The sequence below is a fragment of the Citrifermentans bemidjiense Bem genome (genome assembly GCF_000020725.1).
GTDB lineage: Bacteria > Desulfobacterota > Desulfuromonadia > Geobacterales > Geobacteraceae > Geomonas > Geomonas bemidjiensis.
The window spans coordinates 859034-915273 of the sequence record NC_011146.1 but is presented as its reverse complement, the minus strand read 5'-3'; the positions used below and the strand labels follow the sequence as shown (position 1 = coordinate 915273).

Genomic DNA, 56240 nt, shown 5'->3' with positions numbered 1-56240 from the left:
GATCATTCAAAAGGAGATCACCTACCGCTTGCTTGTGGGGGAACAGGGCGCGCGTTTGCGCCAGATAGCAATGGCAGGAAGCCAGAGTCAGCAGATAGCGCGGGCGATCGGATGGCTGAAGAGCAACTTCAAGCAACAGCTTCGCATCGAAGAGCTCGCTTCCCAGGCACGCATGAGCACCTCATCCTTTCATAACCATTTCCGGTCCATGACCGCCTTAAGCCCCTTGCAGTACCAAAAGCATCTGCGCCTGCATGAGGCCAGGCGCCTAATGCTGGCAGAGTCGCTGGATGCGGCAACCGCCGCGTTTCAAGTAGGCTACGAGAGCCCTTCCCAGTTCAGCCGCGAGTATAACCGCCTCTTCGGCGCGCCACCGCTACGGGATATCTCGAAGTTCCGCCTTTCGGACGGCGGTCGCACACGGATCTAGCGGATGACGCGGATAACGACAGATGTGAAAATCACCGCGTCGGACCTCATTAGGTCCCGGCCGCCGGTCAAGGCCGGACTGAAGGTGGCCTTGAGGTCCTTGTATTTAGCCATTCCAGCGGCCTCTGCTATCGATATCACAAGCGCTCTTCGGCCGGATGCATAGCGGCTCGGCACCTTGACCATCATGCCCAATATTTGCTCTTTGCCGATTTCGCCGTAGATCCCGGCGAGGATTCGAGAGGAGTCCCCTGTGCGAAGAGGTCCATGAGTAAATGATCATCCGGGCCGCCGATGGCGATCAGATGCTCCGACCGCGCCCCTGCAGGAAGCTGGTCGGCGTCGCAGACGGGAATGCCGCAATACTTCTCCCGATACCCGGCATAATAGATCGGCCTGGAGACTGGACACAAGGCTCAACATGGCCCTTCGTCCCTCAGCGTCATGAATGGGGATGCTGACTCCGCTTCTTAGTCCGAATTTGCCGGCAGATCGCCGCCACCCTTCCGTTTGCACATGCCATCTCCTTTCACATTCACGAAGGGGCCATCCGGGTCCTTGACGCCGACGAGGTATCTCCCAAGCAGTTACAGTTGAGCAGCCGGGAAATAGAGTGCCTGCGGTGCTCGGCCGAAGGAAAGACGTCGTGGGAGATCTCGCAGATTCTTGGAGTATCAGAGCGGACCGTAACCTTTCATATGCAAAATGCCTCGGGAAAACTGCAGGTCTCCAACCGTTCCCACGCCGTTGCACGAGCTGTTTCGCTGGGAGTTGTTTTTTGAAAAAATTTTCCCCCGATCATCTTCTTTAAATTGTGCCCCTAACCACGCTTTTCCCTACCCCTTCTTTGCGTTTCCGATACCCTACATGCGGGAAATTAACCCCGGCACGCGGCCTGACAGCACAGTTTCGTCGCCGCATCGCAAAAACTTCAACTTTCAGAACGAGCCTTGAGTTTTGCCCGGTTCTTCCCCGGTTTTGCTGAACACGTTTTCCATTTTGTAAGACCTTACATTTTGTTTGTAAGATCATGCATTTTGAGGCGTCGAAAATACGCTGTGAAACCGGCAGGTTGCGCCAGCCAAAAATAAACCCTTCAGGCAAAAAAATAGACCTGTTTTTTTGTTTGCGCGGCCAATCATCGAAAAAGGGAGGTTGTTTGACCGTTTTGACATTCATTTGAAAAGAGTCGGCACTAAATTAATTTCTTTCGAATGATTAGACACTTGAAAACATAACAGTGGATACTAGACTGGTCGTCGTTGCCCGGGAGGAAATTAACCTTACGGAGGTAAAGTCAGTATGCCCAAGCCAAAGACCGCCTTTCCCCGGAACGTCTTCGAACTCCTCACCTTGGCGCGCAGGGTCAAGGAGTCGGTGTTCAACAGCCCCCACTATCAGCAGAGGTCCGCAGAGTTCGAGCAGGACCTGCAACGGTTGTCCGAAGGCGTAGACAGATTGCAAAAAGCCCGCGACGAGTCGCAAACCAGGGACACGCTGAAGATCGCCTTCCGGGACAAGACCCGAGACGAGGTCTGCGTCATATTGGGGAGGATCGCCAAGCACGTGGAACTGGCCGCCAGGAGCGACCTTGCGGTTTTGCAGAGTTCCGGTTTCGAACTCATCGCCCAGGTGAAGGCCAAGCGGCCTCTTTCCTCCCAACCGCTTCCCGCGCCGGCGCTTACCGTGAAGCATGGGCGAGTATCGGGGACGCTGGTAGCCAACGCGAAGCCGGTGCCTGGCGCCGCCAGTTATGAATTCCGCATCACCGATTCCGATCCGACCATTTCGGAAAACTTCAGGCCCTTTGGCACCTTCGCCCACGGCACCCACATCACCATTCCAGACCGTACCCCTGGCCGGACCTACTCCGTGATAGCCCGCTGCATAGGGACCGCCGGTCCCGGCGCCTGGTCCTCCCCTTTCACGCTGATGTCGCTGTAGATAAAATGAAAGCCCGGATCCCCTCCGGGCTTTCTTCTTTATGCTCCCGACAAGTTTGGTTGCAAAGGGAGATCATCATGAACAGCAACAGCTCAAAGCCCGCCAGTGGCATTTTCCATAACGCCCCGTGGATGGACATCGCCAGGAAGGAAGTCGGGCAGAAGGAGATTGCCGGCCCTGAGGACAACCCAAGAATCCTTTCCTACCATGCCACGACGACTCTTAAAGCCACCGATGACGAGACACCCTGGTGTTCGTCCTTCGTCAACTGGTGCCTCATGCAAGTGGGCATAAAAGGGACAAACTCGGCTGCGGCCAAAAGTTGGCTCCATTGGGGGAGGCCTTCAGGACCTGTCCCAGGGGCGGTCGTTGTTGTCTGCAGCAGCAAGCGTACCGACCGAAGTTTTTCAACCTCTGGCGCGCATGTCGGCTTCCTCATTGAAGAGACCGCCACAGACTTTCGGCTGCTTGGAGGCAATCAAGGGAACAAGGTGCAGGAGTCGCGGTTTCCTAAAGCAACATGGAATCTTTTGGGCAGCCGCTGGCCGCCCTACCATCAACGGTAACAAGACGAGGTAGTGACATGAAGATCAATGCCTTTGTATGGATGATCTTAGCGCTGCTGGCGTCCACACCGCCCCTGGGTGCCGAGCCTGTGCAACTGGACGAGGATAGCGAGCCGCGACTTGACATGCCCTGCCCCCCACACACACCGTTGCGATTCGTCCAGACGAAAGGAAGAGTGAACCAATCTTTGGAAGTACGTTACGTCGATGCTCGGACCATCGCCTTCAAACTCGACAAGTCCGGAAGATGCAGCCGGCATGAGCAGGGGACGGCGACCATCAAGGAAAACTGGTGGCTGGGCGCCGAAACCGACGAGAATGAGACGGGTGACATGATTCCCGTCCGGGAGTACGTCTTCGAGAAAAGCAAGCAGTGCACGATCTATGTAAGGATCGATGAAACCGAGTGGAAGCAGGCAACAGTGAAGGAATCCTCCCAGTGCAGCAAAAGCTGTCCGGCATCAGAAGAGGCAATGGGAAATGAAAAGTAAAAGGTCTCTCCTGGAGTCCCCTGCCCCCTCTGCCCCCTCTGCACCAGACAGCGGCACCGGCGAGCCTGAGGCACCGGTGACAGGCACAGGTACGGATATGGATTGTAAAGCTCCCCTTGAGATAGTAGTATCCGGCGGGAATTCTTTGTGGGAGAGGGTATGGAAATTTCGCCGCGGCTCTATCTGCTGGATGGATCCAGTTACATCTATCGCGCCTATTACGGCTTCCGGGATATCGCCACCCCCGGCGGAATGCCTGCCAATGCCATTTTCGGTTTCACGAAGATGCTCCTCGACCTGCTGCAGGAGCATCGTCCCGAATATTTCGCCGTCGTCTTCGACCCTCCCCGTGAAAATACCTTTCGCCGCGAAATGTACCCGGACTATAAGGCGCAGCGCGACGCAATGCCCGAGGACCTGGTTTCCCAACTCCCGTACCTACGGAAGATACTGCAGACTCTCAACATCCCCATCCTGGAAGCCTCTCGCTTTGAGGCCGACGACGTCATTGCCACCCTCGCCGCTAGGTTCGCCGCGGAAGGAGCGGATGTCACCGTAGTCACCGGCGACAAGGATTTACTGCAGATCGTCACCGACCGGATTGCCCTTTTGGACACGATGAAGGGGAAGCGTTCGGGGCCGCAGCAGGTTGTCGAGCGCTTCGGCGTCCCTCCTGAATTGGTGGCCGATGTCCTTGGGCTTGCCGGCGACAGCGGAGACAATATCCCGGGAGTCCCGGGGATAGGCGAGAAGATAGCGGCAAAGCTGGTACAGCAGTTCGGATCCCTTGAAAAAGTCCTGGAGTGGCGAAGCCTGGTGAACGGGAAGAGCCGCAGGGAGAATCTGAAAACCCATGCGGAACAGGCGATTCTCTCCAAAGCGCTTGCCACCGTTCGCTACGACGCTCCCGTTGATGTATCCCTGGCAGAGTTGCAGAGCCGGCCGGCGAGCGTCCAGGAACTGGTTTCCCTGCTGCGCGAGTTGGGTTTTGCCGCCCTGGAGGTTGCCTTCACCCCGCCGCCGCCCGGCATTGTGGAGATCTACAGCGACGGTTCGGGAAGGGACTCCGGGCCGGGGGGATATGGCGTGATCCTGCGCTATGGGGAGCACGAAAAGGAGCTGAGTGGTTTCGAGCCCAGCTCAACCTCACAGCGTATGGAGCTGATTGCAGCGATCAGGGGACTGGAGGCGCTCAACGCTCCGAGCAGGGTGCGCGTTTTCAGCGATTCGCAGTACCTGGTACGGGGGATGAGCGAATGGCTAGCAGGCTGGATACGTGCCGGACGCCTTGAGACACCCGACGCTCTGAAGAACCAGGATCTCTGGCGTCAACTCGCCGACCTGTCAGCCAGGCACAAGGTAGAGTGGGAATGGGTGGCAGGACATGCGGGGCATCCGTTCAACGAGCGTTGCGACAAACTGGCTAAGCGAGCGGCAGAAGAGGGCGCTCGCGCCGTGATCCCCGTCACCCCCGAGATTCCGACCATCCCGCCTTCGCCCCCACCCGTTCAGCCGATGCCGCTCCTTTGCACAGAGGAAAGAACATTTGATGAAGAGGCAGACGGCCAGTTCCGCCTGTGCTGATGCTGAAATATAAGGAGAACAAACGAATACCAATGGTTCGTCGTTTCCTTCTCCAACTGCGCCCTCTTCTTGAACCACGACGGCGCCCTGAGCTTTGGTCCCTGATCGCGGTATTCGTGGTGGTAAGCGGGTTGTGGGCTTTCGCGGAGCTTGCGGATGAGATCCGGGGAGAGCCGGGTTCCTTTGACCGGGCCATTTTATTGGCCATGCGTACCCCAGATGCTCCCCACGACCCCATCGGCCCAAGGTGGGTGGAGGAGACAGCCCGCGACTTCACGGCCTTTGGCGGAGACGGAGTGTTGACCTTCATCTTGCTGGCCACCGCAGGTTTCCTGTTTTTGAAGGGAAATTACCGGACCATCCTGCTTCTATTTGCCGCGACTATCGGCGGCGGAACCTTGAGCACTTTCCTGAAGCTCCACTACGACCGTCCGCGGCCGGATCTTGTATCCCCCCTCGCCTATACCACCTCTCAAAGCTTTCCCAGCGGCCATGCCCTTCTTGCCGCAGCGACCTACCTGACCCTTGGCGCCCTGCTCGCACGGGTGCAACCCAACCACGCGGTTAGAGCCTACCTGATGTTCCTGGCTATACTGCTAACTTTCATTGTAGGGGCGAGCCGGGTCTACCTGGGAGTCCACTGGCCCACCGACGTCCTTGCCGGTTGGACAATAGGGTCAGTGTGGGCGCTGATCTGTCTGCTTATCGCCTACTGGCTGCAGCGCCTGGGCCGCATGGATTTGGAGGAACACAGGTAAAAGCAGGTGCCTCCAGCCCCCATGTATAGAGTTCCTTTCTGTTTCCCTCTCCCCCTATCAAGACAACGTTCAGCGCAATGATGGCCGGTATTAAGGCAGTGGCATTTAAGGCCACTTGCAAGTGGGCCGACTGCCGGTGAATGTCAACTGTTACCAACAGGCATTTAAATAACACTGGCATAGCCGGCAAAAAACTCTCTTTTTCTTCTCATCAAGGAGAAGCGGTGTTTTGTTTAAAGTTCGGGTCCATTCACACCGATATAGAGCTATAAAGAATTTCGCACCCTTTTGGCATTTCTGCCGCATATCCAGTAACTGCTGTAATACAGCAACTAACCAAGGAGATCTCAAATGAAAAGAATGCAGAAGATTATTGTAATGGCGATAGTCACACTTTTACTCGGTTCAACAGTTACCTTTGCTGGTGAGCGTGAGAAAGCCATGGAAATGGTGAAAGCAGCAGTCGCCTATTACAACGCAAATGGTTTGGAAAAGGCCCTTGATGCTTTCAATGATCCCAAGAGCCAGTTTGGGCAAGGTGAGCAATATATTATTGCCTTTACCTTTGACGGCACTTTGGTCGCCAATGCCCCCAAGCAAAATCTTGTCGGCCAGAACCTGCTCGAGGTCCCTGATTCCAATGGCAAAAAGTTTCGCAAGGAAATCGTAGAACTGGCCAAAGCCAACAAATCAGGTTGGGTCGACTACGTGACCCAGAGTCCCAAGACCAAGGCGATGGAACAGAAGAGTACCTACGTGGAGCGGGCTGGAGAGCTGGCAATAGGTTGTGGCATCTTTAAAAAATAACCACAATGAACCACGCGGTCGATTACAGGACCATCCATCCCAAGAACGAAGCCCCTTGAGCAAAAACCACCTATTTCAAGAAGATAGACGAACAGGTTCTGAGCTGCGGCATTTATAAGAAGTAGGAGATAATCAATGAAAACCCGGTCTTGGCTCTATCTCAGTGCGGCAGTGATGTTTGGAGGCCTGGCTATCCTCGCTTCTCTGAGCATCCATTCCATTTACAACATCCGGGGGATCGTCTCTCAACTGACCCACCGCTCCACTCCTCTGCAGATCAAGACTACGGAACTGCAGCGCTCCATCGAATCGCTCACCGGAGTGCTGTTGCGCCTAGGGGTCGCAAACGATAAGCGGGAGGTGACGGAGCTTTCCTCAGCGGTGGATGATCGACTCAAGACAGTTCAGACGGCTCTGGAGGGGATAAAGGCGCTCGACAAGGAGCACGCCGGGGCCATCGATGTTACGGTGATAAACACTGTTTACAACGATGTGAAGCGAGCGACCGACGAACGGATCCGGAGCCTGGACAACTTTCAACAGGAGTCCCGCAAGGTTAATGATGCCATCCAGAGCGTAGAGCAATCATTGGGGGGGGTGCGGCGGGATATGCAGACCCTTAACGCAAGCGGATCAAAGCAGGTTTCCACTTCGGTGAATTCGTCAGTCCAGATCTTTACCTCGGCCCAGCAAGTGAAAGACGTCGTCATAACGCTGAAAGAGGTGCAGGTCATTCTGAAGGATCTGGATGCCGCCAAGGGTACGTCTGAAATACTTGCCAATAAGTCCAAGCTCAGGAGCGCTAACACTGTAATCCAGGCAGTTACCAGCACTGATCCGGAGGTCGTCGAAGTTAAGAAATCGATGGAGGCCATTTATCAGCAGGTTACAAAGCCAGACACCGGTTTGGTCGCCTTGAAGCAGGCAATGCTTTCGGGCAGGGATTCGGGGGAAAAATTCCAAGAAGAAAAGAGAGCACTCAATAACCGTCTGCTTGAACTGATTCCCGGTTTGACCACAGCCGTAGGACGAATGGAACTCCGCGCCGAAAAGAACCGCAAAGATGTGGATTCGGCCATGTCGACCAATCAGCGGATCGACGGTGTAGGCGCAACGATAAACGCCGCTACGATTGCAACGAAGTCGATCGATGGAAAACTTCGCTCCTTGATGCTAAGCGAAGCGGCAAAAGACGCCAACACCTCTGCCGGTGAGCTTCGTTCCCTCTTTGCCCAAATCGGTCAGAACATTATCCGGGGACGCAAGGAGCTTGCTTTACTGAAACAGACGGCAGCACTAAGAAATGTCGATGCAGCAAGCACATCAATCCATGCCGCGGAAGCTTCGGTGGAGCGGATTATCGCGGCACAAATGAAGATCATCGAAAGCAATGACAAGGCGAAAAAAGCGCTGGAAATGGTCAAGGTCGCGGCCGACAAGGAACTGAAAACCGGTGAAGAGCTGGTAAAAAACACCGCGGATATTCAGGCGAAGATGGTGGAGAAGACCAACTCCGTCTCAGCCAGGATGTCGGCCACCATCATTACCATGGCTATCATCATAGCGGTCCTTGCCGCAATCCCACTGCTGTACACGATCAGGCGCATCAACAGTTCCCTCTCCAGGGTCACCGATATGGTGAGGGATATCGCCGAAGGTGAGGGGGACATCACCAAGCGCCTTGACGAAGGAGGCAAGGATGAATTTGCCGTGCTTTCACACTGGTTCAACGTCTTTCTCAATAAACTGAACGCCATTCTGCAGCAGGTCTCCAGCACCACGGCCGATGTCTCGGCTGCGTCTTCCACGCTGCTTGACTCATCCCGGCAAATCTCAAAGGCCGCGGAAAGTGTCGCCGCTCAGGGGGCGTCGGCAGGGACTGCCTCCGAAGAGATGGCCGCGACCGCCGCCGACATCTCCAATAACTGCCACACCGTTGCAGATAATTCCAGAAGCGCCGACGACGCCGCCCAGTCCGGTGCTGCCGTCTTACGCGAAACCCTCACCGTCATGGGGAGCATTGCGGAAAAGGTCAATAGGTCTGCTGAGACAGTCAGCACTCTTGGCCAAAGGGGAGACCAGATCGGCGCCATCGTCGCTACGATCCAGGACATCGCCGACCAAACGAACCTCCTGGCATTGAACGCCGCTATCGAGGCGGCTCGCGCCGGTGAACAGGGACGCGGCTTTGCCGTGGTCGCAGATGAGGTGAGATCGCTGGCCGAACGGACCACCGAGGCCACCCGGGAGATTGGAGAAATGATTCACGGCATCCAAAGTGACACTCAGATGGCTGTCCGTTCCATGGCAGAAGGGGTCAAACAAGTTGAGGCCGGAACGGAAAAGGCTTCGGAGTCGGGTCAGGCATTGCAGCTCATCCTGGAGCAGATTGCCTCGCTTAACCTGCAGATCAGCCAGATTGCCACCGCTGCCGAACAACAGACAGCAACCACCATCGAAATCAATACAGCCATCCAACACATGACCGACGAAGTGAGTGTGACCGCCAACGGCGCCCAGCATACAACAGATGCTGCTTCGAAGCTCTCCGAGCAAGCGACCACCTTAAGCCACCTTGTCGGGCAGTTTAAACTAAGTATGTAGTTGAGAAGAACAGGTGTCATAGTCATGGCATGAGGTTCGGGGGACATAGGTCAAGGGGGGTCAGGCTAGACATCCGGGTCAAGGGGGGTCAGGCTAGACATCCGGACATTTGACGGTAGGTTATTGGCATGCCCCGCAAGCCACGCCTTCATTTTCCCAATGCGACGTACCACGTCATCATACGCGGCAATGACGGCACGGACATCTTTTTCTCTGACCAGGACCGCACCAAGTTCTACTCTCTCCTCCGTGAAGCCATTGAAGGCTTTAACTTCCGCCTACATGCTTTCTGCTTGATGACGAACCACGCTCACTTTGTACTGCAAGTAGGAAAGATACCTCTTTCGCGAATACTTCAGAACATCTCACAACGCTACACTCAGTGGATCAATAGCACCCACAGCCGGACAGGGCATGTTTTCCAGGGAAGGTATAAGGCGATCCTTATAGACGCCGACGAGTATCTCTTGCAGCTTGTGAGGTATGTGCATCGTAACCCTATCAGGGCACATATAGTGGACGATCTCGGGAAATACTGGTGGAGTAGCCATTGTGTCTATCTAGGGAGGGAAAACTTGTCATGGGTGACCACTGACTTCGTGCTATCTCAGTTCGCATCACAGGAAATAACTGCACGCGCTCGCTATCTGGATTTTGTTGCGGATCATATAGATGACGGGAGAAGAAAAGAGTTCTACTCAGGAATGTGCGACGGAAGGATATTAGGAGATGATGACTTTACAGACAATGCGATACTTACGGCACGTCAGGAACCACCGGATCATTTTACTCTGGCCGATGTTTTAGCCGCAGTCTGTTGCGAGTTCGGCATTTCTGAGGCAGAACTCAGATCGGCAGGCAAGGCTCATCCCGCGAGTGAGGCAAGGGCAGTGGCAGCTTTGATAGTTGAAGAGTCGAGGCATATGTCGCTCACTGCATTGGCGAAGGAATTACAGCGAGATGCATCGGCATTAGGGAAACTGGCGCAAAGGCTCAGACATCGCACGGTAACAGATGCCCAGTTGGCTGAGTCAATTGATGGAGTTCGAGCCAAGCTACATAAATGTCCGGATGTCTAGCCTGACCTGACCCCTCCTCCCCCATAAATGTCCGGATGTCTAGCCTGATGTTCCTCAGCTTCATCCAACACCTTCGCGACATGGTAACAAACGGTCTGGAAGTCATTGTCACGGGAGACGGCTTCGGTCGACAGCAACATCTCCGCAATCTTGTTCACGAACGCTAATTTGCCCAGTTGTTCCATTCGTTCCTGGCTGATGTCCATGGGTCCTCCCAATCTGCAAAATTAAAAGCCGTTAAAATATACCCAGCAAAATATGGAGGTCAAATAACAGAGTCATTGTCGCAGTCCCTGAAAGGCAATCGGACATTGACGAGGGGGGGGGCGGGTCAGGTTAGACATCCGGACTTTGCACAAGTGTTACTGGAGCTTAGGTGGGTGAAGGATTGGAAGAGAATTGTGCTACTGAGGGCAATTTGGCGGCAAGTGCTGTGGGTGCGGAAGGTATTATTATTCCCGGTCAAGGCTTTCCAGAAGCCGCAGATACTCTTTCTGGCTTTCCCAGACGCAACAGGTGATGAAGTTGATGAAAGGCTGATTGTTCCCCTCGTTGGAATCGAGCAACGCGGAGATGTAGTCGCCACGGACGACCGGGTGAGACTGTTCCCTTCAAGAGCGTTGCTGGAGTAGGTCAGGCCTATACGATAGTACTCTTTCAGTTGCTTCTCTTCGTAGGAGCCAAGCCGGCGATGAGCACGGATCTGTTCCTGCAATTTGTCACTCTCTACCAGAGCATTTCCAGATTGCACTACTCGCCCCCCTAGCAAAAGCAGCTTGCTTGCTACCACCTCATTCAGTGTCTTCCGGAGCATCCTCGCCGATTATAACGGGCTTGCCGTCATGCCAGACTATCGCGTACTGGCCCAAACGTTTTTTCCTTTCAAGTGCTTTTTTCACCGCACTCTGAAGCGCTTCCAGCGCAAACTGCCCCTCTTTGGACGGAGCCTTTTTCAGGGTTACATTCATACAGCAGTCCCGACCTACGAGGGATAAAGAAAATCCCCAGTCGCTTCTTAGCAACTGAGGATTATTTTTCTTTTTGGAGCGGGAAACGGGATTCGAACCCGCGACCTTCAGCTTGGGAAGCTGACACTCTACCACTGAGTTATTCCCGCTTAAATCGAGTGGTCTTTGTACCGCACTTTACCCGTCGCTGTCAATGGTTTTGTTTAGTTACCTGTCCCTATCTTCTCTATATTCCGCTCCTCCAATTGGTTATGCGGCGCTCGGCATCACGATCTTGGAAAGCATCTTCTCTGCTACGGCACGACCTGATACTTGATAGGTCCCTGCCTGTATCTGCGACTTCAATTCCTCCACCTTCTCGGTTCTAAAATCCAGACGCCGCTGCGCTTTGGGAACTAGCGGCATGTAACTGGAAAGCTCGACCTTGTCGGCTGCCGGTTGCTGCTTAGCATTTGCTTCCCCATTTGCTTCGGCCACTTCGGGCTTGTCCGCCCGCACGACTGAGAGTTGGGTTGCTGCCGGATTCGGATTGAGTTCTTCGATTTTCATCTGATTCTTGCCCCCGATAAGTTAGGTACGGAATAAGGTTTAGTTCTGTTTCGACAGCTAAGAAAATAACTTTAGCTTTTTTTCATTGCTCACTGCTTTTCCTGTTAAAAAACGGCAAATTCAGCAATGACTGAAAATCTGATACCTGATAGTTGGCTCCTGCAAGCTCACTCACCTCGCCATAACCGTAACTGCAGCCGACGGTGAAAACGCCTGCCCCTAATCCTGCTGCGATGTCGTTGATACTGTCCCCCACCATGACGCATTCAGCGGCTTCGATCTTATATTGTTTCAGGACGGCCAGCACAGGCTCGGGGGAGGGCTTCCTGTAGGGGAAGGAGTCGGCCCCGAATACCTCGGCGAAGGCGTCCCCGATAGCCAGCTTGGCGAGGACTTCCCTGCAGAGGGCGACGTTCTTGTTGGAGAGGACCACCATGGGGATGTCGAAGTTCCTAAGCTCCTTAAGGGTCTCGCTGACGCCCGGATAGGGACGGGTCTTGTCGGCTATGTGGGCCAGGTTGTAATCGAGAAATACGCCCAGCGCCTGGTCCACCTGCGCCGCCGTTGCCCCGGGGAGCGCCCGCTCTACCAGGTTCCGCGCCCCCTGCCCTACCAACTTGCGGACCTCGGGAATCCCTATTTCGGGGAGGCCGTAGTTGCTGCGGATCAGGTTGGTGGCGTCGGTCAGGTCGGGGAGCGAATCGATCAGCGTCCCGTCCAGGTCGAAAATGAGCAGCCGTGTAGGAGCCATGTTCTTTCTCCAAGTAAAGAGGGACGGCGAAAGGGGGACAGGCACCTGGCGGAGCCAGTCCCCACCTGCGGAACCAGTCTTCAAGATACGAAAGAGCCGCGGCAACCGGCTTCTACCCGGCTACCGCGGCGTTTTAACTGCAAAAAACGAACCTCCATAGGGAGGAGCGATTTATTCCCACTCGATGGTTGCGGGGGGCTTCTGGCTGATGTCGTAAACCACGCGGTTCACGCCCTTCACCTCGTTGATGATTCTTGAAGAAATACTGCCGAGTAGCTCGTAGGGGAGCTTGACCCAGTCCGCGGTCATGCCGTCCAGAGAGTTGACGGCGCGAAGGGCCACGGTCCACTCGTAGGTCCTGGCGTCGCCCATGACTCCGACGGTTTTGACCGGCAGCAGTACGGCAAACGACTGCCAGATCTCGCGATATAACCCGGCTTTCCTGATCTCTTCGATGACGATGGCGTCGGCATCGCGCAGGATGTCGAGCTTCTCCGCGGAGAGTTCGCCGATGCAGCGGATAGCGAGGCCGGGACCCGGAAACGGCTGGCGGTACACCACCTCGTCGGGCATGCCTAGTTCCTTGCCCAGAAGCCGCACCTCGTCCTTGAACAGCTCGCGCACCGGCTCCAGGAGCTTCAGGTTCATCTTCTCGGGGAGACCGCCCACGTTGTGGTGGCTCTTGATGACGGCAGAGGGGCCCTTGGTGGAGACGGACTCGATCACGTCGGGGTAGAGGGTCCCCTGCGCCAAGTAATCGACCTGACCCAGCTTCTTGGCCTCCTCCTCGAAGAGGTAGATGAACTCGTTGCCGATGATCTTGCGCTTTTGCTCGGGGTCGGAGACCCCTTCCAGCATGCCGAGGAAGCGGTCGGCGGCGTCGACATGGGCGAGGTTGATCTTGAAGTGCTTGGTGAAGAGGTTCACCACCTTGTCGGCTTCGCCCTTCCTCAAAAGGCCGTTGTTGACGAAGACGCAGTGCAGCTGATCGCCGATCGCCTTGTGGATCAGGACGGCGACGACGGCGGAGTCGACCCCGCCGGAGAGGGCGCAGAGGACCTTGCCGGTGCCGACCTTCTCGCGGATGCTGGCCAGTTCGGTCTCGATGAAGTTGGCCATGGTCCAGGTGGGCTTCGAGCCGCAGACGTTGAAGAGGAAGTTGCCGATCATCTCGTCGCCGCGCGGGGTGTGCACCACCTCGGGGTGAAACTGGACGCCGAAGAAGTTGCGCTTCTCGTCCTTCATGGCGGCCACGGGGCAGCCTGTCGTGTGGGCCATGAGCTGGAAGCCGGCCGGCATCGCCTCGATGCGGTCGCCGTGGGACATCCAGACCTCGGCGCCGCCGTCGAAGCCGGCGAAGATCTCGCTTTTGCCGTCGAGGGCAAGTGTTGCCCGGCCGAACTCACGCTTGTCGCAGCGCTCCACGCGCCCGCCCAGTTGCTGGGTCATCAGCTGCATGCCGTAGCAGATGCCGAGGACCGGGATGCCGAGGTCGTAGATGCCGAGGTCGGAGTGCGGGGCGTCCTTGTCGTAGACGCTGGAGGGGCCGCCGGAAAGGATGATCCCCTTCGGGGCGAACGCCTTGATCTTCTCGAGCGCCATGTTGTAGGGGTGGATCTCGCAGTAAACGCTCTGCTCCCTCACGCGCCTGGCGATCAGCTGGGTTACCTGGGAGCCGAAGTCGAGGATCAGCACCTTCTCGGAGTGTATGTCGATGGTCATTGATGAGTTCCTTATCTAAAGTCAAAAGCTGTCACGCAAAGACGCCAAGGCGCAAAGTACTGCCGAACCAGCTTTTCTCTGCGTCTTTGCGGCTTTGCGTGAGCCGGTTCCTTGCGCCTTATTTTTCCACCCGGTAGTTCGGGGCTTCTTTGGTGATCATGACGTCGTGCACGTGGGACTCTTTGAGGCCTGCGCCGGTGATCCTGACGAAACGCCCGTTTTGCTGCAGCTCGACGATGGTCCGGCTCCCGGTGTAGCCCATGCCGGCGCGCAGGCCGCCCATCAGCTGGTGCACGTTGGCGGAAAGCGGTCCCCTGAGCGGAACCATCCCCTCGATCCCTTCGGGTACGAGTTTGACGTCGCTGTCGACGTCGCTTTGGAAGTAGCGGTCCTTGCTCCCTTCCTTCATGGCGCCGATGGAGCCCATGCCGCGGTAGCTCTTGTAGGCGCGCCCCTGGTACAGGATGGTGTCGCCCGGGGATTCTTCGGTCCCTGCGAAGAGGGAACCGATCATGACGACGTCGGCGCCGGCGGCAACGGCCTTGGTGAGATCGCCGGAGTACTTGATGCCGCCGTCGGCGATGAGCGGTATGCCGTGCTTCTTGGCTACCCTGGAGCACTCGGCGATGGCGGTGATCTGGGGAACGCCGATGCCGGCGACCACGCGGGTGGTGCAGATGGAGCCCGGTCCGATGCCGACCTTGATGGCGTCGACGCCGGCCTTGATCAGCGCCTCGGCGGCGTCGGCGGTGGCGATGTTGCCGGCCACGAGCTCAAGCCCCGGGAAGTCGGATTTGATGCGGGCGATGGTGTCGATTACCCCCTGGGAATGGCCGTGGGCGGTGTCGATGACCACGACGTCCACGCCCGCCTTCAGGAGAGCGTCGATGCGCGCGTCCACGTCCGGGGTCGGGCCGACTGCCGCACCGACCCGCAGGCGCCCGAGGGAGTCCTTGCAGGCGTTGGGGTACTTCTTGATCTTCTCGATGTCCTTGATGGTGATGAGCCCCTTGAGGTTCTTCTCCCCGTCGACCACCAGAAGCTTCTCTACCCTGGTGTGCTTCAGGTGCTCTTTCGCCTGCTCCAGCGTGGTCCCGACCGGCACGGTGACCAGGTTCCTCTTGGTCATGCGGTCGGAGATGAGCAGGTCCAGGTTGGTCTCGAAACGAAGGTCCCTGTTGGTCAGTATGCCTACCAGTTTGCCGTTGGCCTTGGTGATCGGCACCCCGGAGATCCTGTACTTCGCCATCATCTCCAGAGCCTCCCGGATGCGCTGGTTGGGGCGCATGGTGATCGGGTCCACGATCATCCCGGATTCGCTCTTCTTGACCTTATCCACTTCCATCGCCTGCTCGGCGACGGTGAGGTTCTTGTGGATGAAGCCGATACCCCCTTCGCGCGCCATGCAGATAGCCGCCCTCGATTCTGTGACAGTGTCCATGGCGGCACTCACCAGCGGGATGTTCAACTGGATGTTGTTGGTGAGTCTGGAGCTTAAATCGGTATCGCGGGGGAGGATGAGCGAGTGGGCAGGGAGGAGCAGAACGTCGTCAAAGGTAAGACCTTCCGGGAGGCTGCTTTCTAACATTAGGGAGACTCCTTTTGTTGTTTGGGGCGCGGGATATTAACCGGAAAACCTATTACAAGGGGCAGTCCAAGTCAACTGAAATTTGCCTAATCAAGGGCCCGTAAATCATATGATTTCCCAAATTTATCGTTTACATAAAGCGACTTAACCGAGGTCTTCCGCCACCGATTAACCAAGGCAAATCCCCCCTGTCCCCAGCGTTGTCCGGTTAGGATGTTGCAGTTGCCGAATGAGTCCCCCCTCCCCCAGCGGGTGGGGGTTAGGGGGTGGGGGCAGATGCCAGGTTTCCGCTGCGGGCGACTTCACCCACCCCCCTGCCCCCTCCCGTCAAGGGAGGGGGAGAGCTGGAAACAGGCTGATTTTGATAAAGGGGGACTTCCTACGTTCAATCACATCGGGATGAACGCTTCCTTGTGCCCCATCTTGGCAAGCGAGGCGACGATCAGCTCGACCGCCCCGTCCAGGTCGGCAAGGGACAGGGTCTCCACCGGGGTGTGCATGTAACGCAGCGGAATCTTCACCAGGGCGGTGGCGACGCCCCCACGGGAGATCTGCATGACGTTGGCGTCGGTGCCGGTCGCCCGGGCGATGCCGGTGTACTGGACCACGATGCCGTTGCCGGTGGCGGTGTCGGAAAGAAGGTCGAAGAGGACCGGGTTGATGTTGGCGCCGCGCGGAAGGATCGGCCCCTTCCCGAGGCCTACTTCGCCGTTGTGCTTTTTGTCCACGTCGGGCTGGTCGGTGGCGAAATCCACCTCGACGCAGATGCCGACGTCGGGGTTCACCGAGTAGCTGCTGGTAGTGCCGCCGCGCAGGCCGACCTCCTCCTGGACCGAGGAGACGCCGTAGAGGTCGATGGGGAGCTGATCGGGAAGCTCGGAGACGCGGCGGAGCACTTCGGCTACCACGAAGCTGCCGGCCTTGTCGTCGAGTCCGCGCGAACTGACGCGGTCCCCGAAGAGCCGCTCCAGGTTGCTGTCGAAGGTGATGGGATCGCCTACCCGCACCCACTCCAGGGCCTCTTTCTTGTTGGCGGCGCCGATGTCTATGTACTGGGCGTCCAGCTTGATCACCGTGTCGCGCTCCTTGGGCTCGATCAGGTGGATGGGGCGCTTGCCGATCACGCCGTTCAGCTTCCCTTTGGCGGTATGTACGTGGACCCGCATGCCGGGGGTGATGTGGGGGTCGACCCCGCCGATGGCGGAGAAATAGATGAAACCGTTGTCGTCCAGATAGCGGACCTGGAGCCCGATCTCGTCGGAGTGCCCGACGACCATGATGCGTGGGCGGTTATTTCCCGCTCCCTGGATCATGCCGAAGACGTTCCCCATGACGTCGGTCGCCACCTGGCAGAAGGGTTCTATGTAGGAGCGGAAGACCCGCTGGGCAGGCTGCTCGTACCCCGAGGGGCTGGGCGCCGCCAGCAATTGCTGCAGGAATTCGAAAGATGCGTCGCGCATTAAACCTCCGGAAAACCAGATTCAGATAAAGATTGAGATTAAGATTGAGAAACTGCGAACTGCCAAGGCTTCATTCACCCGGGCACCTTTTCTACACGGGCTGCCTCTTCTACATGGGGTACTTCCCCATGGAAGCGGGATCCATGTGGTCCAGGAAGTCGACGAAACGACGGGCGTTGTTCTCGCCGGCCAGGCCGTCCTCCTTGAGGTCGAGGGTGGAGACCTGGGCCAGCACGTCGGGGTCCACCAGCACGGGCTGCTGGTACCTGAGAGAGAGGAGCATCGCCTCGGTCACGTGCACTTCCAGCCGGATCTCCTCACCTTCCCGGGGCAACAGCCGCACGGAGGAGGTGAAGGCGCCGTCTTTAAGGCTTTCGATGACGATGCGGGACAGCGTCATCTCCATCTGTTCGACGAGCGCGGTAAAGACGTCCTTGCGGCGGGTCCTGGCAGCCGCTTCGCGCCCCACGAACTGGGCAGCGAAGGCGACCGAATCCTGTGCGTTGATCCAGACCGGCACCGCGTGCTTTTCCTCGGTATCCTTCAATATGATCACCGGCATCTGCGCGATGGCATCTAGCGCGAAGCCGAACACCTTCATCTCCAGATACATATTGGCTTCTCCCATTTTCGTTTCAGTCATGGACGATCTCGCCCTTGAGCAGGGTCTGCAACCCTTCCACTATCTTCACGTCCAACACCCGTCCGGCCAGGGAGGGGTCCCCCGCCATGACGGTGCCGCGGTTGCCGCCGGTCCTGCCGAAGAGGGAGTCGCCTGTGCTGCTCAAACCCTCCACCAGCACCTTTTGCACCGTCCCCTCCAGGCTCCGGTTCCTAGCCAAAGTGGTCTTCTTCTGGGCCGCCTGCAACCTTTCCAGGCGCCCCTGCTTCTCGGCACGGGTCGCATCGTCCGCATACTCGGCGGCTTTGGTTCCCGGGCGCGCCGAGTAGATGAAGGAGAAGAGATCGGCGTACTGCACCTGCTCCATCAATGCCATGGTGTCCTGAAAGGCCGCCTCGTCCTCGCCTGGAAAGCCGACGATCATGTCGCCGGTGAACTGGATCGCGGGGCAGGCCTCTTTGAGCGCCGCCACCTTGGCCAGGTATTGCTGCGCCGTGTAGCCGCGGTTCATCCGCTCAAGCACCCGGTCGCTTCCCGACTGGGCGGGAAGGTGAATGTGGGGGGCAAGCTTGGGAAGATCGGCGAAGCACTCAATGAGCCTTGGCGACATGTCCTTGGGATGCGAGGTGGTGAACCGGATACGCTCGATGCCATCGACCTGCGCCACCAGGCGCAAAAGGTCCGGGAAATCCGGCTCCCCCGGCTGCTTGGAGCAATAAGAGTTCACGTTCTGTCCCAGAAGGGTCACCTCGGTGACGCCGGAATCGGCTAGGGCCCGTACCTCTTCGACCACCTTGGCGGCGCTCCTGCTGATCTCGCGGCCGCGCACGTGCGGGACGATGCAGTAGGCGCAGAAATTATCGCATCCCTGCATCACGGTGACGAACCGGGTCACTCCCCCTTCCGCCTCGGAGTGCGGGAAGAGATCGAACCGCTTTTCGTCGTCGAGAAAGTCGGTCTGGCTGCTCCGCTTCCCTTCCTCGGCGGCCGCGACCATTCCCTGCAGCAGGTGCAGGTTATGGGTGCCGAAGACAAGGTTTACGAAAGGCGCTTTCTTGAGGAGCTTTTCCCCCTCCTGCTGGGCCACGCAGCCGCCAACGCCGATGATGAGCCCCGGCTTTGTCTTCTTGATCGACTTGAACTTCCCCAAGTGCCCGTAGACCCGCTGTTCGGCGGTAGCCCTGATGCTGCAGGTGTTCAATAAAACCAGGTCGGCATCGACCGGGTCCTGCGTCTGCTGGTATCCCATCCCCTTCATCAGGGTAACTATCTTCTCTGAATCACTTACATTCATCTGGCAACCGAAGGTTTCCAGGTACAGCTTTTTTGCTTGGTTCACGTGTTTATCCTGATGATTAAATTGTTGAATAGTACGGGAATTGGACACACCCAGTCAACCCCTATTAGCTGGGCAGATACGCCCATTGCCGGGGGGGATGCCCAATCGGCAGTCGAGGCAAATTATTACCACTATTATATATTCAATAAAAAATATATTGACATATTGCACTCTGTAGATTTATAAGTTTCATTAGGCTACCAGCCTACGGCCCGGCTTCTTTTCCACAGACCCGCGCCACTCTCCCAACTTAACCAGAGCTAACTGCTCTGGATTTCAAAAAAAATTATATTGTTCACATAATTTACATTTCCTCTCAACTTACCGGACAATCGTCCGATCAGGACAGCGACGCCCAGAATTTAATGAGTTACCTCGGCACGGCAACGTGCAGCTGCAATATTCTCTGAAGAAGGTTGGTTCAACACCAGCGAAAAGAACAAGGAGAAGTAAATGAAAAAACTGGAAAAGCTGTTGGTCGGCGCTGCCGTTTGCGCACTGGCCGTACCTGCGCTGGCGCAGGCGGACGAGCAGGACATGCAGAGGAAAATTGAGGAGCTCACCAAGAAAGTGCAGAAACTTGAGGAGCAGAAGGGGGGCGCAGACCAGAAGAAGATCGAGGATCTGACCCGCAAGGTAGACAAGATCGAGGAAAAATCCCTCGGCAAGTGGCTCACCATTGGCGGCGACTACCGCTTCAGGCTGGACAGCCTGAACGGCAGCACCAAGGCATACACCGATGCCTTCGGCTCCCTCAATAACGCGCAGAATGCCCTTCAGGGCACCATCTTCGGCGGCGGTTCCGTAGCCGGACAGCCGGTGTCGCAACTGATGCCTCTAGTGCAAACCATGCAGCACACCACCTCTTATGCCGCTGCGGCAGGGATGGTGCGGGGCCTGATGAGCCCACTTCCCCCAGGCACTCCCGCAAACATCGTGCTCCAGCAGCAGCTGGCGGGCATGCTGATGACGCCGGCCGCCGCCGGCGGCTATGCAATCCAGGTCCCAGCGTACAAGCCGAACAACGACACCCTCTACACCAACAGGTTCGGCCTGAATATACATGCTAAGGCGACCAAGGACGTGACCGTAAACGTCCGACTGCTGGCATACAAAACCTTCGGGTCCAACGACGACCAGGCAGTCACCAACGGCGGCGCCACTCCGTTCTTCGCTGACCGCGTCGGCGTATTCGATGGCACCCTCGGGCGCGTTCCTTCCAGCGACTTCCTGAACGTAGACCGCGCTTATGCGACCTGGTCCAACATCGCCGAGCAGCCGATCTGGTTCTCGATAGGCCGTCGCCCCTCCACCGAGGGTGCGCCGTCTAACCTCCGTCTGAACAACGAGCGCCCGGGCAACGGCGGCACCCCCGCCCTTCTCGTCGATTACGCCTTCGACGGCATGACCCTCGGCTGGGCTCCCGACATCGAGGCCCTTCCCGGCGCCTACGCCAAGATCTGCTACGGCCGCGGCTTCGAGGCTGGCTTCGAAACCCCCGCCAACAACCTGAAAGACACCGACATGCTGGGGCTCGCCATCGTCCCGGTCGACACCGATCCGCTGCGCGTCTGGCTGCAGTACAACCGCGGCTTCAACATCTTCGACTTCCCGACCATGAACGACACCTACTTCGGCAATACCGCTCCTGCGGTCAACCTGGGCGCGATCGACTGGTACGGCCTCGGCGCCATGAGCACGATTAAGAAAGTCGGCCCGGGCAACATCAACTTCTTCGGGGATGTCGGGATGAGCGTCACCCATCCGAACAACAGCGTTTCCGGCAACGCCGGGTTCGAGGGCTTGATGACCGGCGCCTTCTTCAACCCGGAAGCTCCTACCAGCAAAACCGGCTGGGCCACCTACGTCGGCGCGCGTTACGACTACGAACCGACCAAAACTAAATTCGGCGTTGAGTACAACCACGGCTCCAAGAACTGGATCACCTTCGCACCTGCTGCTGACGACATGTGGACCGCCAAAGTCGGCACCCGCGGCGACGTCTACGAAACTTACCTGATCCAGGAGCTTAACAGCAAGCCGGTCTCCTCTTTCATCTCCAAGGCCTTCTTCCGCATCGGCTTCCAGTACTACGACTTCGAATACACCGGAAGCAACAACTGGGTTGGCGCTCCGGTGAAGATCTCCAGCATCCAGCCGGGCGACATGATGTTGATGGCGCCGGTTAAGAGCGCCCGCGACATCTACGCAACCCTCGAAGTTAAATTCTAAAAGCAGCATCAGACGACAGTTGGGACAACAAACGGCGGGGCGGCAAGCCAAAGGCTGCCGCCCCGCCGAAAAGGAGAACGAAGATGAAAAAAGCAGTTTCGGTAATGGTTCTGGTTGCAGTCGCGGCACTCTCCATCCTCTGCTTCAGCGGCATCGCGAGCGCCGGAGAAGAGATCAAGATGGTGGGCGTGATCACCAAGATCGAGATCGCCGGCAAGGACGCTAAGACCGCTACCGCCACCCTAAAGGACAACAAGACCGAGGCATTGGTGGTGATCACCGTGAACGACGACCTCACCCTGGACAAGTTCAAGGACCACAGGATCGTGGAGGGGGACGAGATCCGCTGCAAGTATGAAGCGATCGACGGCAAGAACGTGTCCAAGCTCTTCAGGAAGACCGCCGGCTGCTGATGCCCAGGCAGTGACTTTTATTCCGATTTGCTCCTAACGCTGTAGTTTCCCGAGATTACAGCGTTCATTTTGGCCTTTTACATCATATTATATGAATATTTAACCAGCAGTGCATTTGACTTCCTGCGCTGTGTACCACACCCGCCCCTTGGGCGGGACCGAAACTAAAGAGGGATATCGATGAAAAAGACAGGCATGATAGCGGCAGTTTTTGGCCTCGCCCTGGCGGCAACCACGGCAATGGCAGAGCATCCGGGCAAGGAGTCCATCGCCAAGAGCGGCTACAAAGGCCCCGAGACCTGCGAGGAGTGCCACCCCGGGAGCGCCAAGGGGTTCATGGACACGGTGCACTGGAAGCACGCCTCCAAGGTGACCAACGTGGACGGCCTCGACCCGAAGAAAGAGTACGGGATGAAGAACCGCATCTACGTCATGTGCAACGGCAACGACATCGTGAACAACCTGAAGGAAATCCCGAAGAGCCCGGTTACCGGCAAGAGCAAGTTCACCGGCTGTAACACCTGCCACCCCGGCAACCACCTGAGCGACGTAGGTAGCACCGGCCCCGAGGCGGAGGCGGCAGTGGACTGCCTGGTCTGCCACTCGACCGACTACGACTTCCGCCAGAGAAAGGCCTCGAAGAACGAGAAGGGTCAGGTGGTGATGGGACAGGACAGGAGCACCAAGGCAGCGCTCGCCATCGGCAAGCCGACCGTGAAGAACTGCATGGTCTGCCATGAGGCGGCAGGCGGCGGCGTCATCGTGAAACGCGGCTTTACCTTCAATAAGGAGACCGACGCGCACGCGGCCAAAGGGATGGTCTGCGTGGACTGCCACAAGGCGAAGAACCACAAGATGCCTACCGGGCACGATCCCAACAACTGGGCCAACGACAACGTCTTTATCTCCTGCTCCGACACCTCCTGCCACGGGGCCAAACCGCACAAGGACGCGGACCTGAACCGTCACAGCGCGAAGATCGCCTGCCAGACCTGCCACATCCCGCGCACCGGCGGCGCCTTCGCCAAGGACTTCACCGTATGGGAGCAGACGCCCGACAAGTTCTACGAGCCGACCACGCTGAAGAAAGAGGCAAACGAGACCACCCCCGTCTACGCCTGGTACAACGGCACCGTAAAGAACACCCCGCACTTCATCGGCCCTAAAGGAAGCAGAAAGGACGGCAAGAGCAAGATCTCCCCGTTCAAGATCTTCCAGGGGAAGGCCTTCTACAACAAGCAGACCGGCGAGCTCCTCTCCATGGACTTCGCCCAGCCGATGTCCAATGGCGACACCCGCGCCGGCGTCCTCTCCGCGGCGAAGACCCTGGGGATGAAGAACCCCGAGAAGGTAGCCAAGGAGGCAGTTGCAGGTTGGCAGACCATCTACTTCGGCAGCAACCACCTGGTCACCAAGAGCAAGGCCCTTTTCTGCGCCAACTGCCATGCGCCGAACGGCGTGCTTAACTTCAAGGACCTGGGCTACAGCGACAAAGAAATCGTGAGGCTGACCAGCCCGGAGCTATTCATGAAGAAGCTGGCCGAGAAGCAGAAAGAAGAGTGGTAGCTGTAAGGACGCAGTAGGATAGGAAGGAAGAAAGCCCCCCCTGCAACAGGGGGGGCTTTTTATTTTGGTCCCCTCCACTTGCGGGAGGGGGTCAGGGGGTGGGGGAAGGTGCCATCTCGGGAGAGCCTTCATTTGGGGACAGAGGAGCTATGCTACTTACGCCCCAGACAAAGTATGACGGGGTAGGAACGCGAACCGCCGTCCTCCCCCTTCTTTTCCATGACGGCGGCGGTCACTACACGCACCTCCCGCAGGCCGTTTTTGGAGAATTCCCCGGCCAGGAATTCGCGGGAGAAGCCGTGGTGCAGGACGCCTTTAGAATCGCTATGAAAGCTGCCGTCTTCCGTCTCCAGGTCGGCCAGCGCGAGAAAGCCCCCCGGCTTCAGCGCCCGGGCAAGCGAGGCGATCAAGGCGGAGACGTCCTGCACGTGGTGCAGCGTCATGGCACTGGTGATGAGGTCGTAGGAAGCCTCCAGCGTCTGACGCTCCAGATCCAGCAGCTGCACCGTCACGTTTTTTATCTTCCCTTCATCCAGCTTAGCCTGCAGAACCTCGAGCATCCCCTTGGAGCTGTCGGCACCGGTTATCTTCCCTACCAGCGGCTGAAGCCCCAGGGTGACCAATCCGCTGCCGCAGCCATAATCGAGCACCTCCATCCCGGCATCGAGGGGAAGCTCGCGGCGCATGGCGCTCACGATGTCCTGGGCCAGTTTCACACGGCGCGGTTCCTGGTCCCAACTGTTGGCAACGGCGTCGAAGTCACGTTTATTGGCTTGCTGCATGATAGTTTCTCCTTGGGCGGTGGGTGGGGCCGCGACGCGGCGCGTTTGGTGCGGCAATGGTAATATTCAAAGATATGAATGTCAATACATCCCGGGTTATTTATTAAATCCGTTCACTGGTCCACCTCGGGGAAAAGAAAATTCCCCCTGCCCCCCCTTCGCAAAGGGGGGAACTTTAATTCTCGTGCTGCGCCTCGTGTGCAAACATCCTCCAGGTTCCCGTCTATCCAGATGACGTTTTAGAGGGGAACCTTTCAATCTCAAGCTGGAGCTTGGGAGCCAGGGACGGTGGGACCATCCATAATGAGAAATATCGCTGGCTTGTGGGCTGCAACCGTGCTATGGTGACGAGTTCGCAAGCGGGGCATGTTTTTTTACCTTACAGTCGACTTTGCGGTTGACAGTAGGCCGCCGCAGTGTTATATAATTCCTCTTTCAAAAAACCCTAAAAAGCTACATTTTTAAAATACCCGGAGGTGCAGTTTGGCAAATCACAAATCGGCAATGAAAAGGATCAAGCAGACGGCTAAGAGAACGGAGCGCAACAAGCACGAACGTTCCACCCTGCGCACCTTCATCAAGCGCGTCCGCGAAGCGGTTGCCACCAAGGACCAGGAGGCTGCAAAGGCCGCTCTGGCTGTGGCCATCCCCGTCATTGACGGCGCTGCTACCAAGGGGATCATCCACTCCTCGAACGCTTCCAGGAACGTTTCCCGTCTCACCAAGCTGGTCAACACCCTGGGCTAATCCCCGGGCTGTTCGAGCTGGAAAAGCTGAAAAAGGGAATTCCCATACGGGGATTCCCTTTTTGTGTTGCCGCTGCAGACGATTTAATATCCGCTCGACGGAGCTCTCAAACCTCCCTCTCCTGGTGGAGAGGTAATCTCCCGGCGTAAATCCTCCCTCTCCCTCTGGGAGAGGGTCGGGGTGAGGGCGCCTGTTCTTGCTCATGGCACCTCCCTCACCCGGCCTTGCGGCCACCCTCTCCCAGAGGGTGAGGGGATTTTTCGGGTCTGGGTGAGTGAGCGACTCGCTACTTCCGGCAGGCGTCCATGACGAATCGCTCGAAGGCCGCTCCTTCCAGGGCTCCCGACTTGAAGGCCAGGTCGAGTTCCAGCATCCGCTCGAAAACCTGCTTCAGTTCCCCCACCGTGTAGTTTCTCGCCTGATCGGTCACCTTCTTCAGGAAATACGGGTTGATCCCGGACGCCTTCGCCAGTTCGGCGGGGGAAAGCCTGCGGTCCAAAAGCTCCCGCATCTGCCACAACTGCCGGTAATGGCGCGAAACGGCGCCGAGGATGCGCAGCGGCGCCTCGCCGTCCTGCAAAAGGGAGGTGAGCATCCTGAGCGCACGGGGAAGTTCCTTTGCCCCCAGGGCATCGGTGAACTCGAAGACGCTCTCGACCTTGGTGTCGGAGACGATCGCCTTGACGTCGGCTACGCCGATCGATTCCTTCTTGCCGCAGTAGATGCAGAGTTTCTCGATCTGGGAGACTAGTTCCTGCAGGTTGTTGCCGACCAGGTAGGCCAGAAGCTCGGCGGCTGCGGAATCTATCTTCTTCCCTGCGGCACGCACCTCGTCGCGCACGTAGGGTCCCAGCTGGTTCTCATAGGGGCGCTTGAACTCGACGGCCTCGCCGCGCTTCTTGAACTCGGCGTAGAACTTCTTGCGCCCGTCGACCTTCTCCGCCTGCAAGATCAGGCAGGTCCCGGGACAAGGATCCTGCACGTAGGAGAGGAGTATCTCCATGGCGCCGGCGGAAAGCTCCCCCCCCTTCTTCACCAGCACGACCCGCCGCTCGGCGAACATCGGCAGCGTCTGCGCGGCGCTGAAGACCTCGTCCCCCTTGCACTCGTTGCCGTAGAAGACGTTCAGGTTGAAGTCGCGGAAGGAGGGATCAACGGCTCGCTCCAGGAGTTTCTTCACGGCGCGCTCCACCAGGTACGGCTCGTCCCCGTACAAAAGGTAAAGGGACGCGAGTTCCCCCTTGTCGACCGCCTTGCTGAATTCTTCCGGTTTCATGCCTGTCCCTCTTTCGTTTCGTTACCTGATTCGCTCTCATGCTCCCTCCCCCCTTGCGGGGGAGGGTCGGGGTAGGGGGGAAGGTGCCAGAGACCGCTTCGTTGGCAGCTTCCCCCACCCCCCACCCCCCTCCCGTCAAGGGAGGGGGAGAGGATGTAAGATCCGCTATTTACGTAGCGCGTCCTTGCTGTAGAGCACCACGCCCACCCGGTCTATGTGCTCAATCAGCCGGGGCTCGGTGACCCCTTCGTAATGCACCACGTCGAAAAAATAAGGAAGGGGCTTCTCTTCGTTCAAAATCTCCGCCAGCTTGAGCGCCGTCTCGTAATTGACCTCCGCCCCCTTGATGGCAAGGTCGACGTCGGAGCCCGTCTTGAAGTTACCCTTGGCCCTCGACCCGAACAGCACCAGCTGAGAGATCTCAGGCAGGGATTTCACAGCTGCGAGGATGTGCTCCAGGTCTCTTTCCAGGAGTCCGTAAGGCATGTTCACCTGCCCGCCCTGGCGCGAAACTCCGCATGCAGCTGCTCCAGCAGCGGGAAATACTTGTGGCGTATCTTTTCTTCTACAGCCTGGGCGGTTGCTTCGTTGTAGGTGTGGGTGGTGAGGTTGCGGTCCTCCAGCGCATCGATCCAGTCGTGCCCTTCAGTTACCATCCCCGCCTCGAAAGCCTGCTTGATCGCGTCGCGCGGACTCCTGACGCTGAACCCTTCGGCTTCTTCGTAGTCCTTCAATACCTTCCAGGCCAGCTCGAAAGCCATCTCGAAAAACTGTATCAGCCCCGCCCGTTCCACGACTGAGGGGACCGGTATCGCGACGGCATCGCGAAGCAGCAAGAACGCCTTCTCGAAATGATTGAACCGCTGCTGCCAGCGGATGTCTTCACTGACCATGGCCTGCTCCCGAACTGTCGTTAAAAAACCGCCCACCAGCCTGATGCTGAATGGGCGGCGTTGAGGTGATCGATTCCACCCGGCTTAGCCTCAGAAGCGCTCCCCGAGCTTTTGCCAGATCCGCTCGGCGAGACGGCGCGTCACCTTGGCTACGGCGGCCTCTTCCGCGTTCTGCTGCAATGCTATGTTGGCGTTGACCGGGTAGACCTGCTGCTCGGTCAGCTCCCCCTTCCAGAGCACCTTCTGGGTCCGCTTCTCGCGCAGGCTTGCCTGCACGGTCATGGCGGCCGAGTACTCCTGGATCGCGTCTAGCCGGTTGTAGGAAACCGGCGACGTGGCGTAGGAAAGTACGGTTCCGGAGAGCTCCAGTTGAGCCTTGTCCCCCGGAAGCACCCGCCGCCCTGTGCGCAGCGCGAACTCGTCTATCAGGTCGCGCGCCAGCACACCTTCCACCCCGGGGCGGAACGACTTGTTGGCGAAAAGAACGATGTCCACGCCGTTGGCCTCGGCGAGCGGTCCCCGCTGCACCACCGGGCGATAGCCGCACCCCCCCGCCAGAACCAGGACCAAAAGCGCCAGTACGATCGTTCTCAGGGCCATGCTCCTTGCCGGCACGCCGTCACCGTTACGCGACGACAATGCTCACCAGCTTGCCGGGGACGTAGACGACCTTCTTGACGTCCTTCCCTTCGAGATAGGGCTTGATCTTGTCGTCGGCCAAGGCCTGGGCTCTGACCTCTTCTTCCTTGGCGTCAGGGGCGACGGTCAGCTTGCTTCTCAGCTTGCCGTTCACCTGGATTACCACGGTCACCTCTTCGTCGACCACGGCGGCCGCGTCGTAGCCGGGCCAGCCTGCTGCTTCCAGTACCGAGGCGTGGCCCAACTGGAACCAGAGTTCCTCGGCGAAGTTCGGCACGAAGGGGGCCAGGAGGCGCACCACCGATTCCACCGCCTCGCGCACCACGGCGACGTTTTCCGGCGCGTCCTTGGCGCTAAAGGCCTGGATGGCGTTGACCAGTTCCATGACTGCGGCGATCGCGGTGTTGAAGTGGAAACGCTCTTCGACGTCCTCGCTCACCTTCTTGATGGTCTTGTGCACGGCGCGCCGGAGTTTCTTGGCTTCGGCGCCGAGCTCTCCCGGGTTCACGGCACCCGCATCCCCGATCACCGGGAGCACGTCGTAAACGAGGCGCCAGACGCGGTTCAGGAAGCGGTAGCTCCCGTCGACCCCCTGGTCGCTCCAGTCCAGATCCTTCTCGGGGGGAGCGGCGAAGAGCGAGAACAGGCGCGCGGTATCTGCGCCGTAGCGCTCGATGAGGGCGTTGGGGTCGACCACGTTCCCCTTGGACTTGCTCATCTTGGCGCCGTCCTTGATCACCATCCCCTGGGTGAGGAGGTTGGAGAACGGCTCGTCCACGTTGCAGTAGCCTAAGTCCCTGAGCACCTTGGTGAAGAAGCGGGCGTAGAGCAGGTGCAATACGGCGTGCTCGATGCCGCCGATGTACTGGTCCACCGGCATCCAGGCCTCGACCTTCTCCCGGTCCAGGGGGCCTGCCGAGAACTTCGGCGAGCAGTAGCGCAGGAAGTACCAGGAGGACTGCACGAAGGTGTCCATGGTATCGGTCTCGCGGCGCGCGGTCTCGCCGCACTGCGGGCAGGTGCAGGTGGTGAAGCTATCCACGCGGGCCAGCGGGTTCCCCCCCTCGCCGGTGAACTCGGCGTCCATGGGAAGCACGACCGGCAGGTCGGCCTCGGGGACCGCCACCACGCCGCAGAGGTCGCAGTTGATCACCGGGATGGGATTGCCCCAGTAACGCTGGCGCGAGATGCCCCAGTCGCGCAGGCGGAAGTTGACCGTCTTCTTGCCGATCCCTTCCTTCTCCAGGAAGTCGGCGATGGCCTCCTTGGCGTCTGCGTTCCCCATGCCGTCGAAGCGGCCGGAGTTGACCATGATCCCTTCGGCGGTGTAGGCCTCGGTCATGGTAGCCGGATCCAGGGTCTCCCCTTCGGGCTGGATCACCACCTTGAGCGGCAGGTTGTATTTCTTGGCGAACTCGAAGTCGCGTTGGTCGTGGGTCGGTACCGCCATGACCGCGCCGGTGCCGTAATCCATCAGCACGAAGTTGGCGAGGTAGATGGGCATCTTGGTGTTGGTGACGGGGTTGATGCAGTAGGAGCCGGTGAAGACCCCTTCCTTCTCCAGGTCTTCCGCGCCCCGCTTTATGCGGTCGGTCTTCTTCACCTTGTCGATGAAGGCCGCGACCTCGGCCTTCTGCGCGTCGCCGGCCAAGTCCAACGCCATAGGGTGCTCGGCGGCAAGGGACATGAAGGTAGCGCCGAAAAGGGTGTCCTGCCTGGTGGTGAAGACCTTGATTTTCCCGAGCCCGCTCTCCAGCGGAAAGTCGATCTCGCAGCCGGTGGAGCGCCCGATCCAGTTCCTCTGCATGGTGAGAACCCGCTCCGGCCAGCCGGTCAGCTTGTAGGTGTCGTCGAGGAGTTCCTGCGCGTAGTTGGTGATCCTGAAGGACCACTGCTCCAGCTCTTTTTGCTGGACCGGCGAATCGCAGCGCCAGCAGCAGCCGTCCTCGACCTGCTCGTTGGCGAGCACCGTCTCGCACTTGGGGCACCAGTTGACGGCGGAGGATTTCTTGTAGGCGAGCCCCTTCTTGTACATCTCCAGGAAGATGCGCTGTTCCCACTTGTAGTAGTCGAGGTCGCAGGTGGCGAGCTCGCGGTCCCAGTCGTAGGAGAGGCCGAGCGTTTTCAGCTGGCCGCGCATGTAGGCGATGTTCTCATAGGTCCACTTGGCGGGATGGCTCTTGTGCTGGATCGCTGCGTTCTCGGCGGGCATGCCGAAGGCGTCCCACCCCATCGGGTGCAGCACGTTGTACCCCTGCATCCTCTTGAAGCGCGCGATGACGTCGCCTATGGAGTAGTTCCTGACGTGACCCATGTGGATCTTCCCCGAGGGGTACGGGAACATCTCCAACAGGTAGTACTTCTTCCGGCTGGGATCCTCGTTCGCCTTGAAGCTTTTGTGCTCAGCCCAGTAACCCTGCCATTTCTCCTCAACCGCTGAGGGAACGTATTTCTCTTCCATTAAAAACCGCCTTCCAGGCGTCCGGTTCGGGACGCGCGTATTGTTGAATAAATTGCAGTTGCTGCAATAACAGTTGTTCGTGTTGAAACCGCTGAAGCGGGATAGATCTGGAGCGTCAGCGCCGCACCGGCAGCAGCGCCGCCAGTCCGCAAAGGACTACGCAACCGCGGCAGCTTATCCGGCGGGGCCGCAGGGGTGGCTTTTTTGTTCCCCTCGGAGGGTGCCGGGTGGGCGATGCGCTCAGCCAGCGCCTCTCCCGCCGCGGCAAGAGCCCAGTGGCTCTAGGCGATCTTGAGCAGGCTCTTCGCCACGTCCAGGATCTTCGTGGGCTGGATCGGCTTGGTGATGTAGTCGTTCGCCCCCAGGGCCAGCGCGCGCTCCCGGTCTTCCTGCGCCCCTTCCGTGGTGATCACCACGATGGGAATCGCCTTGTAGTTGGCGTCGTTTCTCACCAGGCTCACCAGCTTCAACCCGTCCATGATCGGCATGTTGATGTCGGTGAGTATCAGGTCGAACCGCTCCGAGGAGAGCTTTTTCAGCCCGTCGACGCCGTCGTTGGCCTCCACTATGCGGACGCCGCGGATCCTTTTCAAGGCGAAGGCGATGAGCTGCCTCATGGTCGGCGAATCTTCAACTATCAAAACGTTGTAATCTGACATCTGACCTGTATCCCCCATTTCAATAGCTGATTATTTGGTCAAGAGATCAATGAATCCCTGTATGGTCGACAGCTTCCGCTCCGAATCGCTGTAGAGCCTGGAGCTGAAGATGGCGGTCGCCGCGTGCCCGGCCAGGAGCGTGAACAGCTCGTAGTCGACCGGCGCGAACTCCTTTTTCTGCATCAGGAGCTTGTAGATGGCGAGGACGCCGATCACGTGCTCCTTGATCTTGAGCGGGATGCAGACCATGGGCGTGGTGAAGTCGCGCTCGTAGGCGTCGAAGTCGGTGGCGAAATGGCTCTCGCCTGAGGTTGCCACCTCGCCGATGACACCCATGTCCAACCGCACCGACGGGATCTCGCTCCGCTCCACCCCTTCGGTGGCCACAGCCTGGATCTCGTCGCTCTTCTCGTCCAGGAGCATGATGGCGAACTCTTCGGCCCCGATCAGGTTGATGATGATCTCCGTGATGATCTGGAGCACCTCTTTGAAGTCGAGCGTCGAGTGCAGCTGGTAGCTCGCAATGTAGAGGTTGGCGAGGTTGTTGTTCTCGTCCTCGATCTCCAGGTAGCGCGCCGCGAAGTCCTGGTTCTCCTCCTCGACGTGCTTGATCCGGTCCAGGATCTCCTGCTTCTCGGCTTCGAGATCGGCGATCCGCTCGGTGAGCTTCCTCAGGTCGGCTCCGCCCCCGGCCTCGCCGCCTGAAGTCTGGAACTTCTCGAGCTCGAGCACCCTGAACCGCAGCCGCTCGTTCTCCTTGAGCAGGTCCTGGGTGAACTCGGCACCTTTTTTGAAAACCTGCAGAAACTCCTCGCCCCTGCTATGAACCATACGTTCATCGTCCTTTTGCATACGCACTCCGGTTTTCGTCTTGTTGTCAGCCAAACCGCGGCATAAAGCCGCAGCGATGCATGATCTCGCGTGCCATATCGTCCATGGGCACCACTTTGTCCACCAGCCCCGTGGCTATCGCCTCCCGCGGCATGCCGAAGACCACCGCGCTCTCCTCCGACTCCGCCACGATCTGGGCGCCCGCCTTCTTCGCCTCGCGCACGCCCAGCGCCCCGTCGTTCCCCATCCCGGTCAAGACCACCGCCAGCATCCGTTGCCGGTACAGCTCGGCGCAGGAGCGGAGCATGACGTCCACCGAAGGGATGTAGCGGTCCTTGGGCCCGGGCTCGACGACGCGGGCCACCACCTTGTCCGCCATCCGGGCGAAGACCAGGTTCTTGCCGCCGGGGGCTATCAGGGCCCGACCCGGAAGCACCTCGTCGCCGTCCTTTGACTCCCTCACCTCGAAACCGGTGCTGCGGTTGAGCCTTTCGGCGAAGGCGGTGGTGAAGCCCGCCGGCATGTGCTGGGAGATCACCATGGCGAAGGGGGGGGCGTCCTTGAAAGAGGCGAAGATCCGCTGCAGCGCGGGAGGCCCGCCCGTAGATGCCCCTATGGCCACGATGTCGATGGCCCCGGCCTCCCCGACAGGCGGGGCGGCAATGGCGATCTCCGGGGCGGGGGGCTCCGGTTCGCTCCGCTTCTGCACACGCGCCATGTTCAGCTTGAAGACGCTCAGCACCTTCTCGTGCAGGTCCTGCTGGATCTTCAAAAGCTCGTCGGAGATGACGCTGGTGGGCTTGGCGATGAAATCCACCGCCCCCAGTTCCAGCGCCTTGAACACCTTCTCGTCGCCGCTCGTGGAGCTGATCACGATGACCGGGACCGGCGTGTTGGCCATCAGGATGCGCAGCATGGTGAAGCCGTCCATCCTCGGCATCTCGAGATCGAGGGTCACCAGGTCCGGGGTCAGGTCGATCACGCGCCTGATTCCCTCCTCCCCGTTGGTGGCGTACCCCACCACCTCGACCCCCGGAAGCTCCTCGAGCATCCTGGTTATGGCGCGGCGATTATATGCCGAATCGTCGACGACTACTACCCGTATTCTTTTCACGTGACCACTCCGCCGCCGGTACTGTTGGTTTTCTGGTAGACCATGTCGTTTTTCAGGTGTTTGAGCGCGAATGACGTCGTGATGTTCATGAGGGATTCGGAGTGCCCCAAAAGGAGGTACCCTCCGCCCCGCAGCGTGTTGTAAAAGGCTTCGATCACCTTCTTCTTCGAGGCCTCGTCGAAGTAGATGATGACGTTGCGGCAAAAGATCACGTCCATCTTTCCCAGAAGAGCCAGGCGGTTCTGGTCGAAGAGGTTCATCTGGCTTACCGTGACCAGTTCCCGGACCTCGTCGTTGACCCGGTATCCGCCTTCGGTCTCGGTGAAAAAGCGCTTCAGGTAGCGTTCCTCGGTGGCGCGGAACGAGGCCTTGCCGTAGACCCCCTTGCGGGCGTGCTGCACCACCCTGTGGCTTATGTCGGAGCCGACTATGTCTATGCGCCACCCGTCGAAGCCCCCCATCTCCAGAAGGAGCATCGCTATGGTGTACGGCTCCTCCCCGGTGGAACAGCCGGCGCTCCAGATGCGCAGGGTGCGGTCGCGTTTCAGCTTCATCAGCTCGGGGACGATCTCGTCGGTGAAGGCCCGGAGTTGGAACGCCTCGCGGAAGAAGTAGGTCTCGTTGGTGGTGAGGAGATCCATGATGTCGGAGATCTCCTGCTCTTTCTTGCGATCGTACTTCAGGAACTGGTAGTACTCCCTGAACCCGGAGAGGTTATGGAGGGTGACCCTCTGCAAAAGGCGCCGGTCCAGGAGGTACTTGGAGTCTTCGTCGAAAAAGAGGCCGCAGTGATGATAGATCAGGTCCCTGATCAGGCGGAATTCCTCTTCGGTAAGGTGCAGTTCGGGTTCGAAGAACGGCATCAGCGCAACCTGCCGAGCAATGCCGCAATCTCGCTTCGCACCAACTGGTCCGACTCGCTTGCCAGCGCCCGGTCTAGGATCGCCATGGACTCCGCCCCCCGAAGTTTCGCCAGGGCGCGCACGAAGCTGCGCCGCACCACCCAGTGCGGATGGGCAAGAAGGGTGGCACTGTGCCCATCGATCCAGCCGCAGCCGAAACCGGACAGGATCTCGATTGCCGCCTCCACCACCTCTTCGTCGCTGTGAGAAAGCGCCTTCTCCACCGGGGCAAGGGCATTTGCCCCCCCAAGCGCCGCCACCGTCGAAAGAGCGGCGATCAGCACCGGGCCGCAGGCCTGGTCCAAGAGCGCGATGACGCCGGGAAGAGCGCCTGAGTCGCCCAGGAGGGCAAGCCCCCTGAGCGCCGCCGTCTGCACCCACGGATCGCTATCGTTCAAGGCCAGCAAAAGCGGCGCCAACGCGTCGGGTCCCCCACGGTCGGAGAGGGCATGCGCCGCGGCCAGGCGTACCTCCGGTTCCTCGTCCGAAAGCGCCAGAGCCAGATGCGAGAGCGCCTGGGGAAGTTCGACCCGCCCCAGCGACGACACCGCCGCCTGGCGCACCGTTGCATCCTCGTCCTTCACCAGCGGAGAGAGCCGCTCGCCGTCCGCAAGGGCCCCGAGAATGAGAGCCGCGTTGCGCCTCTTGGCGGGGAGCTGCGCGCGCGTGAGCGCCGAGGCCAGCGTGCTCAGGGTGGCGGGTTCGGTGGCCGCAAACGCCCGCAGCCCCTCCAGGGCCGCCTCGCGCACCTGCGGCTCGTCGTCATCGAGCAGCTCGGCCAGGCGCGTCACGGCTCCCTGGGATTTGGGCCTTCCCAGGGCCAGCGCGCAAGAGCGCCTGACTTGGGCCGAGTCGTCGAGGAGCCCGTCGAGGAGGAGCTTTTCATGGCCGGTGTCGCCGAACTCGGCGAGGAGCTGCGCTATCACGGCGCGCTCGATGGGAACCGTGGCCGGGAAATGATCCACGAGTTCCGGCAAAAGCTTCGGGCCGATGCGCCGGAACGCGTCGATGCAGACGTCTCTGAGCCGTTCGCTGCGGCAGACGTGCAAAAGCGGCAGCGCCGCCCGCGTGTCCCCGATGGTCCCCACGATGCGGACCAGCGCGCTCAGGACCACGGGGTCCTCGCTGTGCAGCGAATCGATCAGCTTCTTGGCGATTGGGCCGCCGCTCATTTCCTGCAAGCGAAGGTCGACCAGGGAGGTCTGCTTTTCGGCCGGCAGGCGCTCACGCACCCGCATCAGCGCCATGGCGGCCGCCTCGCGGGCGTTCTTCGCCTTTTCCTGCAGCCCCTGCAGCAGTATGGGAAGGGCTTGGACGTCGCCTAAGGCCGCGAGGCAATCATACGTCGCGCGCCTGAGCAGGCTTTCCTGAAGCAGCGGAGCAAGCGAGACGAGCGGCACCGGGGCGCCGATCAGGGCCAGAGCATCCAGCACCGTGAACTTGAGCCAGATCTCCCCCCCCTCCAGCACCGTCAACAGGTGCGGCAGAGCGCCCGCGTCCCCAATTTTGCCCAGGTTTTCAGCGGCGGCGACCCGCACGTTCATGTCGTCGTCGTCGAGAGCCCGGACCAGAAGCGGGAGGCACTTTTCGCAGCCGATGTTTCCGAGGATATCGATGACGAATTTGCGCAGGTCGGGGTCGGGGTCGTTCAGGTGCGCGCAGAGCTGCTGCACCGCGGCGGCGCCGATCAGCTCCAGCGCCTCCACCGCGGAATTCCTGAGCCCCGCGTTCTCAGAGGCGCGCAGCGCTGCGATCAAGGCTTCGAGCACCGGCGCTTCGAGCGGTTGCGCCTGGAGAACCGCCGTGACCGCCTCTTTCCTGACGCGCCAGCTTTCGTCCCCCATGGCCTTGAAGAGGAGCTGCATGGTGCTCGCAAAGGGGTGGTCCCTCAGGGCCAGCACGGCAAGGCGCCGTTCCTCCTCGTCGCGGCTGCTGAGTTTTATCGTGATGTCTTTTAGGACAGTTGCCAGAGGTGACTCCTAGAGGTTCAGTTCGGCGCGTTTTTTTGCGATCACTTCCTCGAAGGCTTCCTTCAGGAAGGAGGTGGTGTCGCGCACCTGCTGGGACACCCTTTGCCGGTAGAGGTTCTCCCCTTCGCGGATGTCGTCGGCCAATAGCTGGTGGAACGTCCCCTCGCGCACCCCTTGCTCGAACTTTGCCTGGTTGTAAAGGACGATGTCCGAAACGATGATCCTGGCCAGGCGCCGTGCCTTCACATGCTCAGGCGGAACCTCCTCGGAAGCAGGTGCAGGCGTGGGTGCAGGGGCAGCGGCGGGTGCAGGGGCGCTGTCCGACTCGGATCTGTCCGACTGGTCCGACTGGTCCGACTGGTCCGACTGGTCCGACTGGTCCGACTGGTCCGACTGGTCCGACTGGTCCGACTGGTCCGACTGCACCGGCGCCACGGGCTCTGCCACGGGCTCTGCCACGGGCTCTGCCACGGGCTCTGCCACGGGCTCTGCCGCGGGCTCCGCTGCCGGCGCTGCCACCTCTACCGTGGAGGTTTCCTCCACCTCGCACTGGCGGATCTCGCTGCGGGTCTCCTCCTGCTCTGCCAGCTCGCTTTCGGTCGGGCTTTGGGCCTGCGGCTCGCTTCCGGAGGCAAGGCGGTAGATCATCGGGACCAGCGAATCGGGAATGTGGTGCTTCTCGATGTAGTCGTCGGCGCCGTAAAGCGAATTGGGGGACCTTTTGTAGCGGGTCTTGTCGTAAATGGAGGCGATCAGCACGATCTTCACGTTGGCCAGCGCCGGGTCCTGACGCACCCTTTCGCAAACCTCGAAACCGAACATGGTGGGAAGGGCGACGTCGAGAAGCAGCACGTCCGGCGTCACCTGCTGCACCGTTTCCAGGGCCTCTTTCCCGTCGGTGCAGAGAAAGAGCTGGAACGGCTCGTGGGAAAGCACCTTCTCCACGGCCTGGCAGAAGGACGCACTCTCGTTGGCGATCACCACCTTGAGCTTGGACTTTGCCCCCTCGCTGCGCTCCCCCTTCCTGACCAGGCGGAAAACGGCCCGGCAGTTGGAGCAGCGAAGCTTCTTGGGCTGATCCGGCGTTCCCGGATCCACGTTGAACCTTTTCTTGCAATTGGGGCAGACAATCAGCATGCGGAGCTCTTTTTGTTCGTGGAAGTGCCCCCCGTCTGGGGGGAGAAGATGCCGAGCTCAGCTTTTTCCTGGAAGGTAAGCAGAGCGTCTATATTGAGCAGCATGACCGGCACCTCGCGCACAAGGCAGAGCCCGACCATGTATTCGCCGCCGACGATGCGCACCCCTCGCGGCGGCGCCTTCAGCTCCCTGAGCGGAATGGTGATCATCTCGGTCACCTCGTCCACCATGAGGGCAATGGGCTGGCCGGAAATGGAAAGTATCAAAAGACGGGCGTTTTCCGAGTTCTCGGCGGGGGGAAGCCCGAACCTCTTCCTTAGGTCCAGCACCGGGATCACGCTCCCCCGCAGGTTGATCACCCCCTCCACGAAGGGGAGCGCCCGGGGAAGCGGGGCGAGCCTCGGGACCCGGATTATCTCCCTGATCCTCATGATGTCGACGGCGTAGAGACCGTCTCCCATCTTCAGGCAGGCAACCTGTATTTCCTGCAGCTCCTGTGTCGTCAAGAACGGTCTCCCCTGCCGGTCGCCTGGTTCTTCAAAAGCCCCCCGATCACCTCGAGCACCTTCACCGATTTGAAAGGCTTGGTGATGTAGGCGTCGGCCCCGGCTACGCGGCCGGCCTCAAGGTCGCGGCTGCTCTTTTTCGCGGTGAGCATGACAACGGGAATGGACCTCGTCTCCGGGTCCTCCTTGATGCTGCGGCATACCTCGAACCCATCCATGTCGGGAAGCATGATGTCGAGCACCACGAGATCCGGCCGATCCTGCGAGATGGAGCGCAAGGCATCGACCCCGCCCCTGACGCCGGTCACCTGGTACCCCTTCGAGGTGAAGAGTATGCTCTCCAGTTTCAGCAAGCTCTCCTCGTCCTCGACTACAAGGATCCTGTTTTTCTCCATGCGACTCCCTCCCCGCGGCCTGCTACAAAAGCCCTACGTCCAGCACCTTTTCCATGTCGAGCAGGATCAGCATCCTGCCGGCGACCCGGCCGATGCCGAGCACGAATTCCCGGTCTATTCCCTCAAGCACCACAGGGGGAGGCTCGATCCCCTCCTCGGGTATGCGCACCACCTGGACCACCTCGTCGACCAGCACCCCGGCGAAGCCGCCCTGGCGGCTCACCACGATGACCCGTTCGCGCTCGGAGCGGGAGCCGCCGGCAAGACCCAGGCGCACCCGCATGTCGAAGATGGGGATGATGTTGCCGCGCAGGGAGAGTATGCCGCGCACGAAGTCGGGTACCCGGGGCACCTCGGTCACCTCGCGCGGCTTGATGATCTCCTTGATGTCCATGATGCTGATGGCGTATTCCTCGTTCGCCACCCTGAAACAAAGGAGTTCCACGCTGGCCGCCGCCACCTCTTCCTGCTGGGAAAGCTCCCCCTCGAAGGAAGCGGTTTCCCGCCCCCTGAGGATGACGGTCGCGGGGTCGAAGTCGTCGGGGTCGTCGTCGCAGGGAAGCGCAAGCAACTGCAGGCTGTTCGTCTCCGCAGCCGGCTGCCGGCTCGTCTCGGCCCGCCACGGGACCTGTGCCCCCCCCTCGCCCCCCGGCGCGTCGAACTCCGGCGCGGGAAACTCCTCGACGCCGAAATCGGCTGCGGGAAACTGCGGCGGGTCGTCCACCGCGGCAACCGGGGACGGATCGATGACGGGGATCTGCCACGATGCCACCGGCTCGGAAGCCTCTTCCCTGGCGGTACCTTGCGTCTCTCCCCTGAGAGCCTTCTTTCTGATCTCGGCTAGATTCATAGTCCCTAAACCCGTTGTCCGTTCTGTCTGCTGCTTTAAATTGCTAGGAGAGCAGCTCCGCCGCGGTCTCCTCGACGATGGAGGCATCGATCCAGGAGGCGTCCCTTCCAAAGCCGATGAGAAGCGCATTGGTGGCCACGGCGTTGATCCTGCGCGGCACCCCTCCGGAAAGCTCGTAGATCCGTTGCACCGCGTCGGGCGAGAAAAGCCCCGGCTCCCCGCCGGCCGCGACGATGCGGAAATCGAGGTACTCCAGGGTTTCCTCCAGCCCCAGCGGCGCCAGGTGGAAGTTGAGCGAGATGCGCTGGCGGAACGGCTCGTAAACCGGCGAAGCCAGCATACCGCGCAGCTCCGGCTGCCCCATGACGATGACGCTGACCAGGTTCATGTCGTCGAGTTGGAAGTTGGTCAACAGCCGCAGCTCGTCGAAGAGTTCGCGGTCCGGGATCAGCTGCGCCTCGTCGATTACCACCACCGGGATGCGACCCTCGCCGTGCATGCGGTATAGCGCGCCGGTGATCTCCTGCAGCAGCAGGTCTTTTTGCAGCGAGGGGCTCTCCACCTGAAGCCCCGACGCGATCACGCGCAAAAGCTCGTCCGCGGTGAGCCTCGGGTTGAACACGAACAGGAAGTGGTAGCGGTCCCCCATCCGGTCCATGAGCGCGCGAGAGATGGTGGTCTTGCCGCAGCCGATGTCGCCGGTCAAAAGGGCGATCTCGCTTTCTTCCACCGCGTACTCAAGCCGCGCCAGGGCCTCCTGATGCCCCGAGCTCATGTAGAGAAAACGGGGATCCGGGGTCTTGCTGAACGGCTTTTCGGCCAGGCCGTAAAACTCTTTGTACATCAGGCACTCCCCCGGGTCGCCTCGCCGATCACGCTACCCACGTCGAGCACCAGGATGGTGCGCTGGTCCCCCAGGTCCGCCGCTCCCGAGATGCCGCGGAAGCCGGCGAAGGTGTCGCCGATGGACTTGATCACGATGTCCTGCTGCCCCAAAAGGTCGTCGACCACGATCCCCAGGCGTTTCTCGGCAACCCCTACCACCACCACGTAGCACGACTCAGGGGACGCCTCCCCCCCCTTCAGCTGGAAGAACTCGGATAGGCGCAAAAGCGGAAGGGTGGCCTCGCGCAGCTGAATCACCTCCTTGCGCTCCACGGTCATGATCTCCTTTTGCTCCACGATGATGCTTTCGAGGACCGAGGTGATGGGAAGCGCGTAGGTACGGCCGGCCGCGGTGATGATGAGCGCCTTGATGATGGCGAGGGTGATGGGGAGCGTGATGATGAAGCGCGCCCCCTGCCCGGGGTAGTTCTCCAGGTCGATCATGCCGGAGAGGGCGGCTATGTTGGTGCGCACCACGTCCATGCCGACGCCCCGGCCGGAGATCTCGCTCACCGTGTCGGTGGTGGAAAAGCCCGGGCGGAAGATGAAGTCCAAGGCGTCGCGATCGCTCACCTCGTCGAGCGAGCCGATCATCCCCAACTGCAGCGCCTTCTTCTTCACCCTTGATACGTCGATGCCGCCGCCGTCGTCGTCCACCTCGATGACTACGTGATTCCCCTTCTGGTAGGAGGAAAGGGTTATGGTCCCCTTCTCGTCCTTGCCGGCGGCCACCCGCGCCTCGGGGGTCTCGATGCCGTGGTCGATGGAGTTTCTCACGATGTGCATCACCGGGTCCGAGATGTCCTCGATGATCAGCTTGTCCAGCTCGGTATCCGCCCCGAAGAGCTTCAACTCCACCTTCTTTCCCTGCTCGCGGGAGATCTTCCTGACGATACGGGACATCTTCTCGAAGAGCTGGCCCACCGGGATCATGCGGATCTCCATGACCCCCTTCTGCAGCTCGGAAAGCTTCTTCTCCAGCCCCTTGGCCGCCTTCCCCAGTTCCTGCGAGGGGACGAGGAGCCCGTTAAGGCGCATGCGCCCCGCCACCTCGGCGATCATGGAGTGCGAGAGCACCAGTTCGCCCACGATGTTCATCAAAAGGTCCAGCTTGCCGATATCCACCCGGACCGTCCGGCTCATGCTCTTGGCGCTGATCGCCCCCGGCTCGACCGGTGCCGGGAGGTGGGCTTCCTCCTCGGCCGGCTCCCGGTCCGGCGCCTGTCCCGGCTCCGCGGCGCGACCGGATACGGCGGGTGCGGCGGCCGGCTTTCCGAACTCGGTCAGCTCCAGGTTGTCGCGGTCGATGAGCGGCGCGAGTTCCGCGCCCTCCAGGTCGCAGCCGAAGAGGATCTCGAAGTCGATGCCGCCGGCGAGCCCCCCCGAGGCGGAGGGGAGGGTACTGATCACCTCGCCCACGAGTTTCAACTGCTCGGTCAACTCCATGAGGTCCGAGTCGAAGCTGGTCAACTGCAGCGAGATGTGGATCGAATAGATCCGGCGCCCCTTCTTCACGTTCTCCAGGAGCCGGTGTTCCTCGTATTCGGTCATGGAGCTAAGGACCCGCTCGGGGAGGTTCAGCTTGGCCAGCGGCGAATCGCCCGCTCCCGCCGGTTTTTTGCTGAGGCAGTCGTTGATGTGCTGCATGGCGGCTGAGAGATCAACCGGCTCCGCCACCGCTTCGCCCGCGTTTCTGACCAGCGTCCCCAAAAGCTCCGTCGACTCGAAGAGCGTACTCACCACGGACTGGTCCAGCTCCACCTTGCCCAGCCTAAGCGCGTCGAGGAGGTTCTCCAGGTGGTGCCCAAGCTCGGCGATATCGGTGAAGCCGAACATCCCCGCGAGCCCTTTCAGCGAGTGCGCCCCCCGGAAGACCGAGTTCACCAGGTCCGGGCTGCATTCGCCGCCGTCCGCGCAGTCGCTCAAGGAAACCAGATCCAGGCTCAGCTGGTCCAGGATTTCCTCTGCTTCCGCCAGAAAATCCTTAACCGCCTTCCCTATGCTTTCGTCAACGCTCATAGACCCTTCCCAAAAACATTCAACGTTCAATGTTCAACGTTCAGCAACTGCATCTCTGAAACATGTTCAACGTTCAACGTTCAACGTTCAATTGCTGCATTTGCTCGCGTTCGAGTCCATCGTGACTGCTCTAACTTAAAACCGGTTCAACGTTCTAGGTTCAACGTTCAGCTACTGCATCTCTTCCGTTTGCTCCATCTTGACGGCGCCGTCGCGGTACGGGTGCTACGGGCCGGAATGACTCTCGAACGCCGAACGTTGAACATTGAACGGCTTTCGGCTTTGGGCGCCGTCGCGGTGCGGGCGCTACGGGCCGGAATGCCTCTCGAACGTTGAACGTTGAACATTGAACGGCAGTTTAGTCGAGATACTTGGAGACCAGCTCCTGCAGCCGGACCGGATCGAACGGCTTCACGATGTACTCGTTTGCCCCCAGCGCCAGTCCCTTCTCCAGGTCCTTCTCGCCGCTCTCGGTGGAAACGATGAAGAGCGGGATCAACTGGTAGTTGGGGTTGTTGCGCACGTAGCTGATCAGCTCCAGGCCGTTTATGTCGGGCATGTTGATGTCGGTGATGATCAGGTCCACCTGCTCGCGCGGCAAAAGGCGCAGGGCTTCGAACCCGCTGGCGGCTTCCACTATGCTGTACTTCTCCAACTCATCTATGGTCGAAACCAGCATGGAACGCATGGTGTTCGAATCCTCTGCTATCAAAATCCTCTTCACGTCAAATTTCTCCCCGTCCCTGGTCTTGCAGCCTGCGCTGCAGCAGGGCTTTCTCCATCGCGATGCCGGCCTGGCTCAGGAATATCTCCAGCGAATCGGTGTCGCCTACCGGCTTCGCCTCCGGGAGGTTGTCGCCGTAAAGTACGGCAACCACCTTCCCCTCGCTTACGATCGGCCCCACGAACGCCTCGGCGGGATGCCCGCCACCTAGCTGCTCCAGGAAGTAGTTGCTCCAGTGGCTGGGCTCCACCTCCCCCTTCACGGGGAACCGGGTCTCCAGCACCTCGGTGAAAAGCGAAGGCTCTCCCTTGGGTATGCTAAGGTTCCTGATCCTATAATCGGCACTTCCGTCCTTGTCCTGAAGCCCGAATTGACCGAGCCCCTGCACAGACTCCTTCTTGACCAGCAGCACCACGGCCCGATTCACGAATTCGGCGGCGAAACGGAGCACCAAAAGGATGATCCCGCCCCCCAACTGCGGGTTGTTTAACTCCTCCAGCATGCCGCGCAGCTGCGATATCCCGGTGCTCTGGTTTCCGTGCGGCGCCACGAGCGCCGGCTCTTCTCCCAGCTCCAGCCTCAACTCGTCGCCTATGTTGACGCTGCTGAAACTGGCCTCCTCCACCGAGGAGAGGTTGGCAAGCGCCTTGAAAAGCCTGGGAGCGAAGACGTCCAGCGCATCCTCAAGCTCCCCCTTGAGCGGCTTGATCAGGATGGGAATCCCCATGCTGCGCAGCTTTTTCTGAGCCTCGTCGTTGTGGAAGTCGGAAAGGCCCAGAAGCGGGATCTCGGGGAAGTTGTTGCGCACAAGCTCCATCAGCTCGAGCCCCCCCAGGATGCCGGTGCCGTCCATCCTCGGCATGATCAGGTCGACCACTACGGTGGGCTGCACCCCTTCGCGAAAGAGGGAGTCGACACGGATCAGGGCGTCCTCTCCTTTCTCCAGGGCGTCGACGAGGTAACCCTCCCGCTCCAAAAGCCCGGCCAGCGCGGCCAGCGTCTCGGGGTCGTCGTCCACGAGCACCAGGCGGCTTGGGGCCTCTGCCGCGGCAGGTTCTTCGGCCTCGGCGGCGCTCGCGAAAGGGGCGGCAGGGAAAAGCTGCTCGTCTTGCTGCTCGTCTGGTTGCGGGGGCGGGAAATCGGGCGTGGGAATCGGCTCTGCGGACGCTACTGCCTGGGCCGGAGCCTCCTGCAGCAGGTCAAAGGCAAGGTCGAGGGTCTCCTCGGGTGCGGCCGGCGCCTCCATCTCGTCCCCCGACTCGCCGCGGTGGCGCTGCTCGTCGATGATGCGGGAGCCTTCCATGGCCAGGTACTGAGGGTTCAACCCCTGCTTCAGCATGAACTGCACAGGGTCGAGCCTGGTGCTGTCCGCCTCGTTCACCTCCTGCAGCTCGAACTCGAAGGTCCCCTCGGCCCAGGCGAACAGGGAGTAGACCACGTTCTCGATCTGCTCCCGCACCACCGCCTCGATGGCATCGGCGCTCACCCCGAAGCGGTCGATCATGATGCCGCCCAGAAGCTGGGAGTACCCCTCCTCCGCCTGGATGCTCAAGGCGCGCTTCAGGATGGCCAGGTCGATGACACCCTGCTGGATCAGCACTTCCCCCAGGTTTTGCTGGAAGGTGGTCGAGGTGGCGCGGATCACCTGGCCGTTGCGGAAGATAACCCGCGCCTCCCTCCCCCGGCTTTCGAGGGAGAGCACGCCGGATCTCCTGCTCAAGCTGACGATCTGCAGGATCTCACCAAGCCCGAGATCTTCCAAATTGCCGACAAGACTCATGGATGCCGCTCTCTCATGGGGGGTGGGTTAAAAATTGGCATATATTAAACCATCGTATCTGGCAAGGCAAGAATGATTTAGGCGTCTTTCTTGTCCCTGCCGCGGAAAATCAGCTTCAGCGGAGTGCCGTTGAAACCGAAGGCCTCTCTAAACCGGTTCATGATATAGCGCTCATAGGAGAAGTGGATCCCCTCAGGGCAGTTGGTGAAGACGACGAAAGAGGGGGGCTTTACCGCCACCTGCGTCGCGAAGTAGAACTTCACCCGCCTCCCCGCGGAAAGGGGCGCGTGGTTCTCGTCAACCGCCTGGGTGAAGACCCGGTTCAACTCGCCGGTGGTGACGCGCTTGCAGTACTGCTCCATCACCTGGTCCACCTCGGCGATGATCTTGCCGGTCCTCTGCCCGGTTTCCGCCGAGACGAACAGGATCGGCGCGAAGGGGAGGTATTTGAAGTTGCGCCGGATCTCCTCGGTGAACTTGGCGATGCTGGAGTTGTCCTTTGCCAGGGTGTCCCACTTGTTCACCACGAAGATGCAGCCGCGCCCCGCCTCGTAGGCGTATCCCGCGATCTTCGAGTCCTGCTCGGTCACACCTTCTTCCGCGTTCAGCACGATGAGGACCACGTCGGCGCGCTCGATGGAGCGCAGCGCGTCCATGACCGAGTACTTCTCCACCTTCTGGACCGTCTTCCCTTTCCTCCGGATCCCCGCCGTGTCGATCAAGAGGTAGGGCTTCTTGTTCACCGTGAAGCGGGTGTCGACCGCGTCCCTCGTGGTACCGGCGGTGGGATTCGCCACCACGCGCTCGTACCCCAAAAGCCGGTTCACCAGGGTGGATTTGCCGACGTTCGGGCGCCCGACCACCGCGATCCTGGTGATCTCCTCGTCCAGCTCTTTTTCCCGGTCGTAGGGGATGGCGGCCAGCACCTCGTCCATGAGGTCGCCCACGCCGCGGTTGTGCTCGGCGGAGATGGTGTGGATGTGATCGACCCCAAGCGAATAGAAATCACCCGCTTCGGCCTCCTGCTTTTCCCCGTCCACCTTGTTGATGATGTAGAAGACCGGCTTGTTGATGCGCCTGAGCATGTCCACGACGTCACGGTCGGCAGGCGTCAGCCCCCCGCGGGCGTCCATGATGAAGAGGATCAGGTCCGCCTCGTCCATGGCGAAGCGGGACTGCTCCCTCATCTGCTGCAAAAGCCGGTCGGAGGTCTCCGGCTCGAAGCCGCCGGTATCCACCAGGATGAAGGGGACGTCGAAGCGGTTCACCTCCGCGTAGTTTCGGTCCCGGGTCACCCCGGGCATATCGTCGACCATCGCCTTGCGGCGCCCGACCAGCCTGTTGAAGAGGGTGGACTTCCCGACGTTCGGGCGCCCGACGATGGCAATAATTGGTTTCATTTGGTTCCAGCTGGAAAGACGTCGCCTTCAAACCGGTTAAAAGGCGCAACTTTCCGTTTTAATGTATTTGACAACTAACCGCTATCTGTAACATTTTGCAGGAGAATAAGCAACAGATACCAGCGGATAGAAAACAGTCATCTCCCCTTTACCCGGTTTTTCCGCTACCAAACCACCCGCAGCGAACCCCCATTGACGCAATTGACATTGGGCTCGTCATCTGATACGTTGACGCTCCGCCGGCAACAGGCATATAGCCCGGCCCGAGCGGCGCCGCACCTCTTCTCCCGCCTAACGACGCCCGAGCCGCCGACCAGATAAATCCAACGCGACAAAAAACGGAGCGACCATGCACAAGAAGCTGTTCATCCCGGGACCGATCGAGGTCAGCCCGGAGATACTCAAGGCCATGGGCACGCCGATGATCGGCCACCGTATGCCCGAGTACGCGCAACTGCACAAGGGCGTGACGGACAAGCTGAAGCAGTTGATGTTCACCAAGGAGCGGGTTTTCCTCTCCACCTCCAGCGCCTTCGGCGCCATGGAGGGTGCGGTCAGAAACCTCGTGGGCAAACGCTGCGCCAACTTCTGCAACGGCGCCTTCTCCGACAAGTGGCACAACGTAACCCTCGCCTGCGGCAAGGAAGCCGACGCCTTCAAGGTCGCCTGGGGCGAGCCCATCACCCCCGAACTGGTCGATTCGGCTCTTGCCACCGGCAAGTACGACGCCATCACCTTGATCCACAACGAGACCTCGACCGGGGTCATGTCCCCGCTTCCCGAGATCGCCCAGGTGCTCAAAAAGTACCCGGAGGTGGTCTCCATCATCGACACCGTCTCCTCCATGAGTGCGTTGAAGCTTCCCGTGGACGAACTGGGAATCGACTGCTGCGTCTTCGGCGTGCAGAAGGCGTTCGCCCTCCCGCCGGGACTTGCCGTCTTCACCGCCAGCGAGAAGGCGCTGGAGCGCGCCAAGGGGGTCCCCGGGCGCGGCTACTACTTCGACTTCCTGGAGTTCCTGGCGGCTGACGAAAAGAACAACACCCCGTCCACCCCTTGCATCTCGCTCATCTATGCGATGGACCTGCAGCTGGAGCGCATCTTCGCAGAGGGGCTGGAAAAGAGATGGGAGCGGCACGCGAAAATGGCCGAGTTCATGCGCGCCTGGGTCAAGGAACATGGCTTCGGCCTCTTCCCGGCGGAAGGGTACCGCTCGGTCACCCTTACCTGCGCCTCCAACGACCGCGGCGTCGACCTGGGCCTTATGAAGAAACAGTTGGGCGAACGTGGCTTCGCCTTCGACGACGGCTACGGCAAAATCAAGGGGAAAACCTTCCGGGTGGCCCACATGGGGGACATGCAGCTGGAAAACCTCAAGGAAATCACAACCGAGATGGAGGGGATCCTGCAGGGTCTCTAGAACAACGAGGGGGGGGAGCAGTTCATGCTCCCCCCCTTTTTGCGGTTACTCCGGCTCAAAGGCCTCCTTGCCCACCCCGCAGACCGGGCAGACCCAGTCGACCGGAAGGTCGGCGAACGGGGTCCCCGGGGGGACACCGTTGTCGGGGTCGCCGAGATAAGGGTCGTAGACGTATTGGCAGACGGTGCAGATATAAGGCTCCATTTGATACCCCCTGTTTTCCCTGGTGCGTCGTGTCTCCCCTGGCTGCCGCAGGCGACCTAGCGGGGAACCGCCGCCGTATAAAAGCGGCTCATAATTGCGTAAACTTCCTCAGTGGCCGCTAGCTGCACTTAGTGAAGAAAGGCGCTACTGACAGCACCGCAGCGGCAAGTCCGGCATTAGTCTAACAGACGGAGACAGCGTGTCAATTCAGGCGCGAACCGCAATTTAAACTTGCTTTTGATACTCGTTGTGTTACTTTGCCATAATTAAAATTTGGCTCAGAGAGGGGACAGAAACTTCGTTCCATGACATCAAAAAAGGTGCAGGTCTCTCAGGGCAACTTAAGAGACAGTAACAGCAAAATGCACCGCGATATCAGAGAGCGAATCGTCAATAAGGGCGAGGGCCTCACTTCCCAATACCCGCACGCGACGTTCAAAAAATCCCACGTAACTGTGTCATACCCATTTCCCCGTCATCGAAACACTAACCGCAGACCGGAATCAGCAGCGGACCCGGCGACAGGGGTTCCGTTCCGTCTCCTTTCGGTCTTCCTGCCAGTAACGGCAGAGGAGGGCAGCCATGGAAACGATGGAAATCGGCAGCACCATGCAGACCGCAGTCTCTTCCAAGCATGCGATGGAGTCATACCCAAAGGAGGGAGTAAAAATGAGTTATGAGGTAAAGAACAAGCAGCTGCTCGCCTGGGTCAAGGAAGTAGCAGAGATGTGCCAGCCCGACAGCATCCACTGGTGCGACGGGAGCGAGGAGGAGTACAACAGCCTGTGCGATCTGCTGGTCAAAGGCGGCACCTTCCGTAAGCTGAACCCCGAGAAGCGCCCGAACAGCTACCTTGCCTGCTCCGATCCGGGCGACGTCGCCCGCGTCGAGGACCGCACCTTCATCTGCAGCCTCGCCAAGCAGGATGCAGGTCCGACCAATAACTGGATGCCCCCCAAAGAGATGAAGAAGACCCTCACCGGGCTCTTCACCGGCTGCATGAAGGGGCGCACCATGTACGTCATCCCCTTCAGCATGGGTCCCCTGGGCTCCAACATCGCCAAGATCGGCGTCGAGATCTCCGACTCAGCCTACGTCGCCGTCAACATGAAGATCATGACCCGCATGGGTAAGAAGGTGGTCGACATCCTGGGCGAGAACGGCGAGTTCGTCCCCTGCCTGCACTCGGTCGGCGCACCGCTCGCCGCGGGACAAAAGGACGTCACCTGGCCCTGCAACAAGGAGAAGTACATCGTCCACTTCCCCGAAGAGCGCTCCATCTGGTCCTTCGGCTCCGGCTACGGCGGGAACGCCCTTCTGGGCAAGAAGTGCCTGGCCCTGAGGATCGCCTCCAAGATCGCCAAGGACGAAGGGTGGCTTGCCGAGCACATGCTGATCCTGGGCCTCGAGAACCCGGAAGGGGAGAAGACCTACCTGGGCGCCGCCTTCCCGAGCGCCTGCGGCAAGACCAACCTCTCCATGCTGGTCCCGCCCGACCACTTCAAGAACAGCGGCTGGAAGGTTTCCACCGTGGGCGACGACATCGCCTGGATCAAGCCCGGCGCCGACGGCCAGCTCTACGCCATCAACCCGGAAGCCGGCTTCTTCGGCGTGGCCCCCGGCACCTCGTTCAAGTCGAACCCGAACGCCATGCACTCCTGCGCCAAGAACACCATCTTCACCAACGTGGCGCTCACCCCGGACGGCGACGTCTGGTGGGAGGGGATGACCGACGAGCTCCCGGCGAAGCTGACCGACTGGCAGGGTAACGAGTGGACCGCAGGATGCGGCAGGAACGCGGCGCACCCGAACTCCCGCTTCACCTCCCCGGCCAACCAGTGCCCCTCCATCGACCCGGCCTGGGAAGATCCCAAAGGGGTGCCGATGAAGGCCTTCGTGTTCGGCGGCCGCCGCAACAACGTGATCCCGCTGGTGTACCAGTCCTTCAACTGGAGCTACGGCGTCTACCTCGCGGCCACCATGGGTAGCGAGACCACCGCGGCTGCGGTCGGCGCCATCGGCAACGTCCGCCGCGACCCGTTCGCTATGCTCCCCTTCACCGGGTACCACGTGGCCGACTACTTCAACCACTGGCTGCAGGTCGGGCGCACCACCCCGAACCCGCCGCGCATCTTCTCGGTCAACTGGTTCAGGAAGGACGCCAACGGCAAGTTCCTCTGGCCGGGCTTCGGCGACAACATGCGCATCCTCAAGTGGATCGCCGACCGCGCCAACGGCCGCGGAGCTTCCGTGGAAAGCCCGCTGGGGTGGATGCCGCGCTACGAGGACATCGACTGGACCGGCCTCAACTCCGTCAGCCGCGAGCAGTACCACGAGCTCATGTCCATCGACCGCGACGTCTGGAAGGAGGAGATCCTCTCCCACGAGGAGCTGTTCGTGAAGATGTACGACCGCCTCCCCAAAGAGTTCCTCCACATCCGTGAGATGATCCTCTCCGGCCTTTGGCGTTCCCCGGAGCATTGGGAGCAGTTCAACCCGCTCTCCGCCGAAGGGTTCAACGACTAGAGAAAGTTGAAAATCCAATGAAACAAGCAGGGGCCCCGGTCTTAACGACCGGGGCCCCTTTGCTTTGCCGCGCCAGTTGCAAAGATACCCGCCCCTGCTATCTTATTAGCTTGTTACAAATCCAATGAGAATCAAAAAGGGGGGCGCCGTGAGATTCAATGACATCACACGGGGAAGCGGTCTGGAGCAGCACGGTATCACTAACCCGAACCTCATCTACTGGACCTCCCCCACCTCGGTGCTTTACGAGCAGGTGGTAAGAAGAGGCGAGGGGCTCATCTCCCACCTGGGTGCTTTGACCGTAAAGACCGGCCACTATACCGGGCGCGCCGCCAACGACAAGTTCATCGTCGACGAACCGGAAAGCAGCAGCCATATCAACTGGGGCAAGGTGAACCGCCCCTTCCCGCCGGAGAGTTTCGACCACCTCTACAAGAAGATGACGAACTACATGCAGGGGCGCGACCTCTTCGTGCAGGACTGCTTCGCCGGGGCGAGCCCGGAGCACCGGATCCCGGTGCGCATCATCTCCGAGCGCGCCTGGCACGCGCTATTCGCGCGCAACATGTTCCTGCGCGCGACCCCGGAGGAACTCCTCACCCACAACACCGAGTTCACCGTAATAGACCTCCCCGCCTTCCACGCGCAGCCCAAAGCCGACGGGACCAACTCCGAGGCCTTCATCATCATCAACTTCGCCCGGAAGCTCGTGATCATAGGCGGCACCAGCTACGCCGGCGAGATCAAGAAGTCAATATTCACCGTGCTCAACTACCTCTTGCCGCAAAAAGGGGTGATGTCGATGCACTGCTCGGCCAACGCCGGGGAGAAAGGGGAGGTCGCCATCTTCTTCGGGCTCTCCGGCACCGGCAAGACCACCCTCTCCGCCGCCTCCAACCGGCTTCTCATCGGCGACGACGAGCACGGCTGGGACGACGCAGGCGTCTTCAACTTCGAGGGAGGGTGCTACGCCAAGGTGATCAACCTCTCCCCGCAGAGCGAACCGGAGATCTACCAGTGCACCAGGAAGTTCGGCACCATCCTGGAGAACGTCGCCATCGACACCATCTCGCGCCGCATCGATCTCGACGACGCCTCCTTCACCGAGAACACCCGGGCCTCCTACCCCATCACCCACATCCCCAACATCGTCGGCGCAGGTGCCGGCGGGCACCCGAACCACGTCATCATGCTCACCTGCGACGCCTTCGGCGTGCTCCCCCCGATCGCCAGGCTCACCCCGGCGCAGGCGATGTACCATTTCCTCTCCGGGTATACGGCGAAGGTGGCGGGGACCGAAGCCGGCGTTACCGAGCCGCAGGCAACCTTCTCCGCCTGCTTCGGAGCGCCGTTCATGGCGCTCAGGCCCTCTCTTTACGCCGACCTCCTGGGAAAGAAGATCGCCTCTCACCAGGTTTCCTGCTGGCTTGTCAACACCGGCTGGAGCGGCGGCGGCCCCGGCGTCGGGGAAAGGATGAAGATCGCCTACTCCCGAGCCCTAGTAAACGCCGCCCTGGACGGTACCCTCGGCGCCGGCAGCTTCGTCAAGGACCCGGTCTTCGGCCTCGACATCCCCACCGCCTGTCCCGGCCTTCCCGCCGACATCCTCAATCCGAGGAACGTCTGGAGCGACAAGGGGGCCTACGACGCCACCGCCCAGAAACTGGTAGAGATGTTCCGTCACAACTTCGAGCAGTTCAAGAGCACCACGTCGCCGGAGATCGCCTCCGTCCTTTAGCTGTAAAGCGGATGGCGCCGCTGTCACCAATTCGAAGCCGAGGAGGCTGCCATGAAAAAGGTACATTCAGAGATATGCGACACGACCGAGAGGAAAGAGCAGCGGGTGCGGGTGAAGAACACCAGGACCGGCGAGATAGGCTTGAGCTACGGCTGCACCATCGAGGGGGATACAGTCCAGGTCGAGCTCTCCGATGGCAGCCTCGACAGCTGGCCCGAGGATGATTGCGAGATGATTTCCTGAGAGCAAGACAAAGAAGAAAGGCCGTCCTGCATTCAGGGCGGCCTTTCCTTTATGAGACTCCCACCACCACGACCGTCAGGTCGTCCTTTAGCGGCGCGGCCGAGGTGAAGCGCTTCATCGAAGAGAGCGCAGCCTCGACCAGCACGCCCGGCTCCCCCTCCCGCGCCTCGCTAAGCGATGCGACAAACTTGGCAAGCCCGAACAGCTCACCTGCGCCGTTTTCCGCCTCCACTATCCCGTCGGTATAAAGCATCAGGCGGCTACCCGCCTCCAGGGGAAGCGCTTTCTCCTCGAAATCAACCTCGCGCGCCACGCCGATGATCATCCCCTCGGCGTCGAGTTCCAGCACGGAGCCGTCGGCACGGAGCATGATGCCGGGGTTGTGGCCGGCGCAGGCGTATTGCAGCTGCATGCTCACCTCGTCCAGGCGGAGGTACAGCATGCTCACGAAGATTTCGGCGCCGGTCAGATCTTCGTAAAAGGATTCGTTGATCAGCTTCAGCATCTCCGCGCAGCCAAGGCGCGCTGCCGACGCCTGCACCCGCAAGGCGCCGCGCAACTGCGCCACTATAAGCGCCGACCCTATGTTATGGCCTGCGACATCGGCGATGACAACGTCCACCAAGCCGTCGCCACGGTGGAATATGTCGAAATAGTCTCCTCCCAGAGGGCCGGCTGAGAGATAGTGGGCGGCAAAGGAGAGGCGCGGGGTAGAAGGTATGAACCGCGGGACCAGTGCCGCGTGTATGGCCCCGGCGATCTCCATCTCCTTGGTGATGAGCGCTTTTTCCAACAGGCTTGCGCGTATCTGCTCGGTTTGCTCCAGAACCTTCTGCTCCAGGGTTTCCTGATATGACCTGTGCTCAAGGTAGAGCTTTCGCTGTTGGAGAGCATTCCTCACCGTGAGCAGCAGGCGCTCCAAGGTAAACGGCTTCATCAGGTAATCGTTTGCGCCTAAGTGGATGCAATGCATCACCGTCTCCGGGTCGGTGACCCCGGTCAGCATGACGACGTAGGTGTCTGGGCGTGTGGTGCGGATCTCGTTGAGCAGGAAGATGCCGTTGCGCCCAGGCATCTCGATGTCGCAGAGCACAAGACTGAACTCGCACCCGTCCAAAGCGATCAGGGCGGTGTCCACATCCTCCGCGGACCGGCATTCATAGCCCTCGTCCTTAAGGGAGTCCACAATAATCCTGCGCATAGACTTGCTGTCATCTACTACGAGGATTGTCGTACGCATAGAAACCACCTGGAAATGACGATGCGGAATGAGTGAAAGGAGGTTACTTGGACTTATCGGCAGGCAACGGCCCGGACATTAGCGTGGTTACCAGATAGATCCGGCATAATTTTGTGCCTCGCGCTGACTTGCATTGGTTGATTATTGTGTAACTTAAACTGGGGGCGAAAAACTATCGCAAACCAATGCACCCGAACGCTTCGTTCAGGCAAAAGAGGGAGGCGCAACGTGACCAGTCAGTGCAACCGGATCCTGCGGAACTTATAGTACGAGTTTCATATCGCGATGTGCTGGTTACATACTGCGATGTGCTGGCTACATATCGCGATGTGCTGGTTACATACTGCGATGTGCTGGTTACATACCGCGATGTGCTGGCTACATACCACGATGTGCTGGTTACATACCACGATGTGCTGGTTACATACCACGATGTGCTGGTTACATACCGCGATGTGCTGGCTACATACCGCGATGTGCTGGCTACATACCGCGATGTGCTGGTTACATATCGCGATGTGCTGGTTACATATCGCGATGTGCTGGTTACATATCGCGATATGCTGGTTACATACCGCGATGTGCTGGCTACATACCGCGATGTGCTGGTTACATACCGCGATGTGCTGGCTACATACCGCGATGTGCTGGCTACATACCATGATGTATGAGTTACATACCGCTGATGCACACGAGTCATCTACCCGGCGGGGGCGTGTGAAGGATTTTGTGTAAATGCCCTAGCGCCCCGAGGTACAGCACCGTGGATCGACTGCGGTCTAGTTGCGCATGGTATCAGCCCCTGCTATCATTAAGCAAAAGGAAGGAGGTCAGTCATGAAAGGACCACATTCTGAGATTTGCGATACCACCGAAAGAAGAGAACAAAGGGTACAGGTGAGGAATAAAAAGACCGGCGAAGCCGGCCTCTCCTACGGCTGCACTATAGAAGGGGACACGGTGCAGGTAGAGTTGGCCGACGGCAGCCTGGACAGCTGGCCGGAGGACGACTGCGAGATGGTGTGACCCCCTGAGGCGAATCGTTGCCTTTTAATGCAAAACGAGAGAGCCGTGTCATGGATGCGGCTCTCTCGTTTTGCGCCTGGAAAAGGACCCGCTGATTGCTATGGGTCCCTTGAATCATAAATGATGGCTAGGCCAGCCGGAACCTGCGCACCAGCCCCTGCAGCTGATCGGCGTGGGCCGCGAGTTGGGCCGCCGCTGCCGCAGTATCGCCGGCGCCGCGTGCCGTGTCCTGGATCACGCCGCTCACCCGCTGCACGTTGGCCGTGATCTCGTTGGTGGTCGCCGTCTGCTCCGCCGCCGCAGTCGCCACCTGGTTGATCTGCATGGAGAGCTCGTTCACCTGCTGCAGGATCTCCTGCAGGGCCTCCCCCGACTGTTCGGAGCTGGCCGCACCCTTGACCACTTGGGCTACGCCTTCTTCCATCGCCTTTACGGCGGCCCTGGTCTCGCCCTGGATGTTCTGGATCATCCCCGAGATCTCCCTGGTCGCCCTGGTGGTCCGCTCCGCCAGCGCGCGCACCTCGTCTGCCACGACCGCGAACCCCCTACCCTGCTCTCCCGCACGGGCGGCCTCTATGGCGGCGTTCAAGGCAAGGAGGTTGGTCTGGTCGGCGATGTCTTCGATGGTACCCACGATCTCGCCGATCTGCTCCGAGCGCACCCCGAGGCTCTCCACCGTCCGCGAGGACTCCTTTACCTGCTCGGCGATCCTTCCCATCCCCTGTATGGTCTCGTCGACGACGCCGCTACCCTTGACGGCCGCGCTGCTGGTAGCCTGGGAACTTTCCGCCGCCATGCCGCAGTTGCAGGCGATATCGTTGCTGGTGGCGGCCATCTCTTCGCTCGCCACCGCTACTGTACTGATCTGCCCCACCATGTCCTCGGCGCCGGTGGCGATGGCCGAAGCCGTCTGCTGCAGCCTCTGGGAGGCAGAGGCGACCGAGGTCGAGGCTTGCGCCACCTGCCCCAGAACCTCGCGCATGTTGGCCACCACCTTGCGGGTGGAGTCGGCAAGAAGGCCAAGTTCATCGCATCCGTGCAGTTCGGGGACGGCGGTCAGGTCGCCTTCGGCCAGCCTCGCATTGACCGACACCAGGTTCTCGACCGGCTTCGTGATGCTCCTGGTGACCAGGTAGGCGAAGATCCCGCCGAGCACCATGGCGATGGCGGAGAACAGTATGCTGAGGTTCCTGGCGAGCTTATAGGCATCCTCGACGTTGCGCCCGAGATCGACCAGATGGTTCGACTGCACGTCGATCATCTTCTTCACCGCCGCTATGTACTCCCTCTGTACATCCCGGTACCTTCCCAAGAGCAGCGCCCCCGCCTCTGCTTTGGAGTTTGCCTCTATCAGCGCGACCAGCTCCTTCTGGGTAGCCTTGTACGGTCCCCTCACCGCATCGATTTCCTTGAAGGCGGCAAGTTCCGCAGGGTTCGTCGCCGTCTTCTTCAGCTTTTCGAAGCACTGCACCGTGCTCTTGCTGATCTCCGGAATGCGCTCCAGCTCCTTTTTCGCAAGGACCGGATCTTCGACGATTACGGCGTTGCGCAAGGTGCGGGCGATGACGTTGATGTTCTCGTTCACCTGGTTCAGAAGAACGGTCTTGGGATACTTATCCTCTACGATGACCTTGACCCTGCTGTTGATGTAGGAAAGCCTGTTGCCGGTAAAGGCCGTGACCGAAAACATGATCACTATGATGATCCCAAAACACGCTCCGAGGCGAACTCCAATCTTCATTCACGATCTCCTTTTGATCCCACTTCGATGGCACCCGACAGCTTACTTACCGTCCGGTCCATATCGTCATTCATGTTGTTTACTTGAGGGGGAAAAATGTCCTGGCAGTATAGTCGCAAGTAGCCCCCACTTCGGTTGTGTCAGTATTCTTCATCGGCTCTGCCGCCCTCACCTTTAGGAACTTTAGCAAAATGATAGTCAAATTATCCCATGCGAGTGTCCAGGATAAGAAAGGTGTCTATAAACAACAAGACCGGCCTCCCTGTTCTGGGAGGCCGGTCAGTGTACGGCCATAGCTATTAGCTGAAGAAGATTAAGATTCGGACTAGATGATCTTGTTGAGGGAGTACTCCACGATCCCCTCCGCTCCGAGCTTGAGGAGTTCGGGTACGATGCGGCGCACCTCCTGCTCGGGCATGATGCTCTCGATGGAGACCCAGTCCGAGTTGTAGAGGTTGGAAACGGTCGGGTTGTTGAGGCTCGGGAGAATGGCGGTGATGGCCGGCACCTTCGCCCCGGGCGCGTTCATCTTCAGGCCAACCATCCCCTCGGCCCTAAGCGCAGACTGGAGCAGGGTGGCGATCTGCTGGATCTTCGCCTTCTTCCAGGGATCTTCCCAGGAGGCTTTGTTGACCACCATGACCGGGACGGACTCCATCAG

At 59.8% G+C, this 56240-nt stretch carries 54 protein-coding genes, 1 tRNA gene and 2 pseudogenes (2 of these 57 running past the window's edge); 22 read left to right on the top strand and 35 right to left on the bottom strand.

Annotation, left to right across the window (positions count from 1 at the left end; genetic code table 11):
* Window positions 1-430, top strand: partial view of an AraC family transcriptional regulator gene (locus GBEM_RS03860; protein ID WP_012529214.1) — the 3' end only. Its footprint begins 488 nt before the window's first position; only the last 430 of its 918 coding nucleotides appear in the window; the start codon falls outside the window, past its left edge; the stop codon is at window positions 428-430.
* Between the two features lie 278 nt (window positions 431-708).
* Here the strand turns inward: GBEM_RS03860 and GBEM_RS22075 are convergent, their stop codons facing one another.
* Entirely contained in the window at window positions 709-945 is a 237-nt protein-coding gene (locus GBEM_RS22075) for an autoinducer binding domain-containing protein (RefSeq protein ID WP_169308680.1), read from the bottom strand.
* A 77-nt stretch (window positions 946-1022) separates the two neighbouring features.
* On the opposite strand from GBEM_RS22075, the gene GBEM_RS22070 reads away from it, so the two are divergent.
* From GBEM_RS22070 to GBEM_RS03815, 10 genes and pseudogenes are all read left to right on the top strand, one after another.
* A complete protein-coding gene (locus GBEM_RS22070) occupies window positions 1023-1211 on the top strand; it encodes a response regulator transcription factor (RefSeq protein WP_169308679.1) in 189 nt (62 codons plus the stop codon).
* A gap of 520 nt (window positions 1212-1731) precedes the next feature.
* Window positions 1732-2373, top strand: coding sequence for a hypothetical protein (locus tag GBEM_RS03850; RefSeq protein ID WP_012529211.1), 642 nt, complete (start codon window positions 1732-1734; stop codon window positions 2371-2373).
* Between the two features lie 77 nt (window positions 2374-2450).
* Complete coding sequence (locus tag GBEM_RS03845) at window positions 2451-2939, top strand: TIGR02594 family protein (protein WP_012529210.1); 489 nt, start codon at window positions 2451-2453, stop codon at window positions 2937-2939.
* A 17-nt stretch (window positions 2940-2956) separates the two neighbouring features.
* Window positions 2957-3430, top strand: a complete 474-nt coding sequence (locus GBEM_RS03840; RefSeq protein ID WP_012529209.1) for a hypothetical protein — start codon at window positions 2957-2959, stop codon at window positions 3428-3430.
* Window positions 3431-3589: 159 nt separating this feature from the next.
* Window positions 3590-4366, top strand: a pseudogene (locus GBEM_RS22170) (5'-3' exonuclease); the annotation flags it as partial.
* A gap of 93 nt (window positions 4367-4459) precedes the next feature.
* Window positions 4460-4870: pseudogene (gene rnhA / locus GBEM_RS22165) on the top strand (ribonuclease HI); the annotation flags it as partial.
* 176 nt (window positions 4871-5046) lie between these two features.
* Window positions 5047-5772, top strand: a complete 726-nt coding sequence (locus GBEM_RS03830; RefSeq protein WP_049762711.1) for a phosphatase PAP2 family protein — start codon at window positions 5047-5049, stop codon at window positions 5770-5772.
* 351 nt (window positions 5773-6123) lie between these two features.
* Window positions 6124-6579: a cache domain-containing protein gene (locus GBEM_RS03825; protein WP_012529206.1), complete on the top strand. Its 456-nt coding sequence runs from the start codon at window positions 6124-6126 to the stop codon at window positions 6577-6579.
* Window positions 6580-6714: 135 nt separating this feature from the next.
* A complete protein-coding gene (locus tag GBEM_RS20300) occupies window positions 6715-9183 on the top strand; it encodes a methyl-accepting chemotaxis protein (protein WP_012529205.1) in 2469 nt (822 codons plus the stop codon).
* A gap of 128 nt (window positions 9184-9311) precedes the next feature.
* On the top strand, window positions 9312-10262 hold the full coding sequence (locus GBEM_RS03815; protein ID WP_012529204.1) for a transposase: 951 nt from the start codon (window positions 9312-9314) through the stop codon (window positions 10260-10262).
* Here the strand turns inward: GBEM_RS03815 and GBEM_RS03810 are convergent.
* The gene (locus GBEM_RS03810; protein WP_012529203.1) at window positions 10259-10468 is read right to left on the bottom strand and encodes a hypothetical protein; all 210 of its coding nucleotides are present in this window, start codon (window positions 10466-10468) and stop codon (window positions 10259-10261) included. The genes GBEM_RS03815 and GBEM_RS03810 overlap by 4 nt on opposite strands.
* A gap of 174 nt (window positions 10469-10642) precedes the next feature.
* Here GBEM_RS03810 and GBEM_RS21580 point away from each other — a divergent pair, with 174 nt between their 5' ends.
* Window positions 10643-10894, top strand: a complete 252-nt coding sequence (locus GBEM_RS21580; RefSeq protein WP_174263186.1) for a hypothetical protein — start codon at window positions 10643-10645, stop codon at window positions 10892-10894.
* A 159-nt stretch (window positions 10895-11053) separates the two neighbouring features.
* Here GBEM_RS21580 and GBEM_RS21395 read toward each other — a convergent pair whose 3' ends face one another.
* The 9 genes from GBEM_RS21395 to miaB all read right to left on the bottom strand — a co-directional run bounded on the left by GBEM_RS21395 (window position 11054) and on the right by miaB (window position 19261).
* On the bottom strand, window positions 11054-11230 hold the full coding sequence (locus GBEM_RS21395) for a hypothetical protein (protein ID WP_012529201.1): 177 nt from the start codon (window positions 11228-11230) through the stop codon (window positions 11054-11056).
* 74 nt (window positions 11231-11304) lie between these two features.
* A tRNA-Gly gene (locus GBEM_RS03800) sits at window positions 11305-11379 on the bottom strand.
* Window positions 11380-11479: 100 nt separating this feature from the next.
* Window positions 11480-11779, bottom strand: coding sequence for a flagellar biosynthesis anti-sigma factor FlgM (gene flgM / locus GBEM_RS03795; protein WP_012529200.1), 300 nt, complete (start codon window positions 11777-11779; stop codon window positions 11480-11482).
* A gap of 82 nt (window positions 11780-11861) precedes the next feature.
* Window positions 11862-12530, bottom strand: a complete 669-nt coding sequence (locus tag GBEM_RS03790) for an HAD family hydrolase (RefSeq protein WP_012529199.1) — start codon at window positions 12528-12530, stop codon at window positions 11862-11864.
* Window positions 12531-12701: 171 nt separating this feature from the next.
* Window positions 12702-14252, bottom strand: a complete 1551-nt coding sequence (gene guaA / locus GBEM_RS03785; RefSeq protein WP_012529198.1) for a glutamine-hydrolyzing GMP synthase — start codon at window positions 14250-14252, stop codon at window positions 12702-12704.
* A gap of 118 nt (window positions 14253-14370) precedes the next feature.
* Complete coding sequence (guaB, locus tag GBEM_RS03780; RefSeq protein WP_012529197.1) at window positions 14371-15840, bottom strand: IMP dehydrogenase; 1470 nt, start codon at window positions 15838-15840, stop codon at window positions 14371-14373.
* 389 nt (window positions 15841-16229) lie between these two features.
* Window positions 16230-17300, bottom strand: coding sequence for a M42 family metallopeptidase (locus tag GBEM_RS03775; RefSeq protein WP_012529196.1), 1071 nt, complete (start codon window positions 17298-17300; stop codon window positions 16230-16232).
* Between the two features lie 109 nt (window positions 17301-17409).
* A complete protein-coding gene (locus GBEM_RS03770; protein ID WP_012529195.1) occupies window positions 17410-17943 on the bottom strand; it encodes a bifunctional nuclease family protein in 534 nt (177 codons plus the stop codon).
* Window positions 17936-19261 carry a tRNA (N6-isopentenyl adenosine(37)-C2)-methylthiotransferase MiaB gene (gene miaB, locus GBEM_RS03765; RefSeq protein WP_012529194.1) on the bottom strand — a complete coding sequence of 442 codons (1326 nt, stop codon included), beginning with the start codon at window positions 19259-19261 and terminating at the stop codon, window positions 17936-17938. The genes GBEM_RS03770 and miaB overlap by 8 nt, the downstream gene beginning before the upstream one ends.
* A 453-nt stretch (window positions 19262-19714) precedes the next feature.
* Between miaB and GBEM_RS03760 the strand changes: the two genes are divergently transcribed.
* The 3 genes from GBEM_RS03760 (at window position 19715) to GBEM_RS03750 (ending at window position 23472) form a co-directional block, all read left to right on the top strand.
* A complete protein-coding gene (locus GBEM_RS03760) occupies window positions 19715-21493 on the top strand; it encodes a DUF3373 domain-containing protein (protein ID WP_012529193.1) in 1779 nt (592 codons plus the stop codon).
* 83 nt (window positions 21494-21576) lie between these two features.
* Window positions 21577-21906, top strand: coding sequence for a hypothetical protein (locus GBEM_RS03755; RefSeq protein ID WP_012529192.1), 330 nt, complete (start codon window positions 21577-21579; stop codon window positions 21904-21906).
* Between the two features lie 180 nt (window positions 21907-22086).
* Window positions 22087-23472 carry a cytochrome c gene (locus tag GBEM_RS03750; RefSeq protein ID WP_012529191.1) on the top strand — a complete coding sequence of 462 codons (1386 nt, stop codon included), beginning with the start codon at window positions 22087-22089 and terminating at the stop codon, window positions 23470-23472.
* Between the two features lie 152 nt (window positions 23473-23624).
* On the opposite strand, the gene GBEM_RS03745 is transcribed toward GBEM_RS03750, so the two are convergent.
* Window positions 23625-24254 (bottom strand): class I SAM-dependent methyltransferase, encoded by a 630-nt coding sequence (locus GBEM_RS03745; RefSeq protein ID WP_012529190.1) that lies wholly within the window; start codon window positions 24252-24254, stop codon window positions 23625-23627.
* Between the two features lie 483 nt (window positions 24255-24737).
* Between GBEM_RS03745 and rpsT the strand changes: the two genes are divergently transcribed.
* Window positions 24738-25001: a 30S ribosomal protein S20 gene (gene rpsT, locus GBEM_RS03740; protein WP_012529189.1), complete on the top strand. Its 264-nt coding sequence runs from the start codon at window positions 24738-24740 to the stop codon at window positions 24999-25001.
* A gap of 286 nt (window positions 25002-25287) precedes the next feature.
* On the opposite strand, the gene holA is transcribed toward rpsT, so the two are convergent.
* The 19 genes from holA to der form a co-directional block, all read right to left on the bottom strand.
* Window positions 25288-26277, bottom strand: coding sequence for a DNA polymerase III subunit delta (gene holA, locus GBEM_RS03735; protein WP_012529188.1), 990 nt, complete (start codon window positions 26275-26277; stop codon window positions 25288-25290).
* Between the two features lie 165 nt (window positions 26278-26442).
* Entirely contained in the window at window positions 26443-26763 is a 321-nt protein-coding gene (locus tag GBEM_RS03730; RefSeq protein ID WP_041262611.1) for a nucleotidyltransferase family protein, read from the bottom strand.
* A 2-nt stretch (window positions 26764-26765) separates the two neighbouring features.
* Window positions 26766-27170 carry a nucleotidyltransferase substrate binding protein gene (locus GBEM_RS03725; RefSeq protein WP_012529186.1) on the bottom strand — a complete coding sequence of 135 codons (405 nt, stop codon included), beginning with the start codon at window positions 27168-27170 and terminating at the stop codon, window positions 26766-26768.
* A gap of 90 nt (window positions 27171-27260) precedes the next feature.
* A complete protein-coding gene (gene lptE, locus GBEM_RS03720) occupies window positions 27261-27770 on the bottom strand; it encodes an LPS assembly lipoprotein LptE (RefSeq protein WP_226373923.1) in 510 nt (169 codons plus the stop codon).
* Between the two features lie 25 nt (window positions 27771-27795).
* Window positions 27796-30270 carry a leucine--tRNA ligase gene (gene leuS / locus GBEM_RS03715; RefSeq protein ID WP_012529184.1) on the bottom strand — a complete coding sequence of 825 codons (2475 nt, stop codon included), beginning with the start codon at window positions 30268-30270 and terminating at the stop codon, window positions 27796-27798.
* A 281-nt stretch (window positions 30271-30551) separates the two neighbouring features.
* Window positions 30552-30929, bottom strand: coding sequence for a response regulator (locus GBEM_RS03710; protein ID WP_012529183.1), 378 nt, complete (start codon window positions 30927-30929; stop codon window positions 30552-30554).
* A 30-nt stretch (window positions 30930-30959) separates the two neighbouring features.
* Window positions 30960-31781, bottom strand: coding sequence for a GAF domain-containing protein (locus GBEM_RS03705; RefSeq protein WP_012529182.1), 822 nt, complete (start codon window positions 31779-31781; stop codon window positions 30960-30962).
* Window positions 31782-31806: 25 nt separating this feature from the next.
* Window positions 31807-32874: a protein-glutamate methylesterase/protein-glutamine glutaminase gene (locus tag GBEM_RS03700; RefSeq protein ID WP_012529181.1), complete on the bottom strand. Its 1068-nt coding sequence runs from the start codon at window positions 32872-32874 to the stop codon at window positions 31807-31809.
* The gene (locus GBEM_RS03695) at window positions 32871-33737 is read right to left on the bottom strand and encodes a CheR family methyltransferase (protein WP_012529180.1); all 867 of its coding nucleotides are present in this window, start codon (window positions 33735-33737) and stop codon (window positions 32871-32873) included. The genes GBEM_RS03700 and GBEM_RS03695 overlap by 4 nt, the downstream gene beginning before the upstream one ends.
* Complete coding sequence (locus tag GBEM_RS03690) at window positions 33737-35719, bottom strand: HEAT repeat domain-containing protein (protein ID WP_226373954.1); 1983 nt, start codon at window positions 35717-35719, stop codon at window positions 33737-33739. Before GBEM_RS03690 ends, GBEM_RS03695 begins: the two co-directional genes overlap by 1 nt.
* Before the next feature lie 36 nt (window positions 35720-35755).
* Window positions 35756-36883 (bottom strand): response regulator, encoded by a 1128-nt coding sequence (locus GBEM_RS03685; RefSeq protein WP_012529178.1) that lies wholly within the window; start codon window positions 36881-36883, stop codon window positions 35756-35758.
* A complete protein-coding gene (locus GBEM_RS03680; RefSeq protein WP_012529177.1) occupies window positions 36877-37389 on the bottom strand; it encodes a chemotaxis protein CheW in 513 nt (170 codons plus the stop codon). Before GBEM_RS03680 ends, GBEM_RS03685 begins: the two co-directional genes overlap by 7 nt.
* Complete coding sequence (locus tag GBEM_RS03675; protein WP_012529176.1) at window positions 37386-37784, bottom strand: response regulator transcription factor; 399 nt, start codon at window positions 37782-37784, stop codon at window positions 37386-37388. Before GBEM_RS03675 ends, GBEM_RS03680 begins: the two co-directional genes overlap by 4 nt.
* A gap of 22 nt (window positions 37785-37806) precedes the next feature.
* A complete protein-coding gene (locus GBEM_RS03670) occupies window positions 37807-38634 on the bottom strand; it encodes a chemotaxis protein CheW (protein ID WP_012529175.1) in 828 nt (275 codons plus the stop codon).
* Between the two features lie 43 nt (window positions 38635-38677).
* Window positions 38678-39478 carry an ExeA family protein gene (locus GBEM_RS03665; protein ID WP_012529174.1) on the bottom strand — a complete coding sequence of 267 codons (801 nt, stop codon included), beginning with the start codon at window positions 39476-39478 and terminating at the stop codon, window positions 38678-38680.
* Entirely contained in the window at window positions 39478-41538 is a 2061-nt protein-coding gene (locus GBEM_RS03660; protein WP_012529173.1) for a chemotaxis protein CheA, read from the bottom strand. The genes GBEM_RS03665 and GBEM_RS03660 overlap by 1 nt, the downstream gene beginning before the upstream one ends.
* Before the next feature lie 358 nt (window positions 41539-41896).
* Window positions 41897-42262, bottom strand: coding sequence for a response regulator (locus GBEM_RS03655; protein WP_012529172.1), 366 nt, complete (start codon window positions 42260-42262; stop codon window positions 41897-41899).
* Window position 42263: 1 nt separating this feature from the next.
* Complete coding sequence (locus GBEM_RS03650) at window positions 42264-44042, bottom strand: DUF4388 domain-containing protein (protein ID WP_012529171.1); 1779 nt, start codon at window positions 44040-44042, stop codon at window positions 42264-42266.
* A gap of 77 nt (window positions 44043-44119) precedes the next feature.
* Window positions 44120-45442, bottom strand: coding sequence for a ribosome biogenesis GTPase Der (gene der, locus GBEM_RS03645; protein ID WP_012529170.1), 1323 nt, complete (start codon window positions 45440-45442; stop codon window positions 44120-44122).
* A 349-nt stretch (window positions 45443-45791) separates the two neighbouring features.
* Here der and GBEM_RS03640 point away from each other — a divergent pair, with 349 nt between their 5' ends.
* A complete protein-coding gene (locus tag GBEM_RS03640) occupies window positions 45792-46862 on the top strand; it encodes a pyridoxal-phosphate-dependent aminotransferase family protein (RefSeq protein WP_012529169.1) in 1071 nt (356 codons plus the stop codon).
* A gap of 45 nt (window positions 46863-46907) precedes the next feature.
* Here GBEM_RS03640 and rd read toward each other — a convergent pair whose 3' ends face one another.
* The gene (gene rd, locus GBEM_RS03635) at window positions 46908-47066 is read right to left on the bottom strand and encodes a rubredoxin (protein WP_012529168.1); all 159 of its coding nucleotides are present in this window, start codon (window positions 47064-47066) and stop codon (window positions 46908-46910) included.
* 639 nt (window positions 47067-47705) lie between these two features.
* Here rd and GBEM_RS03630 point away from each other — a divergent pair.
* The 3 genes from GBEM_RS03630 to GBEM_RS03620 all read left to right on the top strand — a co-directional run bounded on the left by GBEM_RS03630 (window position 47706) and on the right by GBEM_RS03620 (window position 51573).
* Window positions 47706-49592, top strand: coding sequence for a phosphoenolpyruvate carboxykinase (GTP) (locus GBEM_RS03630; RefSeq protein ID WP_083770298.1), 1887 nt, complete (start codon window positions 47706-47708; stop codon window positions 49590-49592).
* A 148-nt stretch (window positions 49593-49740) separates the two neighbouring features.
* Window positions 49741-51330: a phosphoenolpyruvate carboxykinase (ATP) gene (gene pckA / locus GBEM_RS03625; protein ID WP_041262604.1), complete on the top strand. Its 1590-nt coding sequence runs from the start codon at window positions 49741-49743 to the stop codon at window positions 51328-51330.
* Between the two features lie 51 nt (window positions 51331-51381).
* Window positions 51382-51573: a hypothetical protein gene (locus GBEM_RS03620; RefSeq protein ID WP_012529165.1), complete on the top strand. Its 192-nt coding sequence runs from the start codon at window positions 51382-51384 to the stop codon at window positions 51571-51573.
* 49 nt (window positions 51574-51622) lie between these two features.
* On the opposite strand, the gene GBEM_RS03615 is transcribed toward GBEM_RS03620, so the two are convergent.
* Window positions 51623-52813, bottom strand: coding sequence for a PP2C family protein-serine/threonine phosphatase (locus GBEM_RS03615; RefSeq protein ID WP_012529164.1), 1191 nt, complete (start codon window positions 52811-52813; stop codon window positions 51623-51625).
* 287 nt (window positions 52814-53100) lie between these two features.
* On the opposite strand from GBEM_RS03615, the gene GBEM_RS03610 reads away from it, so the two are divergent.
* Window positions 53101-53484 (top strand): hypothetical protein, encoded by a 384-nt coding sequence (locus GBEM_RS03610; protein WP_148212887.1) that lies wholly within the window; start codon window positions 53101-53103, stop codon window positions 53482-53484.
* 165 nt (window positions 53485-53649) lie between these two features.
* The gene (locus GBEM_RS03605; protein ID WP_012529163.1) at window positions 53650-53838 is read left to right on the top strand and encodes a hypothetical protein; all 189 of its coding nucleotides are present in this window, start codon (window positions 53650-53652) and stop codon (window positions 53836-53838) included.
* Window positions 53839-53965: 127 nt separating this feature from the next.
* Here GBEM_RS03605 and GBEM_RS03600 read toward each other — a convergent pair whose 3' ends face one another.
* Together GBEM_RS03600 and hisG are read right to left on the bottom strand one after the other, a co-directional pair.
* A complete protein-coding gene (locus GBEM_RS03600; protein WP_012529162.1) occupies window positions 53966-55579 on the bottom strand; it encodes a methyl-accepting chemotaxis protein in 1614 nt (537 codons plus the stop codon).
* 325 nt (window positions 55580-55904) lie between these two features.
* Window positions 55905-56240, bottom strand: the final stretch of a protein-coding gene (gene hisG, locus GBEM_RS03595) for an ATP phosphoribosyltransferase (protein ID WP_012529161.1). 537 nt of this gene lie beyond the right edge of the window; the window shows 336 of its 873 coding nt (coding positions 538-873); its start codon lies off the right edge, out of view; it ends in the stop codon at window positions 55905-55907.

What these genes read in the sequence shown, in the direction of transcription:
- GBEM_RS03850 (WP_012529211.1), top strand. Translation starts at nt 1,732, where the DNA reads ATGCCCAAGCCAAAGACCGCCTTTCCCCGGAACGTCTTCGAACTCCTC.
- GBEM_RS03845 (WP_012529210.1), top strand. Translation starts at nt 2,451, where the DNA reads ATGAACAGCAACAGCTCAAAGCCCGCCAGTGGCATTTTCCATAACGCC.
- GBEM_RS03840 (WP_012529209.1), top strand. Translation starts at nt 2,957, where the DNA reads ATGAAGATCAATGCCTTTGTATGGATGATCTTAGCGCTGCTGGCGTCC.
- GBEM_RS03830 (WP_049762711.1), top strand. Translation starts at nt 5,047, where the DNA reads ATGGTTCGTCGTTTCCTTCTCCAACTGCGCCCTCTTCTTGAACCACGA.
- GBEM_RS03825 (WP_012529206.1), top strand. Translation starts at nt 6,124, where the DNA reads ATGAAAAGAATGCAGAAGATTATTGTAATGGCGATAGTCACACTTTTA.
- GBEM_RS20300 (WP_012529205.1), top strand. Translation starts at nt 6,715, where the DNA reads ATGAAAACCCGGTCTTGGCTCTATCTCAGTGCGGCAGTGATGTTTGGA.
- GBEM_RS03815 (WP_012529204.1), top strand. Translation starts at nt 9,312, where the DNA reads ATGCCCCGCAAGCCACGCCTTCATTTTCCCAATGCGACGTACCACGTC.
- GBEM_RS03810 (WP_012529203.1), bottom strand. Translation starts at nt 10,468, where the DNA reads ATGGACATCAGCCAGGAACGAATGGAACAACTGGGCAAATTAGCGTTC.
- GBEM_RS21395 (WP_012529201.1), bottom strand. Translation starts at nt 11,230, where the DNA reads ATGAATGTAACCCTGAAAAAGGCTCCGTCCAAAGAGGGGCAGTTTGCG.
- flgM (WP_012529200.1), bottom strand. Translation starts at nt 11,779, where the DNA reads ATGAAAATCGAAGAACTCAATCCGAATCCGGCAGCAACCCAACTCTCA.
- GBEM_RS03790 (WP_012529199.1), bottom strand. Translation starts at nt 12,530, where the DNA reads ATGGCTCCTACACGGCTGCTCATTTTCGACCTGGACGGGACGCTGATC.
- guaA (WP_012529198.1), bottom strand. Translation starts at nt 14,252, where the DNA reads ATGACCATCGACATACACTCCGAGAAGGTGCTGATCCTCGACTTCGGC.
- guaB (WP_012529197.1), bottom strand. Translation starts at nt 15,840, where the DNA reads ATGTTAGAAAGCAGCCTCCCGGAAGGTCTTACCTTTGACGACGTTCTG.
- GBEM_RS03775 (WP_012529196.1), bottom strand. Translation starts at nt 17,300, where the DNA reads ATGCGCGACGCATCTTTCGAATTCCTGCAGCAATTGCTGGCGGCGCCC.
- GBEM_RS03770 (WP_012529195.1), bottom strand. Translation starts at nt 17,943, where the DNA reads ATGACTGAAACGAAAATGGGAGAAGCCAATATGTATCTGGAGATGAAG.
- GBEM_RS03760 (WP_012529193.1), top strand. Translation starts at nt 19,715, where the DNA reads ATGAAAAAACTGGAAAAGCTGTTGGTCGGCGCTGCCGTTTGCGCACTG.
- GBEM_RS03755 (WP_012529192.1), top strand. Translation starts at nt 21,577, where the DNA reads ATGAAAAAAGCAGTTTCGGTAATGGTTCTGGTTGCAGTCGCGGCACTC.
- GBEM_RS03750 (WP_012529191.1), top strand. Translation starts at nt 22,087, where the DNA reads ATGAAAAAGACAGGCATGATAGCGGCAGTTTTTGGCCTCGCCCTGGCG.
- GBEM_RS03745 (WP_012529190.1), bottom strand. Translation starts at nt 24,254, where the DNA reads ATGCAGCAAGCCAATAAACGTGACTTCGACGCCGTTGCCAACAGTTGG.
- holA (WP_012529188.1), bottom strand. Translation starts at nt 26,277, where the DNA reads ATGAAACCGGAAGAATTCAGCAAGGCGGTCGACAAGGGGGAACTCGCG.
- GBEM_RS03730 (WP_041262611.1), bottom strand. Translation starts at nt 26,763, where the DNA reads ATGCCTTACGGACTCCTGGAAAGAGACCTGGAGCACATCCTCGCAGCT.
- GBEM_RS03725 (WP_012529186.1), bottom strand. Translation starts at nt 27,170, where the DNA reads ATGGTCAGTGAAGACATCCGCTGGCAGCAGCGGTTCAATCATTTCGAG.
- lptE (WP_226373923.1), bottom strand. Translation starts at nt 27,770, where the DNA reads ATGGCCCTGAGAACGATCGTACTGGCGCTTTTGGTCCTGGTTCTGGCG.
- leuS (WP_012529184.1), bottom strand. Translation starts at nt 30,270, where the DNA reads ATGGAAGAGAAATACGTTCCCTCAGCGGTTGAGGAGAAATGGCAGGGT.
- GBEM_RS03710 (WP_012529183.1), bottom strand. Translation starts at nt 30,929, where the DNA reads ATGTCAGATTACAACGTTTTGATAGTTGAAGATTCGCCGACCATGAGG.
- GBEM_RS03705 (WP_012529182.1), bottom strand. Translation starts at nt 31,781, where the DNA reads ATGCAAAAGGACGATGAACGTATGGTTCATAGCAGGGGCGAGGAGTTT.
- GBEM_RS03695 (WP_012529180.1), bottom strand. Translation starts at nt 33,737, where the DNA reads ATGCCGTTCTTCGAACCCGAACTGCACCTTACCGAAGAGGAATTCCGC.
- GBEM_RS03685 (WP_012529178.1), bottom strand. Translation starts at nt 36,883, where the DNA reads ATGCTGATTGTCTGCCCCAATTGCAAGAAAAGGTTCAACGTGGATCCG.
- GBEM_RS03675 (WP_012529176.1), bottom strand. Translation starts at nt 37,784, where the DNA reads ATGGAGAAAAACAGGATCCTTGTAGTCGAGGACGAGGAGAGCTTGCTG.
- GBEM_RS03670 (WP_012529175.1), bottom strand. Translation starts at nt 38,634, where the DNA reads ATGAATCTAGCCGAGATCAGAAAGAAGGCTCTCAGGGGAGAGACGCAA.
- GBEM_RS03665 (WP_012529174.1), bottom strand. Translation starts at nt 39,478, where the DNA reads ATGTACAAAGAGTTTTACGGCCTGGCCGAAAAGCCGTTCAGCAAGACC.
- GBEM_RS03660 (WP_012529173.1), bottom strand. Translation starts at nt 41,538, where the DNA reads ATGAGCGTTGACGAAAGCATAGGGAAGGCGGTTAAGGATTTTCTGGCG.
- GBEM_RS03650 (WP_012529171.1), bottom strand. Translation starts at nt 44,042, where the DNA reads ATGAGTCTTGTCGGCAATTTGGAAGATCTCGGGCTTGGTGAGATCCTG.
- der (WP_012529170.1), bottom strand. Translation starts at nt 45,442, where the DNA reads ATGAAACCAATTATTGCCATCGTCGGGCGCCCGAACGTCGGGAAGTCC.
- GBEM_RS03640 (WP_012529169.1), top strand. Translation starts at nt 45,792, where the DNA reads ATGCACAAGAAGCTGTTCATCCCGGGACCGATCGAGGTCAGCCCGGAG.
- rd (WP_012529168.1), bottom strand. Translation starts at nt 47,066, where the DNA reads ATGGAGCCTTATATCTGCACCGTCTGCCAATACGTCTACGACCCTTAT.
- GBEM_RS03630 (WP_083770298.1), top strand. Translation starts at nt 47,706, where the DNA reads ATGGAGTCATACCCAAAGGAGGGAGTAAAAATGAGTTATGAGGTAAAG.
- GBEM_RS03620 (WP_012529165.1), top strand. Translation starts at nt 51,382, where the DNA reads ATGAAAAAGGTACATTCAGAGATATGCGACACGACCGAGAGGAAAGAG.
- GBEM_RS03615 (WP_012529164.1), bottom strand. Translation starts at nt 52,813, where the DNA reads ATGCGTACGACAATCCTCGTAGTAGATGACAGCAAGTCTATGCGCAGG.
- GBEM_RS03605 (WP_012529163.1), top strand. Translation starts at nt 53,650, where the DNA reads ATGAAAGGACCACATTCTGAGATTTGCGATACCACCGAAAGAAGAGAA.
- GBEM_RS03600 (WP_012529162.1), bottom strand. Translation starts at nt 55,579, where the DNA reads ATGAAGATTGGAGTTCGCCTCGGAGCGTGTTTTGGGATCATCATAGTG.